The organism is Bacillus sp. SRB3LM, from assembly GCF_015712745.1.
Classification (GTDB): domain Bacteria; phylum Bacillota; class Bacilli; order Bacillales; family Bacillaceae_G; genus Bacillus_A; species Bacillus_A thuringiensis_K.
The window spans coordinates 56,260-113,066 of the sequence record NZ_VWVQ01000024.1; the positions used below are offsets into that span (position 1 = coordinate 56,260).

A 56,807-nucleotide genomic window follows, 5' to 3' on the forward strand; every position below is an offset into this window, starting at 1 on the left:
AATAATATATTTATGGTGCTAGAACAAAAGCAGCGCATACAATAAAGGAAATTCATTGCTGAATAGAACATTTGGAGATGTACTACTTAATGCGGAATAAAAAGGCCCTCAAGGAATCAAGGGCCTTTAAAGATTTTCATTTTGTTGACCAAGTTCTTTTTGAGCAATATATAAATTTCCTTGCTCGACTTGTTTAAGGGTATGAACAGAATCTCCTGCATATTCTTTTTGTGCTTTAACAATTCTTTTTGAACGATTGGAATCTTGTTTCTTCATATAATAAGCCACCTTTCATCAAAAATAAACGAAAATGATAAGTATGAGTAATACAGCAGCGAAAATGGTAATGCCCATTAAAAACGAAGTGTTTTTATATTTAGGTGGCTTATGTACATCTTGCCGATACCCAGGTGAAATTTCAGGGGCAAATTCTTCATCGAATGATTGCTTTTTTTCTTTTTCGTCCATATGTATCCACCTTTCTTTCTCATTATCGTATACGTTACAAGAAAAAATATGCATAAAGAAAACAGCCGCTTTATTATTAGCGGCTGTTTTGTGTTATATATTTTCGTTGTACTTGAAAAAGACGGATAAGTAGGAAGGCAGCGCCAAATGCTAGACCGATAATAAGACCGATCCAATAGCCTTTCGCGGCCCATTCTGTATACGTTGCTAATATGTAACCTAGTGGTAGACCAATTATCCAATAAGCAATTAAAGTCATAATTAGAGCAACATTTACATCTTTATAACCACGCAAAGCTCCTTGTACAGGGGTTGCAATTGCATCTGAAATTTGAAATAAAATTGCAAAGATAAGAAATTCTTTTGCTAAATGATGAACTTTTGCATCTGTCGTATAAATAGAAGCAATTTGATCATCAAAAAAGTAGAGAAGAATCGAATATAATAAAGCAAAGGCAAGGGCTAATCCAATTCCAATCAGTCCGTATTGTTTTGCATTATTGTAACGTTTTGCTCCAACTTCGAATCCAACCGCAATAGTCATTGCCATTGCTAAACTTAGCGGAGTCATATATAACAAGGAAGCAAAGTTCATAGCTGCTTGGTGAGCTGCAATAGTTGTCGTACTAAAATTACTCATCATGAGCGTTACCGCAGCGAAAATACTTGTTTCAAAAAAGATAGCAAATCCGATAGGGACGCCAAGTTTTAAGAATGCTGTCCAACTCGAAAGAGAAGGTCGGTATAATTGTTTGAAAATGTTGAAAGAGGCAAAAGGCTCTTTCGTCTGAATAATAATGACTGTAATAATTAAAATGCACCAATATGTTGCAGTGGAAGCAATTGCTGCTCCGACACCACCAAGCTTTGGGAAACCGAAGTTACCAAAAATTAATAGGTAATTCAATATTACGTTAATTGGTAATGATAGTAATGTAATAATCATCGTTGTTCGAGTTTTTCCTAATGCATCAATAAATCCACGTAAAACAGTGTAAGTGAATAAAGGTATAATTCCTATTGCGATAATACTTAAAAATTGCGCTGCAATACGTTCCACAGGTTCTTCTAAGCGCATGCCATTTAAAATAGGTGAAACGACGAAGAAACCGATGAGGATAACAACGAAGCTAGCACAAATTGCTAAATAAACTGCTTGTATGACAACGTGGGGAACGTCCTCTTTTTTCTTGGATCCAACGAGCTGTGCAACAATGGGAGTAGTAGCCATTAAAATTCCTGTTAACCCCGTACTAACTGGAATCCATATACTTGTTCCAATTGCAACACCTGCTAAATCAGTTGGACTTGCATGTCCTGACATTGTTGTATCAAAAAAACTCATCGCAAATAATGACATTTGCGTTACGAAAATCGGAAAAAATAGTAATACAAATTGCTTTAACTTTTGTGAGAATGAAGTAGTTTCTTTCATAAAATCCCCTTTCCGTATAAAAAAACAAACTCTTACTATCATACAATTTAATCAAAGATTAGAAAAGAAATACGCGCCTACAACATATGAAGCCAATAAAAAAAGGATGCACTTTGAAAAGGGATAAGGTATTATGATAAGGTGTGAAAAAATTACATATTATTTGTTATTAAGGAGGCACTACTTGTGGCTGATTGGTTAATTGGTTTAATCATGGGTGCTGTTGAAGGGTTAACAGAGTTTCTACCAGTATCATCAACAGGACATATGATTTTAACAGGACATTTAATTGGATTTAACGATGAGAGAGCGAAAGTTTTTGAAGTTGTTATCCAATTGGGATCGATTTTAGCAGTTGTTGTTATATTTTGGAAGCGTCTATGGTCGTTAGTTGGAATAGGTAAAGTAACAGACGGACCATCGTTAAATTTATTACATATTATTATCGGGATGATTCCTGCAGGGGTACTTGGCGTATTATTCCATAGCACTATTAAAGAGGTTTTATTTGGTCCAGGACCAGTTGTTATTAGCTTAGTAGCCGGTGGTATTTTAATGATTGTTGCTGAGAAGTTTTCGAAACCAAGTACAGCAAGAACGTTAGATGAAATCACATATAAACAGGCATTTACAATTGGAATGTTCCAATGTTTAGCTCTTTGGCCAGGATTTTCTCGTTCTGGTTCTACAATAAGTGGTGGTTTATTAGCTCGCGTGTCGCATACAGCGGCAGCTGAATATACGTTCATTTTAGCGGTACCGATGATGGTAGCTGCAAGTGGCTTAGATTTAATTAAAAGCTGGGATGTATTAAGCTCAGCAGATATAACGCTATTTGTAACAGGATTTGTAACTGCATTCGTTGTTGCGATGCTTGCAATTGTTTCATTCTTGAAATTATTATCTCGTGTAAAACTAACACCGTTCGCTTATTATCGTTTCATTTTAGCTGCGGTATTCTATTTCTTCATTATGTAAGAATAAATTATCGGTAATCCCCTATAGAATAGACACTTGAAAAAAGTCTATTCTATAGGGGATTTCTTTTATAGGAGGAGAAAATAAAATTTTCGCTCTCATTTACTTGTATTTCACTATGTAAAATATGACATAATGATTTTATTAGTTAAACCAATCGGGCTTTTACGGGCAGCCCGCCCCCCACCTAACTTCTTTGCTTACGCTGAATTTTGAGGTGGGGGTCTTACTGGCCGGCAAATAGCGGGATAAATAAAATTTATAGGGTATTTGAGAGGAGCAGTTTAGTGAGTTTTGCAATAGAAATAGTAATTCCAGCACCAATTGATGTCGTTTTTGATTATGTAAATAATGATGAGAAGATATTGGAATGGAGTACCTTTATGGTAGAAAACAGGTATCCTCCAAATGTAGATATAAACAATCCTCGTGAAGGGGATAAATATATATCTGTGCAAAAGATGGGTAAGAAAATATATGAGTTTGAGGCAGAAATTTTAGAGTGTGAAGCACCTTATATCGTATCAATTGGATGTGAAATGAAGCAAGGCTATACAGTCGCAACTTATATGTTAGAAGAGGATGAAGAAGGCACATCACTTACTTTAATTATAGAATTTGAACCGAATAATTTTTTATATAAGATTATGTATAAGTTGACTGGGTGGATGACTCGTGGAGTCTATATGGGGGAGATAGAGCGTCTAGCAGAGTGCGTAGATGCCGCATATTCTCAGAAAAAAGGATTATAATTTTGTAAAATAAAAAACCTGCCGAGCTCGGCAGGTTTTTATTTTACTACTTTTTCCATCATGTTTTCCATTACATGTTCCCAAAGAGAAGTATCATCAGCTAATGTAGCACGGAAATTAGCATACATTTCTTTTTGTTTTTCTTCGAATGTTGGATCTTCTTTTTCAGGTAATGTAGCGCGCATTGAAGTTACTAATTCTTGTACTTTTGGAGCGCGTGGTCCCCAAACAGCTTGTTCATTTCCGTCTTTATCAATGAAAATAAAGATTGGAATCGCACGTGCTGTTCCATTTGTTAAATATTGATCCATTAATTCTAAGTTTTCATCGCGAATTAATAAACTCATATCAATATTTGCAACTTCAGAAATGCGTTTCATAACAGGTACGCATAAAAGAGCATCGCCACACCAATCAGCAGTTAATACGATAACACGCCAGCCATCATTTTGACGTTCTTCTAATACAGGAAGTAATTCATTTGGAATTAAAAAGTTATTGTAAATGTGTAGTAGTTCGTATTGGTTTACTTTCATTTCATTCACATATGTATCAAAGGACATACCTTTATCAGCCCATTGTTGTAAGTTCATAATTAACACCTCTTTAGTAAGATTTGCTTTCATTGTACCAATTTTTATATAGAAAAGCTTGTATTCTTATTCTTTCTTGTCACTTAATAATTTATTTAATAGAAAAAAGAATAGTACGACACATAATTCAGTTAAGTTAGACATTTGTACGCTTTCTATCCAATCATCAGCAGTATGAATGACGAACCAATCTAGTGTAATTTCAATGAATGAGAAAAGAGTGATAGAAATCAAATTTGGCATGTTTTGAGTCAATGGATATAGCAGCGCTTTGAAGAAACTGAAAATAAATAATGTAATACTATCTAAGAAAGTGATTAATAAAAAAAGAGAAGTAAAGTAGTACGTGAACTATACGCTATACCTGTAATTTGAAAGATTCCTACATATACAAAAAATATAAATGCAAAAACTATAATGAGAAAAAGAGCAATAATACTAATGATAATTGTTTTATCTTTTAGGCTGAGATTTGAGAACCTCTCCTTCTCATGCATTAAAATACCCCCTTTTTCTGAGAGGTGACTTCGTTTTATCATGAAATACATATTAAAAAAACTACGAATTATGGGAAAATAAGATGACAAAAAGTAAGATTTCATGTAAAATTATTAATAAGGTTTTTATTTAACTAAATGAAATAAAAGGAGCTGTCAAAGTTGTCTCAAAATCGAGAGCAATTAATGGAAGAACTATCGACAAATGTGTTTGCTATGTTTCGCACGTTGCGTAATGATATTGGAAAAATATTCGGTGGTTACATACCGTGGAATGAATTCATCGTTCTGAGAATATTAAATCGTACGAATAAAGAAATGGTATCGCGTGTAGCAAATGAATTAAATGTGTCGAATAGTCATATTACAGCTGTTACAGAAAAATTAATTAATAAAGGTTTTGTAACTCGTTCACGTTCTACATCAGATCGCCGAGTTGTGTATTTAGAGATTACAGAACAAGGGAAAGATTTAGTTTCGAAAATGGAAGATGCGAAAAAACAATATTTACAAGAAAGATTCTCTGCACTTTCAGAAGATGAAATGAATGTAATGATTTCAATTTCCCAAAAACTTATTTAAGTGATTATAAACAAGAAAACGTTTACGTGATGAAATAGAAGATCTTCCTTATATATGGGAGATCTTCTTTCGTGTGTAATAGATGTTAATAAATAAAATGTGTATGAAAAAAGATAGAGCGCCATACTACTAATACAAGGAAGGAGGGAGAAGTATGACGAATCGTAACGGTAGTAAAGGGAGCGGTAATCAAGGGTCACCAAAGTCCGGCCAATTTAATCAGGAATTTAGCACTGAATTTGAAACTGGTAATGATAATAAAGGAAAAGAATATCGTTCTAAAAAAGGGAGTAAATCAAAAAAGGAGTGAAATAATTCACTCCTTTTTTGATTTAAGATGCTGCCGATTGATCCGTATTATATTTTTCTTCTGATTTTGCGACAATCATTGCGCAAATTGCATCGCCAGAAATGTTTACAGCTGTTCTAGACATATCTAGAATACGGTCAATACCGATAATTAAAGCGATGCCTTCTACTGGCAGATTTACTTGATTTAAAACCATTGTAAGCATTACAAGTCCAACACCAGGTACACCAGCAGTACCGATACTAGCTAGTACAGCAGTTAATACAACCATAGCTAATTGGGGTAATGTAAGTTCAACACCGTATACTTGAGCGATAAATACAGTGGCTACCCCTTGCATAATGGCAGTACCATCCATATTAATAGTTGCCCCTAGTGGTTGTACAAATGAGCTTATCGCTTTTGGAACGCCAAGTTTATCTTGTGCTGTTTTCATTGCAAATGGAAGCGATGCATTAGAGCTAGATGTACTAAATCCAATTGCCATTACTGGTCCGAAATGTTTAAAGAAACGAACAATACTTTCTTTTGCTAATACCTTTAATAAGCCGCCATATACAAAGACCCCGTGAATAATGAGTACTAACATAACGACAATCATATACTTGAACATCGCAGCGACGCCTGTAAGACCCATTTTACCAACGGATGAAGCGAGCAAACCGAATGTTCCAATTGGGGCTAATTTCATAACGATATTAACAAGATACATCATTAATTCGTTGCCCTGTTCAAGTAATGAATGGATACCTTGAACTCGTTCTCCTAAAATAGCTATACCGAGTCCAATCAATACGGCAAAGGCAATGATTTGTAACATGTTTCCGTCAGCCATCGCTTTTGCTGGGTTATCTGGTACGATATTTAGCAATGTGTCGACGAAAGATGTTTCAGTTTTTGCACCTTCATACTTAAGACCTTCTGTTTTAAAATTACCGCCAGCTCCTGGTTTTATAATAAGTGCAAATGTAACCGCTATAGAGATGGCAACCGCAGTTGTTACGAGGAAGAATGAAATTGATTTTAAACCGATTCTTCCAAGTTGTTTCGGATCTCCAAGACCGGCAGCGCCAAGTACGATAGAAATGAACACAACGGGAACAACTAGCATTTTAATAAGTCGAATAAACAATTGACCAATTGGGTTGAACACATATTGATTTAGTGGCTCAAAGATAGATGGAGCAGCTAAATTTAGAGTGAGTCCAACAACTAGACCTAGAAATAATGCGATTAAGATTGCTTTTGTTTGTTTCAATAAAATCCCCCTTTTGTTTTTGCGAAATTTCTTTCTAAAGTAATTATACCGAAAAAATACTTAACTTTACAATATTTTCTGAATTTTTTGTTTAATTGTAGATAGACTTATTTTGTGTTTGGAAAATAAAATAGACCATCACATAGGATGGTCAAGGGAAGGGGACAATTTATGTCAATTTAATTAGGGATGGAAGTTGCTTTAAGACACTGGGGAATGTCTTATAAATTAGGGAGGAACAACTTCGATACATATACTATAAAAGATAGGTGTGACTCTCATGTGAACATAGGGTGAAAGAGAGAGGGAGTTTTAAATAAAAGATAGAAAGACAAAAAATAAGACCATCATTTATAAGATGGTCAAGGAAGGGGACAATTTATGTCAATTTAATTAGGGATGGAAGCTGTTCAAAGACACTGGGGAATGTCTTATAAATTAGGGAGGAACAACTTCGATACATATACTATAAAAGGTAGATGTGACCTCTGTGTGAACATAGGGTGAAAGAGAGAGGGAGTTTTAAATAAAATGAAAATTTAATGAGTGTTTTTTGTTCATCCCCTGTTAATTATTAGCCTTAACCAATTGGGCGTTTATTGCCTACAAATAGCGGAATAAAAGATAGAGCAAACAAAAAATAAGACCATCACATATAAGATGGTCAAGGAAGGGGACAATTTATGTTAATTTAATTAGGGATGGAAGCTATTCAAAGACACTGGGGAATGTCTTATAAATTAGGGAGGAACAGCTTCGATACATATACTATAAAAGGTGGATGTGATCTCTGCGTGAACATAGAGTGAAAGATATGGGGATTTGAAAAATAGTACATATGAAATTGTTATTGCTAGCAATATTGAGCTAGGATATAGTTTTCCAGCATAAAACGAAAAAGGAATCTGAATATAAATAAAAGTTGTAATCTATAAAAAAAAGGATTATGCTCAACTATATTATGAGAATATAAGGTTTGTCCCAGTTATTTAAGGGCTTTTAAAAAGCTTTTTATTTATGAGGGGAAAGCTTCACTTTAATAAGGGAGTTAGTGATATGGACATAACAAAAAAACAAGGACTTTATAATCGTCTTATACGATTAAACCCACCACAAATATTAGCATTAGGTTTTTTCTGCTTAATTGTGGTTGGCGGTTTGTTATTAAAATTACCATTCGCAACGAAAGTACATATTAGTTGGGTAGATGCTTTCTTTACAGCAACGTCAGCAGCGACCGTAACTGGTTTAGGAGTAGTGGATACAGCAAGTACATTTACGATGTTTGGCGAAATTGTTATTATGTTTTTAATTCAAACAGGTGGTCTAGGTCTTATGACAATTGCCATTTTAATTGTTTGGGTACTAGGTAAAAAAATCGGATTACGTCATCGTTTGTTAATTGGAGAAGCATTTAATCAAACAAATATAGGTGGTCTTGTAAAATTAGTAAAGCGTGTCTTTATATTTTCGATTTGTATTGAACTTATTGGGGTCATCTTTTTATCGTTTCGCTTTATTCCAGTGTTTGGTTTTGGAAAAGGTTTATACTATAGTATTTTTCATGTAATTGCATCTTATAATAATGCAGGCTTTGCTTTATGGCCAGATAATTTAACAAGATATGTAGGGGATCCCATTATTAATATTGGGATTTGCTCTTTAATTGTAATAGGGGGACTCGGTTTTACCGTATTAATTGATATGTGGTATAGCCGTAGTTTTCGAAAATTATCGCTTCATTCGAAAATCATGATTATTGGAACAGTAGTGCTAAATGTTATAGCGATGATTGTTATTTTTGTATTGGAATATAATAATGTGAAGACGTTAGGGAATTTACCTTTAAATGAAAAGTTATGGGCTTCTTTCTTCCAAGGTATAACTCCTCGTACTGCTGGATTTAATACAGTTGACTACGGGGGAATGGAAGAATCATCTATATTATTTACGATGATTTTGATGTTTATTGGTGCAGGAAGTGTATCGACAGGTGGAGGAATTAAATTAACGACGTTTGTTATCTTAATTACATCTGTCCTTTCTTTCTTTAGAAAAAAAGAGGAAATCGTATTATTTCAGCGTACGATAAAAATGTCAACAGTAACGAGAGCATTAGCCATTGCTGTTGCCAGTCAAATACTTATTTTTGCAGCGGTATTTATATTAATGCTGACAGAAAACTTCAGCTTTATTCAATTATTATTTGAGACGATATCAGCGTTTGGCACAGTCGGATTAACGATGGGAATTACTGCAAAGCTATCGGCATTCGGAAAATGTATTATTATGTTTGTTATGTTTTGCGGATTGATTGGACCATTAACACTTGTGTTCTCTTTAGCGCGACCAGCAAAACAAAAAATAAAATATCCATCGGAAGATGTGTTTACAGGATAAGGTATCCCACGTTAAGCGAGATACCTTTTTCTTTTTTAGAACAGAGAGAACAGTAAACCAATTAGTGCTACTCGGAATAAAATTGCAATAAGTGCAGCAATCCCACCAACAACTGCAGCGATACCCCCAGTTACAGTAGCTCCGCGGTTATAAGCGTAAATACCGAGTAAAACAGAAACAAGACCAAATAGTGTTGGGAATGTAAATAGTGATAAGATAGATAGCGCAAGAGCAATAAAACCAGCAGTTGATCCAGCAGCGGAAGATTTTACAGCATCTTTATCGTCTTTATCATCGTAATTATAATCAATGCGTTGTGGTGCAACTTCAGCGGCGTACTCTTCCTTATAATCACTATCTATTCTATCTTTTCTTTTATAATCATCAAATTTCTCAGTCAAAGTCATGACTCCTTTCATAACAAGGTTCAATAGTAGTATGTATCTCTTTTTCTTTTTTATCCCGCATTAACGGGTAGTAAGACCCCATCTCAAAATTCAGCGAAAGCAAAAAAAGTTAGGTGGGGATTGGGCTGCCCGTAAAAGCCCGATTGGTTAGGGCTAATAATCAGTGGGGGATAAACACCCCCCCACTGATTAAAGTTTCACTATACCGGAGCATGTACAGGGAGTAGTATCTTTTAAAAGGAGGAAAATGTTTTCTTGAAATAGGAAAAGTTAGTATGACTTCCTCTATTTTGGAAAGTATAAAAAGGAATAATGAGGAAAGGGTGCAATACATAATGGAACATCCAATTGAAAATTTAATGAAAACGGCAATGACAAATTTAAAAGAGATGGTAGATGTAAATACGATTGTTGGGAGTCCGGTTTCAACAGCTGACGGAAATGTAGTATTAACAGTATCTCAAGTGGCTTTTGGTTTTGGAGCTGGTGGAAGTGATTTTAAAGGGGATTTCATTACTGAAAAACATAACGGTGGGCAAAATCAGCATAAAGAGAACAAGCAAGGGCATCCATTTGGAGGAGGAAGCGGGGCTGGGGTTTCCATTAGTCCAGTGGCTTTTTTAGTAGTTGGTTCTAATGGGGTGCAAGTATTACATCTCAACAGTAGTACACATTTAATTGAAAAGGCTTTAAATACTGTACCAAGCACTGTAGATAAATTTGTAAATGGTCGTCAAAAGTGAACTTGCATTTTTTAGGAATTATGATATATTAGAAAAAGTGCGCTTTAGGATGATCGGAATAATTGAAATGTAAATATATATGATGTATGGAATAAGGGAGAGGACTTTATGATTAATATTAAAAACTTAGTAGTTGGCTTATTTATGTTAGTAAGCGGCTTTGTTGTATATGTAATAAAAGAAAAAGCTCCATTCTAAAACAGACAAACCGTTACTGTCTGTTTTTAATTTGCAGAAAAATGTTGACAAGTTATTGTATTGGTGTTAAAATTTTAATTCGTGTCTCGGTTACAGCTAGTGTAGAGTAAATATTTCTTATGAATGCAATACGAAAAGTTTGCGAAAGATCGGGTAATTTTATCAACAACTTTTGTGAACAAACCCTATAAATTGTATTTATAAGCTATATATGTATACTAGTGAATCAAGGAGCGGTCAGTGGAACCGTAATGATGAGAGAGAGGTAGGGCTTTCATCCAGTATATGTTACTTTCCCGTTAGGTGAATATAAAAAAGAGGACTCCTTTTAAAAGGAGTCCTCTTTCATTTTTTAAGTGCGACTTTCAACTTGTTGACAAATTTCATCCGTTGTTAAACCGTGAGCTGTAATGACTGATCCTTTAATTGATGCATCTGCAATGCCCATCATATTGGAATCTTGCCCAGTTACCACACAACAATCGCACCCTTGTGCATCCTGTTCTGAGTTAAGTGTAACAACTTCATGACCTTGTTGCTGAAGAGCTTGTTGAACGTCTGTTAATGAGTTTTCAACGCCAATTCTAGCCATAATTCTCACCTCCTACCATCTAATTGCTAGTATGCTCAAGTTCACTGCATATATTTATGAAAAGACGGTAGGAAGTAAATCTTTGTTTAGTCGTTATATACGCCAGTAAGCATTTGACTAACGAATTGGTCGTTTAATGTATCTTGTGCTGAAGAAGTATTTGAATGGATGTCAATTGAAGCAATAAAATGATTATGTTCTTTCGTATTTGGTTCTACCTCTACGTAATTATCGAATTTACAAAAACCTTTCGTATCCATTAGATCAAATAATTGCAGCATTTCTACTACCTCTTGTCTCGTTCCTTTAATTTGTACACACGCCATATTTATTTCCTCCTTTATTTTGACAAATTGTTTTTTAAAAATAGGATTATGATTACGAAATGAAAAATATGAATGTTATTTTTAGACAGCGCTATTTTTGTTATTTTCCCCCTTTTTCACCAAAAGTCGTTATATATTCCCGGATTTATAAAATCGGATGTCCGTTTATTGAATACAATAGATTCGTATCAATTGATGAAAATCCTTCTTTTAAACAAATATTTTTTTAGTGGAAATTGGCGAAAAAAATTTTTTGACTTTTTGTAAACGTTAACAATGTTGTTAAATCAATATAATTAAAGAAGTACGTACGATTAAAAATTATAAATTTTCTAAAAATTCACTTGATTTATTTAGAAAGGAGAGTAAACTAGGAAACAATAAAAAATTCATAGAACATAGGAGGCGCTTCTAGTGAATGAGCAATGGATTTTCTTAAATGGAGAATTTGTTCCAAAAGATGAAGCAAAAGTTTCAGTATATGATCATGGCTATTTATATGGCGATGGAGTATTTGAAGGAATTAGAGTTTATAGCGGTAATGTTTTCCGTTTGAGAGAGCATCTTGTCCGGTTGTATGAATCAGCAAAATCAATCCTTTTAGAAATTCCATATTCATTAGATGAAGTAACAAATATTGTTGTTGAGACAATTCAACAAAATAAATTATCTAATGGATACATTCGACTTGTTGTATCAAGAGGAGCAGGAAATCTTGGATTGGATCCCGATTCATGTAAGAAGCCGAATGTAGTAGTAATTGCAGAACAATTATCTTTATTCCCACAAGAATATTATGAGAAAGGGATTCCAGTTGTAACAGTTGCAACGCGCCGAAATCGTCCCGATGTTTTATCCCCTCAAGTAAAATCTTTAAATTACTTAAACAATATTTTAGTTCGTATTGAAGCGAAATTAGCTGGAGTACAAGAAGCACTTATGTTAAATGATCAAGGATATGTAGCTGAAGGATCAGGAGATAACGTGTTTATTGTTAAAGGAAATAAATTAATTACACCACCAAGTTCTGCTGGAGCGTTAGAAGGTATTACACGAAACGCCATTTTAGAAATTGGTGAAAAACTTGGATATGACGTAAGAGAAGAGTTATTTACAAGACATGATGTATATGTAGCTGATGAGGTGTTTTTAACAGGAACAGCTGCTGAAGTTATTGCTGTTACGACAGTAGATGGTAGAACGATTGGCTTAGGGCAAACAGGTCCACATACGAACCGTTTATTAGAAGAGTTTCGTAAGTTAGTTGTAGAAGATGGAGAGAAAATTTACGAAGAAAACAAAGTTGGATAACAACTTTTTTAACATAAGAAAGCGTTGATAGGGAGGAGTAGTTGATTGTGAAGCCTCACAGAGAGTCGGTGGTTGCTGAAAACCGATGGTTCACGTCGACGAACATCGCCCTTGAGTGCTAAGCTAAAGCATTTGTCTAGGCTTAGACGGTAGCTCCGTTATTAGCTAGATCCATTTATGGATCACTGAGGCAAGAGTATTCTTGCAAAGAAGGGTGGTACCGCGAAATCTTTCGTCCCTTCAGCACATAGCTGGAGTGTGGACGTAGGGTTTTTTTATTGTATAAAAGTTTGAAAAAGGGGGCTTATAAGAACAATGTCTTCAAAAACGGAAGAGAAACTGGCAACTGGTGCACAGCTATTGTTAGAAGCGCTAGAAAAGGAAGGCGTAGAAGTGATTTTCGGTTATCCGGGTGGTGCCGTTTTACCTCTCTATGATGCATTGTATGATTGTGAAATTCCACATATTTTAACAAGGCATGAGCAAGGGGCGATTCACGCTGCTGAAGGGTATGCCAGAATTACAGGGAATCCAGGGGTTGTAATTGCAACGAGTGGACCAGGTGCTACAAATGTAATTACGGGTCTAGCTGATGCGATGATTGATTCATTGCCACTTGTAGTATTTACAGGCCAAGTAGCAACAACGTTAATTGGGAGCGATGCTTTTCAAGAGGCAGATATTATGGGACTTACGATGCCAGTGACAAAACATAACTATCAAGTGCGAAAGGCCTCAGATTTACCTCGGATTATTAAAGAAGCATTTCATATTGCTAAAACAGGAAGACCAGGACCAGTCGTTATTGACCTTCCGAAAGATATGGTAGTCGAGAAAGGTGAGCGATGTAGCAATGTACAAATGGATTTACCAGGATATAACCCTAATTATGAACCGAATCTACTTCAAATAAACAAATTACTACAAGTAATTGAAACCGCAAAAAAACCGTTAATTTTAGCTGGAGCGGGTATATTGCACGCGAAAGCGTCGAAAGAATTGACAAGTTTTGCTCGTAAATATGAAATCCCTGTTGTGCATACATTACTTGGACTTGGTGGTTTTCCGCCAGATGATGAACTATTTCTAGGGATGGGGGGAATGCACGGTTCTTATACAGCCAATATGGCATTATATGAATGCGACTTACTCATTAATATAGGCGCGAGATTTGATGATCGTCTTACTGGAAATTTAGCTTTTTTTGCTAAAGGGGCGACTGTTGCACATATCGATATTGATCCAGCAGAAATCGGGAAAAATGTGCCAACAGAAATTCCTATTGTTGCAAGTGCTAAGCAGGCGTTAGAAGTATTGCTTCAATCAGAAGGAAAGAAAGAAAATCATCATGAATGGCTCTTTTTATTAAAGAGTAGAAAAGAAAAATATCCATTCTCTTATAAACGAAATTCTCAACGTATTAAACCTCAATATGCGATTGATATGCTATATGAAATTACGAAGGGAGAAGCGATTGTAACAACAGACGTTGGGCAACACCAAATGTGGGCAGCACAATATTATCCGCTGAAAAATCCAGATAAATGGGTAACTTCTGGCGGATTAGGAACGATGGGGTTCGGATTTCCAGCAGCAATCGGTGCGCAAATTGCAAAGCCTGAAGAATTAGTTATTGCAATTGTTGGTGATGCTGGGTTTCAAATGACTCTGCAAGAATTAAGTGTATTAAAAGAACACGCTTTACCTGTTAAAGTATTTATTTTAAATAATGAAGCTTTAGGAATGGTAAGACAATGGCAAGATGAATTTTACAACCAAAGATATTCGCACTCTTTATTGCCATGCCAACCAGATTTCGTCGCTCTTGCGAATGCATATGGCATAAAAGGTGTTCGTATTGACAATCCACTTCTTGCAAAGAAGCAAATCCAGCATGCAATTGAATTACAAGAGCCAGTCGTAATTGATTGTCGTGTACTTCAATCAGAGAAGGTTATGCCGATGGTTGCACCAGGAAAAGGTGTTCACCAAATGGAGGGAGTGGAAAAAGGGTGAAGAGAATTGTTACAGCGACAGTTCGAAATCAAAGTGGTGTGTTAAACCGAATTACAGGGGTTATGACACGAAGACATTTTAATATTGAAAGTATTTCAGTAGGTCATACGGAATCATCTGACATATCGCGGATGACGATTGTTGTACACGTTGAAAGTGAACAGCAAGTCGAGCAGTTAATTAAACAACTTCATAAGCAAATTGATGTTTTGAAAGTATCAGATATTACAGAAGAAGCGATGATTGCAAGAGAACTTGCACTTATTAAAGTAGCGACTTCAGTAGCAAGAGCTGAATTATACAGTTTAATTGAACCGTTTCGAGCCGCTGTAATAGATGTTGGGAAGGATTCCATAGTTGTGCAAGTAACAGGTACTCAGGAAAAAGTAGAAGCGTTAATTGAATTACTTCGTCCATACGGTTTGAAAGAAATTGCAAGAACAGGTGTAACAGCCTTTACGCGTAGTATGAAAAAACAAGATAAGCAAGTTATGTTAATCCAATAATCATTTAAATATAGGGGGAAATGAAAATGGCAAAAGTTTATTATGAGAAAGATGTAACAGTAAATGTATTAAAAGAAAAGAAAGTAGCAATCATCGGATATGGCTCGCAAGGTCATGCGCATGCGCAAAATTTACGTGATAACGGATTTGATGTAGTAGTAGGTTTAAGAAAGGGTAAGTCTTGGGATAAAGCGAATGAAGATGGGTTTTCTGTATATACAGTAGCAGAAGCAGCGGAAAAAGCTGATGTAGTAATGATTCTACTGCCTGATGAATTACAACCAGAAGTATATGAAGCTGAAATTGCACCAAATTTACAGGCTGGAAACTCTCTCGTGTTCGCACATGGATTTAATGTTCACTTTGATCAAGTAAAACCACCAGCTAATGTAGATGTATTTCTAGTAGCACCAAAAGGACCGGGGCATCTCGTACGCCGTACGTTCGCCGAGGGAGGGGCTGTTCCTGCATTATTTGCAGTATATCAAGATGCAACAGGAGTTGCGACTGAAAAAGCACTTTCTTATGCTGACGGAATTGGAGCAACGAGAGCTGGTGTACTAGAAACGACGTTTAAAGAAGAAACAGAAACAGATTTATTTGGAGAGCAAGCTGTGCTTTGCGGCGGAGTGACTGCACTTGTAAAAGCAGGGTTTGAAACGTTAGTTGATGCGGGGTATCAGCCTGAACTTGCATATTTTGAATGTTTACATGAACTGAAGCTAATCGTTGACCTTATGTACGAAGGTGGACTTGAAAATATGAGATATTCAGTTTCAGATACAGCGCAGTGGGGAGACTTCGTATCAGGACCACGCGTTGTTACTGAAGATACGAAGAAAGCGATGGGTACAGTGCTAGCAGAAATTCAAGATGGTACATTTGCAAGAGGTTGGATTGCAGAGCATAAAGCAGGAAGACCGAATTTCCATGCGACAAATGAGAAAGAGAATGAACATGAAATCGAAGTAGTTGGACGTAAATTACGTGAAATGATGCCTTTCGTACAGCCGCGAGTAAAGGTAGGGATTAAATAATATGAAGAAGATTTTGTTCATGGATACGACGCTACGTGATGGCGAACAATCACCAGGAGTGAATTTAAATGAACAAGAGAAATTACAAATTGCTAGACAATTAGAGAGGCTTGGTATTCATGTAATGGAAGCTGGATTCGCGGCAGCTTCCGAAGGAGACTTCCAATCGGTAAAGCGCATTGCGAATACAATTCAAAATGCTACGGTTATGAGTTTAGCTAGAGCGAAAGAAAGTGACATTCGAAGAGCATATGAAGCTGTGAAAGGTGCTGTATCTCCTCGTCTACACGTATTTCTAGCTACGAGTGATATTCATATGAAATATAAACTTTGTATGTCAAAAGAAGATGTGTTAAATAGTATTCATCGCTCGGTTACGCTCGGGAAATCATTATTTCCGACAGTACAATTTTCTGCAGAAGATGCGACAAGAACATCGAGAGCATTTTTAGCTGAAGCAGTAGAAATTGCGATTCGCGCAGGAGCGAATGTAATTAATATTCCGGATACAGTTGGATATACGAATCCGGAAGAGTATTATTCTCTTTTTAAATACTTACAAGAATCCGTTCCTTCATATGAAAAAGCAATTTTTTCTTGTCATTGTCACGATGATCTTGGGATGGCAGTAGCAAATTCGCTAGCCGCAGTTGAAGGGGGAGCACTGCAAGTAGAAGGAACGATTAATGGCATTGGAGAAAGAGCAGGGAATGCGGCGTTAGAAGAAGTCGCAGTTGCTCTTCATATTAGAAAAGATTTCTATAAAGCAGAGCCTTCGATGACTTTAAAAGAAATTAAGGCGACGAGTACATTGGTAAGCAGATTAACAGGTATGGTGGTGCCGAAAAATAAAGCGATTGTTGGAGCGAATGCATTCGCTCATGAATCAGGAATTCATCAAGATGGTGTATTAAAAGAAGTGACAACATATGAAATTATTGAACCAGCACTAGTAGGCGAATCTCAAAACCTATTTGTACTTGGAAAACATTCTGGGCGTCATGCGTTTACAGAAAAAATGAAAGAACTTGGCTATGAATTTACAAACGAAGAGCGGGATACAGTATTTGAAGCATTTAAAAAATTAGCTGATCGTAAAAAGGAAATTACTGAAGAAGATTTACGCGCACTTATGCTTGGTGAAGCAGCATTTGCAGCCCAGCAATATAACATTACGCAATTACAAGTACATTTCGTATCAAATAGTACACAATGCGCGACAGTTGTACTAAAAGATGAGGAAGGAAATGTATATGAAGATGCAGCTACTGGCTCTGGTAGTATTGAAGCGATTTATAATGCAATCCAAAGAATTTTAGGATTAGAATGTGCATTGGCGGATTATCGCATACAATCTATTACACAAGGTCAAGATGCACTTGCTCATGTTCATGTTGAATTAAAAGAAGGTAGTCACCAAATATCAGGTTTCGGAGTTGCGCAAGACGTATTGGAAGCGTCGGCGAGAGCTTATGTCCATGCAGCAGGGAAATTAAAATCTCTTATAGCGCTTGTGAAATAAATATTTGATAGGTGAGAGAAGCTTTCCTCACCTATCAAATTAAAGTTCTGAAAATTCTGTTAAAAGGAGTGTTAAAAATGGAAAAACGTATCGTTTGTTTAGCTGGTGATGGTGTTGGTCCAGAAGTAATGGAAAGTGCGAAGGAAGTATTGCATATGGTAGAAAGGCTATATGGACATCATTTTCATTTGCAAGATGAGTATTTTGGTGGTGTCGCTATCGATTTAACTGGGCAACCATTACCACAGCGAACACTTGCCGCCTGTTTAGCGAGTGATGCGGTTTTGCTTGGAGCAGTAGGTGGACCAAGGTGGGATAGTGCGAAAGAAAGGCCTGAGAAAGGATTATTAGCATTAAGAAAAGGACTCGGTGTATTTGCGAATGTTCGCCCTGTAACGGTAGAAAGTGCAACTGCACATTTATCACCATTAAAAAACGCTGATGAAATTGATTTCGTTGTCGTTCGTGAATTAACAGGCGGAATTTATTTTTCTTATCCGAAAGAGCGAACGGAAGAAGTGGCGACAGATACACTTACGTATCATCGCCATGAAATTGAACGTATCGTTTCGTATGCTTTTCAATTAGCGAATAAGCGGAAGAAAAAAGTAACATCTATTGATAAAGCGAATGTTTTAGAGTCTAGTAAATTATGGAGAACTGTGACAGAAGAAGTAGCACTTCGCTACCCGAATGTGGAAGTAGAACACATTTTAGTAGATGCAGCAGCTATGGAATTAATTCGGAATCCAGGAAGATTTGACGTTATTGTAACGGAAAATTTATTTGGTGATATTTTAAGTGATGAGGCTTCAGTATTAGCTGGATCATTAGGAATGCTTCCATCAGCAAGTCACGCTGAAAAGGGGCCTTCATTATACGAGCCTATTCACGGATCAGCACCGGATATTGCGGGGAAAAATAAGGCAAATCCAATTGCGATGATGCGTTCTGTTGCAATGCTGCTTGGGCAATCGTTCGGATTAACGAGAGAAGGCTATGCAATTGAAGAAGCAGTTTCTGCAGTCCTTAAATCAGGAAAATGTACAGCAGATATCGGGGGGACTGAAACGACAACTTCATTTACAAAGGCAGTTATTCAAGAAATGGAAGAGCAAGCGTTAGTAGGGAGAGGAAGATAATGGCGAAAAGGTTACTAGATAAGCTTTGGGAAAGACATGTAGTTGCGACTAATGAAAATGGATTGGATTTATTATATATCGATCTACATCTTGTTCATGAAGTAACGTCACCGCAAGCCTTTGAAGGCTTGCGGCTTACAAATCGAACAGTCCGCAGACCAGATTTAACATTTGCAACGATGGATCATAATATTCCAACGAAAGATGTTTGGAATATTACCGACCGCATTGCGAAGCAGCAACTAGATACACTTCGGGAAAACTGTAAACAATTTCAGGTGCCATTAGCGGATATCGGAGATGAAGAGCAAGGGATTGTTCATGTTATAGGACCAGAACTTGGACTCACACAGCCAGGAAAAACGATTGTTTGTGGTGATAGTCATACAGCAACACACGGTGCTTTTGGCGCACTAGCGTTTGGTATTGGTACGAGTGAAGTGGAACATGTATTGGCAACGCAAACGTTATGGCAACGAAAGCCGAAAGCGATGGGCATTGAGTTAAAAGGAAAGTTACCGCAAGGTGTTTATGCGAAAGATATTATTTTACACCTTCTTTCAAAGTACGGAGTAGCAGTTGGAACAGGTTACGTAATGGAATTTTACGGAGAGGCCATTCATGCTATGGATATGGAAGAGAGGATGACGCTTTGCAATATGGCAATTGAAGGGGGAGCAAAGGCTGGCATTATTGCACCAGATGAAAAAACAGTTGCTTACGTAAAAGGGCGTAAATATGCACCGAAAGACTATGAATCTATTAAGAAAAAATGGTCAGAACTTTATACAGATTTAGATGCAGTTTATGATTTACATATTCTAGTAGATGTTGCGGATTTAGCGCCGTACGTTACGTGGGGAACAAATCCTAGTATGGGTGTTCGGATCGATGAGAAATTGCCAGAAAAGCATGATGCAAATGACGAAAGAGCGTTTTCTTATATGGGATTGAGTCCCGGACAAAGTACGTATGACATTCCAGTTCAACATGTTTTCATTGGATCTTGTACAAATTCCAGGCTTTCTGACTTAGAAATTGCTGCATCTGTCGTGAAAGGTAAAAAAGTAAAAGAAGGTGTGCGAGCACTTGTTGTACCTGGATCTCAAAGGGTAAGAGAAGCGGCGATGCATAAAGGATTACATCGCATATTTGAAGAAGCTGGATTTGAATGGAGAGAGCCTGGATGCTCAATGTGTCTAGGTATGAATCCAGATCAAGTGCCTGAAGGAGAACATTGTGCCTCTACGTCAAATCGCAATTTTGAAGGAAGACAAGGAAAGGGAGCACGAACGCATTTAGTTAGCCCGGCAATGGCGGCAGCGGCTGCGTTATATGGTCATTTTGTTGATATTAGAAAGGAGAGTTATGATGGAGCCATTTCGTATTCATAAAGGTACTGCCGCAGTACTGATGAATGATAACATTGATACAGATCAAATTATTCCGAAGCAATATTTAAAGAGAATTGAAAGAACTGGGTTTGGAATGTTTTTATTTGATGAGTGGCGATATGATAATAATCGCCAAGAAAACCCTAATTTCCCGCTGAATGCACAAGAAAGAAAAGGAGCCAGCATATTAATCACAGGTGATAATTTTGGATGTGGCTCGTCTAGAGAACATGCTCCGTGGGCGCTTGCTGATTATGGTTTCCGCGTTATTATCGCTGGAGGATTTGCCGATATCTTTTATATGAATTGTATGAAGAATGGCATGTTACCGATTGTAATGGATAAAGATATGCGTGAACAACTTGCTAAAACAGATGCGAGGGAACAAATCATAGTTGATTTAGAAAATGAAATAATGACAACGAATACGCATAGATTTCATTTTAAAATCGAGAAAATGTGGAAAGAGAAGTTATTAAATGGTTTAGATGAAATTAGTATTACAATGCAATATGAAAAAGAAATAAAAGAGTATGAAAGAAAGGTAGCTGTATATTAAGAAATAACGTAATATTTAAAATATATTTACATTCAAAATGAACTGTTATATACTATGTGAAAATCAGAGGAGAAAGGGAGTAAGTATTATGAATATCGTGCAATCTATTACAATGCTTACACAACTACATCATCATACATGAAACCCTTGAACCTAGCGTGAAAACGTGTAGGTACAAGGGTTATTCCCGTTGTACCTACACTCTACTGAAGAGCCTTGTAGGTATTTTGTCTACAAGGCTCTTTTTATTTTCGGCTTAGGTGAATGAAATAGGCATACATTAGAAGGGGAAAGGTGTGAAAATTCAAATGACAAAATGGAAACGGGCAAACCCGAATGGAACGAGAGATTATTTATTCGAAGAATGTACGTTAATTGAAGAAGTGGAGCAAAAATTAAGGCTTACTTTTTTAGAGAGAGGTTATGAGGAAATAAGAACACCTACAATTGAATTTTATGATGTTTTTGCATTTCAAAATAGACCGATAGATGAAGAGAAGATGTATAAATTTTTTGATGAAAAGGGAAGGATTATCGTTTTACGTCCAGATATGACAATTCCTTTAGCGAGAGTTATTGGAACACAGAGATGGGATACGCCACTTAAAGTGACGTATAGCGGGAATGTATTTCGAGCGAATGAATCCCATTCTGGAAAATATAATGAAATCGTACAAAGTGGTATTGAAGTTATTGGGATTGATAATGTAAGAGCTGAAATTGAATGTGTAATAAGTGTCATTCAAGCACTTCAAAAGTTGAAGGTGCAATCTTTTACAATTGAGATTGGGCAAGTCCAGTTATATAAATGTATTGTAAAAAAACTCTCCATCCAGGATGAAGAAGAAAGGGTACTTAGAACGTATATAGAAAGTAAAAATTATGCTGCCCTCTCAAATTTTATCGGAGAAAAGAAATTAGATCGATGCGATGAGACAGTAAGATTACTTGAGAAATTACCAAGGCTATTTGGAAATTTAGAAGTTATTGAGGAGGCAGAAAAGCTTGCTTCAAGTAATGAAATGAAAATGGCAATTGCAAGAGTAAAAGAAATGTATGAAACAATTGAAACGTTAGGATATGGTTCTTACATATCAATTGATTTGGGTATGATTCAACACTTAGATTACTATACGGGTGTTATTTTCAAAGGATATATATATGAAATTGGAGAAGAAATCGTTAGTGGCGGAAGATACGATGAGCTAATTGGGAATTTTGGAGAAATGCTGCCAGCTGTTGGACTCGCGGTACAAGTAAATCAAATTGTGAAGGCGCTGCAAGAGCAGCAAGAACCATATGAACGAAATCAAATTGATATTGTGATTCATTATGAGTTAAATAGATTAGCGGAAGCAGAAAGGTTACGAAATTTACTTCGAAAGGATGGGAAAAATGCTTGGTTATCTCTATTCTCTAATTTAAGCGATACATTTCAATTTGCAAGAAAAAATAAAATAGGAACAGTCGTTGAGGCAAAGAATGAATATTTAGTGGAATATGTATGGAATGAGAAATGGGTAGTCCAGAAAGAAGGAGAGGCTTCATGCGTAACATTCAAATTGCGTTAACGAAAGGAAGGTTAGAAAAACATGTCATTCCACTTTTTGAGCAGATTGGAATTGATTGTTCCGATCTCAAAAATAAAGGTCGGAAGCTTGTATTTCAAAGTAAAAATACAAATGTTTCATTTATTTTAGTAAAAGCGGTTGATGTTGCTACTTATGTAGAACATGGGGTAGCTGATATTGGGATCGTTGGAAAAGATATTTTAATGGAAAACGAGAAAGATATTTATGAAATGCTGGATTTAGGAGTGGGGATTTGTAAGTTTTGTGTTGCTTCTATTCCTACGTATAATCCGAAGAGTTACCGGAAGAAAAGAATTGCTACGAAATACCCACATATTACTTCTACTTATTTTCATGATAAGGGAGAGGATGTAGAAATTATTAAAATAGAAGGTTCTGTAGAAATCGCTCCTCTTCTTGGATTGGCAGATGCGATTGTAGATATTGTTGAAACAGGAAAAACATTACAAGAGAATGGACTTATTGTATTTGAGGAAATGCACTCTATATCGGCTCGGATGATTGTAAATAAGGCAGCCTTAAAAACTAAAAAAGACGAAATATTCAGTATTGTAAATATGATGGAGCAAGAAATCTTATCAGGGAAATAGGAGGACTTAAAATGAAAATCATTTATGAAGACTTTAAGGAGGCATTATCTAAAGTAAAAGTGCTAAGAGAAAACGCTAATATAATAGAAGAAACTGTTCAAAGAAGTGTAAGAGAAATCATTAGAAATGTAAGGGAAGGGAAAGATGAAGCTTTATCTTTCTATACAAAAAAGTTTGATGGTGTAGAGATGAAAGATTTTCGTGTAAGTGAAGAAGAAATACAGCAAGCGAGTATGTTTGTAACGAATTCATTTTTAGAAGCTTTAAAAGAGGCGAAGAAAAACATTGTTTCGTATCACGAAAAGCAAAAGAAGCACTCAATATTCGATTGTGAAAGTAAAGGCATAATTAGAGGGCAACTCATTCGGCCGTTAGAAAATGTAGGTGTATATGTACCGGGTGGGACAGCCTCATATCCTTCTTCAGTATTAATGAATGTATTGCCGGCGAAACTCGCAGGTGTAAAAAAGATTGTAATGGTAACACCGCCGAGGAAAGGAGGAATTGATCCGCATATATTAGCTGCTGCAAATCTTGCGGGAGTAGATGAAATTTATACGATAGGTGGCGCGCAAGCAATTGCTGCTTTAGCATACGGGACGGAATCGATTCCGAAAGTGGATAAAATAGTTGGACCGGGAAATTTGTATGTCGCTCTAGCGAAGCGAGAAGTATACGGAATAGTAAATATCGATATGATTGCTGGTCCATCAGAAATTGTAGTTGTCGCGGATGAAACAGGTAATGCAAAATATATCGCAGCGGATTTATTATCGCAAGCAGAGCATGATGAGAGAGCAACGGCGATTTGTATTACAACGAATATGGAACTAGCTAAAGAAGTAGAAAAAGAGATAGAAAGACAGTTAGAAATGTTACCAAGAAGTGAAATTGCACGTGAATCAATAAATAGAAATGGAGCCATCTTTATCGTTCCTTCTTTAGAGGAGGCACTAAAGTTATCAAATGAAATTGCTCCAGAACATTTAGAGTTACATATAAAAGAACCGATGAATGCTCTAGATTATGTGAAACATGCAGGTTCTATTTTCCTTGGGTCATATGCACCTGAACCGCTCGGGGATTATTTAGCGGGACCGAATCATGTATTACCAACGAGCGGAACGGCAAGATTTTTTTCTCCGTTATCAGTCGATGATTTCGTGAAAAAATCAAGTTTTATTTCTTATACGGAGGAAGCATTAAAAAATGTACAGCATCACATTGTAGAGCTTGCAAATAAAGAAGGGTTACATGCACATGCGAGAGCAATCCAAATAAGGTTTGAGGAGGAAAAATAATGCGTCAGTCCAGTCAAGTACGTGAGACGACAGAAACAAAAATTAAATTAAATTTGCAGCTTGATGAAAGTACAAATGTATCTATTCAAACAGGGGTTGGTTTTTTCGATCATATGCTTACTTTATTTGCTAGACATGGAAGATTTGGATTGCAAGTTGAAGCAGAAGGTGATGTATTTGTCGATGCACATCACACCGTTGAAGATGTTGGAATTGTACTCGGAAATTGCTTGAAAGGAGCATTGCAAAACAAAGAGGGAATTAATCGTTACGGTTCTGCGTATGTACCGATGGATGAATCTTTAGGATTTGTCGCAATTGATATAAGTGGACGCTCATATTGTGTATTTCAAGGGGAATTAACAAATCCGAAGCTCGGGGATTTTGATACAGAATTGACGGAAGAATTTTTTAGAGCAGTCGCACATGCTGCCAATATTACATTACATGCGCGCGTTCTATACGGAAGTAATACACATCACAAAATTGAAGCATTATTTAAAGCTTTTGGTAGAGCGCTTAGAGAAGCGATCGAAAATAATGCCAACATTACTGGTGTAAATTCAACGAAAGGGATGTTGTAATTGATTGCCATTATAGATTATGGAATGGGGAATATTCGCAGTGTAGAGCAAGCATTAAAATATATTGGGGCAGAGTACATTGTAACGAGTGATAAAGAAGAGATATTGAGAAGCGATGGCGTGATTCTACCGGGAGTAGGTGCATTTCCGAAAGCGATGGATGTATTAGAAGAAAGAGATTTAGTGTGTGTACTAAAAGAAGTTTGTGACATAGGAAAACCACTCCTCGGTATATGTTTGGGCATGCAACTTTTATTTGAACGAAGTGAGGAACTAAAAGATTGTAGCGGGTTAGGTTTACTACCAGGTGAAATTCGTAAGTTAAAAGTTTCGTATAAAATTCCTCATATGGGATGGAATGAATTAAGGAAGGAAAGAGAATTTTCGCTTTGGAATGGATTAGTGGATGGTTCTTTCGTGTATTATGTTCACTCATATTACGCGGATTGTCCAGATGAAATTGTATGCGGAGTAAGTGATTATGGAATGCAAGTACCAGGGTTTGTCGCGAAAGGAAATGTATTTGGTGCACAGTTTCATCCAGAAAAAAGTGGCGAAATTGGCATGCAAATATTAAAAAATTTTCAAGGAGTGGTAGAAGCATGGAAATCTTCCCAGCTATCGATTTAAAAGAAGGGCGATGCGTTAGACTTTATCAAGGAGAGTTTAGTAAAGAAACGGTGATGAATGAAGATCCGGTAGCGCAGGCGATCATATTTGAAAAGCTTGGAGCGGAAATACTACACATTGTTGATTTAGATGGTGCAATTGCTGGCGAGTCGTTAAATTTGCCCGTCATTGAAAAAATCTGCAAGGCGGTACGTATTCCTGTGCAAGTGGGAGGAGGAATTCGTTCACTTAAAGCGGTGGAGAAGTTATTGTCAGCAGGTGTAGAAAAAGTGATTTTAGGAACAGCAGCTCTTTATAATAAGTCATTTTTAGAGGAAGCAGTTCGTCTATATAAAGAGAAAATCATTGTTGGAATTGATGCGAAAAATGGTTTCGTAGCAACGAGAGGTTGGCTTGATCTGTCTGAAATTTCTTACGTTAGTTTAGCGAAACAAATGGAAAGTTTAGGTGTTCAAACGATTGTGTTTACAGACATTTCGAAAGACGGAACGCTTGCAGGTCCAAATTTTGAACAATTAGCGATACTTCAAAAAAGTGTGGGCATTCGTCTCATCGCCTCTGGAGGAGTGGCATCTATTCAAGATGTGAAAAAGTTAAATGATATGAATATATATGGTGTCATAATTGGAAAGGCGCTTTACGAAAAAACGATTGATTTAGAAGAAGTGTTACAGGTAACGAAGTTATGTTAGCGAAACGAATTATTCCATGTCTAGATGTGAAAGAAGGGAGAGTCGTAAAGGGTGTAAATTTTATAGGATTACAAGATGTCGGTGATCCGGTTGAAATAGCTGAAGCATATAACGAGGCAGGGGCAGATGAAATCGTATTTTTAGATATTACGGCGACTCATGAAGGAAGAAAAACGATTATAGATGTTGTAGAAAAAACAGCAGCTAAAGTATTTATTCCTCTTACGGTTGGCGGGGGGATTTCAAGTGTGAAAGATATGTACAATTTACTAAGAGCTGGAGCAGACAAAGTTTCAATAAACTCAGCGGCAGTGCGAAACCCGAAGTTAATAGAAGAAGGGGCAGAACACTTTGGATCACAATGTATTGTCGTGGCAATTGATGCTAGAAAAGTAGCAGAAGGTAAATGGAACGTATATGTCAACGGCGGAAGAGTTGACACAGGAATGGATGCCATAGAATGGGCGAAGCGTGTTGTTAAACTTGGAGCAGGTGAAATTTTGTTAACGAGTATGGATGCAGATGGAACGAAAAGCGGATATGACCTTCGTTTAACAGAAGAAATTTCAAAAAGTGTTTCCATTCCAGTCATCGCATCAGGGGGCTGTGGTCATACGGATCACATTATAGAAGTTTTTCAAAAGACAACAGTTGATGCAGCGTTAGCGGCATCCATCTTTCATTATGGTGAGGCGACAGTGCAGAGTGTAAAGCGAAAATTAAGAGATGCAAATGTTGAGGTGCGGTTATGAAACCTAATTTTTCAAAAGGATTAATACCAGCAATTGTCATCGAAGAAGGTATGAAAGAAGTTTTAATGCTAGCTTATATGAATGAAGAAGCATATGAAAAAACGTTAGAGACGAAAAGAACATGGTTTTATTCTCGTTCGAGGCAGTCGTTATGGAATAAGGGGGAAACATCAGGGAATGTTCAATATGTGCAATCTTTATATTTAGATTGTGATCAAGATTCAATTGTTGTGAATGTGAAACAAGTAGGACCTGCTTGTCATACGGGAGAGAAGACATGTTTTCACTATCAAATTCTATAGGGGGATACATATGGAAAATGCCTTTAAGTTGCTGTATAAAACAATTGAAGAACGAAAGGAAAGCCCACTTCCTGAATCGTATACAAATTATTTATTTTCAAAAGGAGAAGATAAAATTTTAAAGAAAATTGGTGAAGAGTGTGCTGAAGTAATTATCGCATGTAAAAATAATGATAAAGAAGAAGTAGTGAAAGAAATGGTTGATGTATTTTATCACTGTTTCGTTTTATTAGCTGAAAAAAATATTACATTGGAAGATGTCATGCGAGAGGTGAAAGAACGAAATGGAAAGCTTTCGAGAGTTGGGGATAGAAGGGAAATAGATACATTATAAGGGGGAATGTATATGAAAGTAGATTATCATCTTCACTTAGAAGAAGGACCGTATTCAATAGGATGGCTTGCTAAAATAAATGAAGCGCTGGAATGTTATGAACCGCTTCAAGAAAGGCATTCTATTGATTGGCTTATGAAAACACAAGAGCGTTTGAAAAAGCGTGTGAAGGAAGGGCCATTTACAACAGAATGGATGGACCTCTATTTAGAAGAAGCTGTGCGAAAAGGTATAACAGAAGTTGGGATTGTTGATCATTTATATCGTTTTCATGAAGCGAAAGGATATTATGAAAAATATGTAGATATTAGTGATTCTAAGCTCGGTCGTATACAGAAGGAATGGTTAGATCAAGTAAGGGTAGTTTCACTGTATGATTTTACAAAGGTCATTGAAGAGGCGAAAGAACGATGGAGTAAAAGAGGTGTCACACTTAAACTTGGAATTGAAGCGGATTATTTTATTGGTTGTGAAGGAGAGTTAAAAGAATTATTAGCGCTAGGAGACTTTGATTATATAATTGGTTCCGTTCATTTTCTAAATGGCTGGGGATTCGATAATCCAGATACGAAAGAATATTTTGAGAAGCATGACCTACGCGCATTATATGATATGTTTTTTAAAACAGTTGAGAGTGCGATTCGTACTGAGTTATTTGATATTATCGCTCATCTTGATAATATAAAGGTATTTAATTATCGATTGGATGAGAATGAACAGCTTTCTTATTATGAGGAAATTGCCTGTGCGTTAGTAGAAACGAATACGGCAACAGAAATAAATGCAGGATTATACTATCGCTATCCTGTTCGTGAAATGTGCCCAAGTCCACTATATTTACAAGTATTAGCTAAGTATGGTGTTCCAATTACGATTTCTTCGGATGCCCATTATCCAAATGATTTAGGGAATTATGTACAAGAAAATGTACAAACATTACTAGCTCACGGTGTTACTCAGGTTGCAACATTTACGAAGCGAGCAAGAGTAATGAGGTCGCTTGAAGAAGAAGTAACAAATTCAAAATGAAACGCAATTTTTTGATGAAAACCGTCCTTTTTGTTCAAAATAAGAAAGAATGAAAAGGAGGGTAAGAAATGGCGAAACAACAAAATAAACAAAATGTACAAGGTACACAGCAACAAGCTTATACTTCTGAAACGAATGCTGCATCTCAATCGGTTATTGAGGAGCAAATTAGCGATACGGTTGCAGAAGGAACTATTGATGTGAAGCTTGGAAAAGAATCGCAGGAAAAAGCGTAAGAAAAGGGGAGAGTTGCATCTCCTCTTTTTTCATGGAAAAGTGTCGATTTTTAAAACTATAATCAAATTCCTTGGTTTTTATATGTGGATTTCTTACAATGAAATATAAGAGATATCTTATTTTCTATAGAAGAGGTGTTAGTAGTGGCAAAAATATTAGTAGCAGGAAAAATTCCGGAAATTGGATTAGAACTATTAAAAGATCATGATGTAGAAATGTACGATAAAGAGGAGTTAATTTCTATAGATGAATTAACAGAGCGTGTAAAAGATAAAGATGCATTGTTAAGTTTACTTTCGACAAAGGTGCCAAAAGAAGTTATTGATGCAGCACCTCATTTAAAGATTGTTGCAAACTATGGTGCTGGTTACGACAATATTGATTACACGTATGCGGGTGAAAAAGGAATTGCAGTTACGAATACACCGAAAGTATCAACGGAAGCGACTGCAGAATTAACATTTACACTTCTTTTAGCAGCGGCGCGTAGAATTCCTGAAGGGGATACGTTATGTCGTACGACTGGATTTAACGGATGGGCACCGTTATTTTTCTTAGGACGAGAAGTCCATGGTAAGACAATCGGAATTATAGGTCTTGGAGAAATCGGGAAGGCTGTTGCAAAACGTGCGAAAGCATTTGGAATGGATGTTTTATATACAGGGCCAAATCGTAAGTTTGAAGCTGAAAGTGAACTGGGAGCAACGTATGTGACGTTGGAAGAATTATTACAAACAGCAGACTTTATTACAATTAACTGTGCTTATAATCCAAAATTACATCATATGATTGATGAAGAACAGTTTAAAATGATGAAGAAAACAGCGTATATTGTAAATGCTTCACGTGGACCAATTATGAATGAAGCAGCACTTGCTCATGCATTAAAAACGAATGAAATTGAAGGAGCAGCTCTTGACGTGTTTGAATTTGAACCGAAAATTACAGAAGAGCTAAAAGAATTAAAGAATGTAGTACTTGCTCCACACGTAGGGAATGCAACATTTGAAACTCGTGATGCGATGGCTGAAATGGCTGTCAGAAATATTTTAGCTATATTAAACGGCGAAGAGCCAGTAACACCTGTAAATCAAAAGGTATTAGTTACAAAATAAAAAGAAACCTTCCGGACTCGGAAGGTTTTCTTATTTTTCTTTATTCGCTTTTTTAGACGGTCTTTGTCTAATGAATTGAGATAACATGTACAAAATATATAGTGGAATGGCAATGAATAAGAAAACAGAAAAATTTCCAAATCCTGTTTGATACATTGTAATAATGATTCCAACTAAAAATAGTGTAATAATGATGCTATATCGTGGAATTGGTACATCTTTTAAACTTGGGATACGAATGCGGCTCACCATTAAAAATGCGAACGTTACAAATACGGTAATAAGAACGATTTTTGGAATGGTATGTGAAAATAATGTTAAGAAAGCAACAAGCCCTCCCGCTGCTGTAATCGGTACTCCAGTGAAATATTTCATTGAAGTAGAAGATGGTGTTACATTAAATCGTGCTAAACGATATGCTCCGAAAAGAGGGAATAATCCCGCTATGTATAATCCGATGATTCCGTAGTTTGAGAAAGATGTGTAATACATTAAAACAGCTGGTGCTGCACCAAATGTTACGACATCTGCAAGCGAGTCGAGCTCTTTTCCCATTTGTGAATCAACACGTAATAAACGAGCAACACGACCATCAAGACTATCTAACATCATCCCGATAAGTACTAAAATAGCAGCTGATTTATAATATCCTAAAGATGCATAGCCGATTGATAAAAATCCGCTATATAAATTTCCGAGCGTAAATAAGTTTGGAATAGCTGCTCTATACAAAATCTGATCCCTTGCTTTCTGTAATAAATTCTTAATTAGTGTATGAAAGTTTACTTATTTTATCATACCATAAATTTATTCCTCATACGAAAGAAATTACCAATTTGTGAAAGATTTCATAGAAGGATGGTTTGAAAATTAAGTGAAAATAAAAACAGGAAGCAACTTGTATAAAGTTGCTTCCTTTACTATTCAAATTTCGTTGTCATCGTTCCGGTTTTATATCGATTATTAGGATCGAAGCGTAACAAATCTCCATAAATTAATTTATCGGAGAGTTTTAATTCTGTTTTTGCTTTTTCAATATACGGCTGACATAGCGCCATGTCAGCTTCTTCACCTGTACTTCTTTTGTAGCACATATTTTTTGTATAAACATACTCTTCAGAAACAAAGCTACCATCACGCATTACCATAAGCGGATCTTTCTCTTTAATAAATAAGTCAGTTCCAAATTCAACGGATTTATTTGTTTTAATACCAAGTAAATGAAAGAGCGTTGGCTTAATATCAATTTGACCGGATACTTTAGAAACAACTTTTCCTTCTTGGCCAGGCACATGAATAATAAGAGGGACTCGTTGTAATTGCATAGAATCGAATGGTGTAATAGTATCTTTTCCTAGGAACTGTGCAATAGCTGCGTTATGGTTTTCGGAAATACCGTAATGATCACCATAGATGACAATAACGGAATTATCATACAATCCTTCTTCTTTTAATTGTTTAATAAATAATTTAAGAGCTTCATCTGTGTAACGAACAGTTGGGAAGTAGCGGTTTACAACACCACTTTCCGAGTTGAATTCATCAACATATTGATCTTCCGGATTTAGAAGAAACGGAAAATGATTTGTTAATGTAATAAATTTTGTATAGAACGGTTGCGGTAAAGATTTTAACTTTGGAATAGATTGTTCAAAGAACTCTTTATCTTTTAATCCCCAACCGACAGACATTTGCTCCGTTCCTGCGTAATCATTTAAATTAAAGTAACGATCATATCCAAGCGCAGGATACATTACATCCCGATTCCAAAACGTTTTATCATTTGAATGGAAGACAGCAGAAGAATATCCGTATTTCTTTAATTGTTCTGGTGTCGCTGTGTATTCATTTGTTGCATGAGTAAAGAATACAGAACCACGATCTAGCGGATAAAGTGAGTTTTCAACGATAAATTCAGCATCAGAAGTTTTACCTTGTCCAGTTTGATGATAGAAGTTATCGAAATAGAAACTATCCTTAATAAATTCATTTAAAAATGGTGTAATTTCTTTTCCATTTATTTTTTTATTAATAACAAAGCTTTGTGTAGATTCCATTGAAATTAAAATTACATTTTTACCTTTTGCAGCTCCAAATAAGTTTTTATCAACTTGTTTGTCTTTTGAGTCTGTATAGTTTTTAATTTCAGAAAACCCATCCCCACTTGCAAATACACGCTCAGCTGAAGACTTGGATTGAAGCGTAATATCAAATAGATGATATGTGTATAAACCTAAATTCTTCACGACAGTTTGACGGTCAAATGAGCGTGAGAACATTTGTGGTTTATAAATAACTGATACAACAATTTGTAGTGCTAATAAAGCTGTTACACCGCTAAAGAAAGTTCGCTTCTCTGAGCGGGAAAGTGGTGTTTTGTCGCCAAATGATGGGAATTTACGCGAAATAAACATTAAAATAATTGCATCTGCAAATAAAAGTAATGTTTTGTACGTAAAGAGTTCTTTTATACTTGTCCCTAAATCAGCCATATTGTTTGTTTGGAATAAAACCGGGAAAGTAACGAAATCGTTATAGAACCCATAAAACATTGCGTTTCCAAATAAAATAAATGACAGTATAAAACTGATTCCAATTATAATTCGGTTTCGGTGCTTAGATGCAAGTAAAGCTAAGCCGAAAAATAAAAGTAACGCAGCTAGTGGATTGATAAAAAGCATGAATTCTTCAAAGAAATTATCAATTTTAATATCAAATGCTAGCTTGTACACAATATATGTTTTAATCCATAGTAAAACGACTGCAACGAGTGCAAATCGCAGTTTTGGAAACAGATGTTGTAGCATAATATACTCCTCTCCTAAAAAGCATGACAGTTCTTGAGAGTCAGTTTGCTTAACGACTCATTTTATATATACGAACAGTCCTTTGTTATTATGATTATTATACTATGAGTATCATTATACGAAAATAAAAGAAGGTTGTGGGCTTTTTTATAATAATCGAGTAGAAAAAGAGTGGTGGGAGACAATAAAACAGAATTTCTATGTATGATAATTATCGTACGCAGAAAGAATCGCGTGATAATACGGAGGTTATAATGCGAAAATTATTATGTTTTATAGCATGCAGTAGTGTTGTACTTTTTACTTCACCGAGTGTGTCGGTAGCCCAATATGATCCACCTCTTATGGAAGATGCACTTTATTCTGTTTTATTTCCAAAAATAAATAAAGCAATTGAAAAACAATATGGAAGTTTGAAACCTTATCAATGTCCTAAAATTATTAGTTTAAAAAAAGTGTATAGCGGTACATATTTATTTCAAGCAAGTATTGAAGTGACAAAGTATGAACGTGTTGCTGGGAAAATTGCTCCACCATTTGAGAAGGTAACGATTACATTTAATAACGAAGAAGGCGAATGGGAAGTGACAAAGATTTCAGTAAAGCGCTTACCAAACGATACCAAACTAAACTGTAAAAAAACAATATAAAAAATTGTTTGACAAATAAAATGGTCCTTTGGTATTGTTAATAGCAACAATTAGATGTTTGAAAATTAAATAGACTTACCTCATCTACTCTCAAAGGTAGAGGCCGCGATAGGAAAGAGTAAGCTATGGGAGATTTAATGGAATCTGTGATCATAGGTTGAAAGGGACTATTGCCGAAATATAAGAATAACCATCTTATTCATATATTGGGACTGCATTGAATAAATGTAGTACTGTCATAAGATTTATTTTATGGAGAGCTATTTGGAGATGTTGATGCGGTTTCTTATTTTGAGGAGATAACAACTCGTTTATTTTTTCAATATATATTTTTCCTAATAAGAAACGCGTGTGAACATTGTTCCGCGCGTTTTTTGTCTATCTAAAAGCGTGCTGCAATGAATAGAAGATTGGGGTTATGAGTTTTAGAGGAAATAAGGGAGGAATTTAAATGTATTTACACGGCACAAGCCGAATTAATGGGCAAGGACACTTAGAAATTGGAGGGTGCGATACGACGCAGCTAGCAAAGCAATACGGAACACCACTTTATGTATACGATGAAGAGTCTATTCGAGGAAAATGCCGAGCGTTTCATCGTGCTTTTAAAGAAAGTGGTTTCTCTTATCAAGTAGCATATGCAAGTAAGGCGTTCTTGTGCATGGAGATGTGCCGAGTAGCTCGTGAAGAGAATATGTCATTAGACGTTGTTTCTGGGGGAGAATTATATACTGCGCTCCAAGCAGGATTTCCAGCATCACGTATTCATTTTCATGGAAATAATAAAACAGAAGAAGAGATAGTGATGGCTCTTCAGGCGAATATTGGTTGTTTTGTCGTAGATAATTTCTTTGAATTAGAAGTTTTACACGATTTAGCGATGCAACATGGAAAATTTGTGAACATATTAATTCGTGTAACGCCTGGAGTAGAGGCGCACACACATGAATATATTACAACAGGCCAAGATGATTCGAAATTTGGATTTGGCGTTTCAAACGGTCAAGCGATGCAGGCAATTGGATTTGCTTTACAAAAATCAAATTATAATGTGCTAGGGATTCATTCACATATCGGATCGCAAATATTTGAAACAGCTGGTTTTGTTCGAGCAATTGAAGTTCTTCGCCAATTTTTAGAAGAAGTGAGAGAGCAAACAAACTATGTAGTAAAAGTGCTAAATGTAGGCGGGGGATTTGGAATACGCTACACAGAGTCGGATACACCATTAACTCTTGAGACATATGTGCGAGCTGTAACAAGTGCAGTGAGAGAACAATTTACTGTATGTGAATATCCATTGCCAGAAATATGGATTGAACCAGGCCGTAGCATTGTAGGTGATGCTGGGACAACAATTTATACAGTTGGATCTGTGAAAGATATTCCTGGTATTCGGAAATATGTATCAGTCGATGGTGGAATGACAGATAATTTAAGACCTGCTTTATATAGTGCGCGTTATGAAGCAATGTTAGCGAATCGAGGGAATGATGAGAATGAGGAACTCGTTTCGATTGCTGGGAAATGCTGTGAGAGTGGAGATATGTTGATTTGGGATATTCATTTACCAAAAGTCGCTTCTGCTGATTTACTAGCAGTTTCCTGTACAGGAGCCTACGGGTATTCGATGGCGAATAATTACAATCGGATTCGAAGACCAGCCGTTGTCTTTGCAAAAGGCGGAACATCGCAAGTAGTTGTGGAACGCGAAACATATGAAAATATTATTGGGAACGATCGCATACGTATTAAAGAGCTTGTCTAAATAGGAAAAGGAGTTGTTCGAATGGGCAATTCCTTTTTTATAAAATAAAATAATTAAAATATATCGGAAAACTAGGATTGAAAAAAATCAGAATTGTGATAAAATACAAATACAAAGCTTATCAAGAGAAGCGGAGGGAACTGGCCCGAAGAAGCTCGGCAACCTGCTTATAGAAAGCAAGGTGCTAAATCCAGCAAAATGGGATCCATTTTGAAAGATAAGGTAAAATATATTACCGAACAGTCTTTTCGAAATGGGAAAGATTTTTTTTATGAATAAAAAGGGGGGGCTGTTCGCGTGAGTTTACGGGAACATTTTGATGAAGTATCCGAGAAGATTGAAGCGATGCTTGCTGATATGAAATATGGTTCAATTACAATTGTTGTGCAAGATGGAAAAGTAATTCAGTTAGAGAAAAGTGAAAAAGTACGTTTAAAGTGAAAAGCGCTGACTAGAAAAACTAGAGGCGGTTTTAACCTATTTTCATTAGGTTAAAACCGTCTTTTTGCTTTTACAGGGGGAAAAAACATGTTGACGTATGAAACGTGGGAAGAAAATGTTGTTTCGTTTTCGGAAGAAGATGAAACAAAAGGCGCGTTATCAGTATTAAATTGGGCTTATAAAGAATATAAAGATGAGGTTGTCTACGCATGTAGCTTTGGGGTGGAAGGTATGGTATTGCTGCACATTATAAACCAAGTAAATCCATCTGCTAAAGTTGTATTTTTGGATACAAATGTTCATTTTCAAGAAACGTATGAATTAATTCAAAAAGTGCGGGAACGATTTCCTTCATTGAATATTATAGAAAAACAGCCAGAACTTACACTTGATGAACAGGCGAAGTTGCATGGTGAAAAACTGTGGGAGAGCAATCCGAATCTTTGTTGTAAGATTAGAAAAATTTTACCTTTAGAAAAATCATTAGTCGTGGAAAAAGCATGGATATCGGGCTTAAGAAGGGAACAATCAGAAACACGTAAGCATACAAAGTTTATAAATCAAGATCATCGTTTTCAATCTATTAAAGTTTGTCCACTCATTCATTGGACGTGGAAAGAAGTTTGGCGATATGTATACAAACATAGCTTGCCGTATAACCCGTTGCATGATGTTGGCTATCCAAGTATTGGGTGTGAGAAATGTACGTTACCTGTAGGGGATGGTGGCGATTCAAGAGATGGTAGATGGGCTGGAAAAGTGAAAACTGAATGTGGTCTTCATTACCAATAAGATGAATCTTGAAATAAAGCTAAGAGAGGATATAGAAAAATGAGCATAGTAAACGAATTAGTAAACCGTATAGATGAGACATATGACGTATCACAAATTGAAAAAGAAATTAAATTAGACAATATTGCGTTAAGTGATTTAGAACTATTGGCGATAGGTGGATATAGCCCCCTTACTGGTTTTTTAGGGAAGGAAGATTATGATTCAGTTGTAGAAACGCTTCGTTTAGCAAATGGTAGTGTGTGGAGTATACCGATTACATTACCGGTAACAGAAAAAGTCGCAGAAAGCCTGAAGACTGGAGAGGAAGTAAAGCTTGTCAACAACGGAAATATATACGGTGTCATTCAAATAGAAGATATTTTTGTACCAGATAAAGAAAAAGAAGCGTTACTTGTATATAAAACAACGGATGAGGCTCATCCAGGAGTGAAAAAATTATATGAACGACCAAACGTTTACGTTGGAGGAACTATTATTCTAACAAAACGCTTTGAAAATAATCAATTTCCTTCTTATCATTTAGACCCAATTGAAACGAGGGAAGCATTTAAAAAACGTGGGTGGAAAACAGTGGTTGGATTTCAAACGAGAAACCCGGTACATCGTGCCCATGAGTATATTCAAAAATCTGCTCTTGAAATTGTAGATGGTCTCTTTTTAAATCCGCTCGTCGGAGAAACGAAATCGGATGATATTCCTGCTGATGTAAGAATGGAAAGCTATGAAGTACTTCTTCAAAACTATTATCCGAAAAATCGTGTCTTTTTAAGTGTATTTCCTGCTGCCATGCGTTACGCAGGACCAAGGGAAGCGATATTTCATGCGTTAGTAAGAAAGAATTTTGGATGTACCCACTTTATAGTAGGGCGTGATCATGCTGGAGTAGGAGATTATTACGGAACGTATGAAGCGCAAGAAATCTTCACAAATTTTACGATAGAAGAGTTAGGAATTACACCACTATTCTTTGAACATAGTTTTTACTGCACGAAATGTGAAGCGATGGCTTCAACGAAAACATGTCCGCACGGAAAAGAAGATCATGTTATTTTATCGGGTACGAAAGTAAGAGAATTATTAAGAAACGGTGAGATTCCGCCAAGTACATTTAGTCGTAAAGAAGTAGTGGAAGTGCTAATTAAAGGTTTGAAAAAAGAAGTAGTAACAGAATAGGGAGAGAACGAGATGGATACGAATATTACTTGGCACACAGCTTCGGTTTCAAAAGATGAGAGAAGAGTGAAGAATGGACATCATAGTTTTGTAATTTGGTTTACTGGTTTATCAGCTTCGGGTAAATCTACAGTAGCGAATGCGGTCGCTCGTAAACTTTTTGAAAAGAATATTGGAAATTATGTGCTGGATGGGGATAACATTCGCCACGGTTTAAATAAAGACTTAGGATTTTCTGAAAGTGATCGCATGGAAAATATAAGACGTATTGGCGAAGTGGCAAAGTTATTTGTAGATCAAGGAGCAGTTGTCCTTACAGCATTTATTTCACCATTTCGAGTAGACCGCAAACAAGTAAGAGATTTATTAGAGGCAGATGAATTTATTGAAATTTTTGTGAAGTGTCCGATTGAACAGTGTGAGAAACGTGATCCGAAAGGACTTTATAAAAAGGCAAGGAAAGGTGATATTAAGGATTTCACAGGTATTGATTCGCCTTATGAAGAGCCAGAGCAAGCGGAATTAATTGTAGAAACGCACAAATATTCTATTGAAGAATGTGCAGAACAAATCGTGAAGTACTTACAAGAGCGTAGTTTTATATAGGGGGATAAACAATGAGTTATGAAAAAGTATGGGCTAACAATGAAAAATTAAATCAGACCGAGAAAAATAAATTAGAAAAAGATGGATTAGAAATTTTCAATGATATTCCTTACTATGCGGAAAATGGTTTCAAATCTATTCCGAAAGAAGAGTGGGATGCCTTTAAATGGGCAGGCTTGTATTTACAAAGACCGAAAGAAGCTGGTTATTTTATGATGCGGGTAAATATTCCGTCGGGGATTATTACAAATGCACAGGCAGAAGTACTTGCTTCTATCGCTGAAGATTATGGACGTGATGTAATAGATATTACGACGAGACAGGCGATTCAGTTTCACTGGTTAGAAATTCAGCAAATTCCAGATATTTTTAAAAGATTAGCAAGAGTTGGGTTATCTTCAGCGGGGGCTTGTGGTGATATAACGCGGAATATTACAGGTAATCCGCTTGCTGGCATTGATGCAAATGAACTATTCGATACAACGCATATTGTAAAAGAAGTATATGATTACTTCCAACATAATGAAGAGTTTTCTAACTTGCCACGCAAATTTAAAATGTCTATTAGTTCTAATATTTATAATTCAGCAAACGCAGAAATTAACTGTGTTGCATTTACGCCTGCAACGAAAGAAATAGATGGTGAGAAAAAAGTTGGTTTTCATATAAAAGTAGGTGGAGGATTATCAGCTCGACCGTATTTAGCTGATGAATTAGATGTATTCGTTTTACCAGAAGAAGTGAAGGCGGTGGCGATTGCAATTGCTACTATATTCCGTGATTTTGGATATCGTGAAAAACGTCATTTAGCTCGGTTGAAATTTCTTGTTGCGGACTGGGGAGCAGAGAAATTTAAAGAGAAACTAATAGAGTATACAGGGCCTTTACAAAGTAAAGGGGAAAGTGCACTCAAAGGATGGAATGCAGGCTATTTTTATGGTGTTCAAGACCAAAAACAAAAGGGATTAAAATATGTAGGTTTTAATGTACCGGTAGGTCGTTTACATGCAGAAGAAATGTTTGAGATTGCAAGAATTGCAAAGCGATATGGAAATGGACAAATTCGTACATGTAACTCGCAAAACTTCATTATTCCGAACGTTCCTCCGGAAAATGTAAAAGGATTACTTAGTGAACCGCTGTTTGAAGCGATATCTGCTAGCCCGAAATCATTTATTGGCTATGCGGTTTCATGTACCGGTATTGAATATTGTAATCTTGCACTAGTAGAAACGAAAGAAAGATTAAGAAAAATTGCAGAATACTTAGATACACAAATTGCACTCGATGTTCCAGTTCGAATTCATATGGTAGGCTGCCCGAATTCATGTGGTCAACGTCAAATTGCTGACATTGGGTTACAAGGGGTGAAAATGAAAACGAAGGAAAAAGGCATTGTTGAAGCGTTTGAAATATACGTAGGTGGAACATTGTTAGATGGCGGTGCCTACAATCAAAAGTTAAAAGGAAAAATAGATGGCGAGGATCTACCTGATGTACTCGCATCATTTATAAGTTATTTCAAAGAGAACAAATTACCAGCCGAAACATTTTATGATTTTGTAGGTCGTGTTGGTATAGAGACATTACAAATAGCGTTAAATAACGTGTTAGAAGAAGTAATAGCGTCTTAGGAGGGGCAATATGGATTTATATCGATTTGAAGCGGTATTAGTGAGTAGCATTGTTCCAATTGTTGTTGTTGCTGAAAGTGAAGAACAGGCATTTAAGATGGCGGAGATGGAGCTTGAAAAACATTTTTTACCGTTACCAGAGGTAAAGGAGATTGCTTTATTTGAAAAAAAGAAGATTCGAAAAAGCGCGGCCTTTGTTATTCATGAGTAAGGAACATTGAAATATGAAGAAATGAAAACTTCCATTCATATATAAGGATGGAAGTTTCACTTTAATAGTAGAAATGAGGAGAGATGATGGGGAAGGTTTATATTGTTGGAGCGGGTCCTGGTGATCCAGATTTAATTACTGTTAAAGGATTGAAATGTATTGAGAAGGCAGATGTTATTTTATACGACCGTCTTGTGAATAAAGAGCTGCTTTCACACGCAAAGCCTGAAGCGGATTTGATTTATTGCGGGAAACTCCCGAATTATCACACGATGAAGCAAGAAACAATTAATATATTTCTTATTAAGTATGCGAAAAAAGGAAAAGTTGTAACAAGGCTTAAGGGCGGCGATCCATTTGTGTTTGGTAGAGGGGGAGAAGAAGCCGAAGCATTAGCAAAGCAAGGTGTACCATTTGAAATCGTCCCAGGTATTTCGTCTGGAATAGCCGCACCTGCTTATGCTGGTATTCCAGTGACGCACCGTGATGCAAGTGCAAGTTTTGCTATTGTGACTGGGCATAGGAAAGAAGGTGCTGAAGAAGAAGTGAAATGGGAAAGTTTAGCGAAAGGTGTAGAGACTTTAGCGGTATATATGGGGGTTAGTAATTTGCTCTACATATGTGAGCAACTTATGAAGCATGGAAAAGATAAAAGTACGCCAGCTGCTATTATTGAGCAGGGGACGACGTCTATGCAGCGCACAGTTGTTGGAATGTTAGGGACAATTGTAGATGTTGCGAAAAAAGAGCAAATTCAAAATCCGAGCATGATTGTAATTGGAGAAGTTGTCCGTTTTAGAGAAAAAATTCATTGGTTTGAGAAGCAGACAGAAAATGCTTATCAAGTAAGTGGAGTGTTGTAAAATGAAAGCCGTTTTATATATATGTCATGGAAGTCGTTTGAAGACAGCGAAAGAAGAGGCGATTCAATTTATTACATCGTGTATGAGCCGTATAGAAGCGACTATTCAAGAAGTTTGTTTTTTAGAGTTAGCGAATCCTTCTATTGAAGATGGTTTTCGTACATGTGTGAAGCGTGGGGCCACAGAGATTATTGCTATCCCTGTTTTTTTATTAGCGGCAGGTCATGTGAAGAAAGATATTCCGTTTGAATTGGTAAAGCTCAAGAATCAATATCCAAATGTTAAAGTGACGTATGGTAATCCGTTTGGTGTATCAGAAACACTTGTTAAATCGGTGTATAGCGGAAGTGGCATCGAACAGGAAGATAAAAATGAAGTGACGTTACTTCTCGTTGCAAGAGGGAGTAGTGATCCTGAAGTATTAAGAGATATAAACTGGATTGCTTCTTTATTTCAAACAAAAGAGAAGGTTAAAAAAGTAGAAGTTTGTTATTTAGCGGCTGCAGAGCCAAAATTTGAGGAGAAGTTAAAGGAAGTTGTAGAACGAAAAGAAAAGAACATCGTTGTACTGCCTTACTTGTTATTTACAGGTTTACTTATGAAACATATTGAGAAAGAAGTGCGCCAATATGAATTGGAAGAGATAAAAATCAGTCCATATTTAGGGAAGAATGAAGCGTTTCAAGATATGTTAATTCAGAAAACGACGGAGTTATTGAAAGGAGATCAGTATGTATCCACTTACAGTGCGAGTTAATGAGAAACGCGTTGTTGTTATTGGCGGGGGAAAAGTTGCAGGATTTAAAATTATTCCTTTACTCAAACAGGGTGCGGATATAGTTGTGATAAGTCCAGAATTAGATGCGAATTTAGTAAAACTTGTGGAAGAAAAGAAAATTCGTTGGTATCAAAGAGAATATGAAAAAAGTGATATTAAAAGTGCTTTTTTAGTTGTTGCAGCAAGTAGTGATTCAATATTAAATGAACAAGTTGCTGAAGATGCCGCTGAGAATCAATTAGTAAATGTTATTACAAATCCGGAAAGTGGTAATGTTCATTTTCCGGCAGCGATTCATCGTGGTTTACTTAATATAGCAGTTTCTACTGGGGGAGCGAGCCCGAAGCTCGCAAAAAAAATTCGAGATGATATTGCAAATAAATATGATGAGACATATGAATCATATTTAGATTTTTTATATGAAGTAAGGTTGAAGTTAAAAGATTTACAGTTAGAAAAGAGGGAACGAAATATATTGCTCCAAGAAGTGTTGAAATCAGTATATGTGCAAAACGAGGGGAAAAGAGAAAGTTTTTTACGAGAATTAGAGGAAAAGATTTTAAAATAATAAAAGATAAAGTGCGCTTTACAAATATAAAAATATAATTTATAATCACAAGTAACTTCAATAGATGAAATCGATGAGCAAGAAGAGTACGTATATTTGATGCGTTCAGAGAGCTGGGGTTAGGTGGGAGCCCGGTACGATAAAATATACAGAATGGGCTTGCGAGAGGTATGTTGAACATTGTAGTAGGCAACCCGGGTTCTGCCGTTAAAAGGATAGAGTATCGGAATTATTCCTGTACTTGAACAAGTGGGATTTATCAATCCAATTGAGGTGGTACCACGGTATTTACATTACATATATCGTCCTCTACATGCATATTTGCGTGTAGGGGACTTTTTTATTTTCTAAAGGAGGTGTGCGAGTATGAAATGAAAGTGTATAATTAACAAAAGTTTAAATATTCAGAAAAGGAGAATTTATGATGAAAGAAACACAGCAATGGACGTCGAAAATCGGCTTTGTACTCGCAGCAGCCGGAGCCGCAGTAGGTCTTGGTGCGATATGGAAATTTCCATATGTTGCAGGTAATGGCGGGGGAGGCGCATTCTTCCTTGTATTTTTACTATTAACTTTATTTATAGGTATGCCTCTTCTAATAGCGGAGTTTGTTATTGGACGTAGCACGCAAAAAGAGGCGGTTACAGCTTATAAAGTACTAGTGCCAAATAGCAAATTATATCCTTGGATTGGTCGTATGGGAGTTGTTACTTGTTTTAGTGTACTATCTTTTTATAGTGTTGTAGGTGGATGGATTTTACTTTATTTATATTATAGTGTGACAGGAAGTTTCTGGAATGGAGTAGCTGATTATGGACAATTGTTCGGTGAAACGATTTCCAATCCATTAAGTGCGATTGGAGCGCAATTTATCTTTATGCTTTGTACGATTTTTGTTGTAAGTAAAGGTGTAGAGAAAGGTATAGAAAAGGCAAGTAAGTACATGATGCCGCTATTATTTATTTTATTTATTGCGATTATTGTTCGTGCGTTAACACTCGATGGTGCTTTTGCTGGAGTAGAGTTCTTCTTAAAGCCAGATTTTTCAAAGCTTACAGCAGATACGATTTTATATGCGATGGGACAATCTTTCTTCTCGCTAACAGTAGGTGCCTCAGTAATGGTAACGTATAGTTCGTATTTAAAGAAAGAGGAACATTTAGCGAAATCAGCAACATCTATTGTAAGTTTAACTGTTTTTGTTACAGTACTTGCAGGATTAGCGATTTTCCCGGCGATTTTCGCATTAGGAGTTAAACCGACTGAAGGACCAGGATTACTGTTTATCGTCCTTCCAGCAGTATTTGCAAAAATACCATTTGGTCAATTTTTCTTTATTATGTTTTTAATTTTATTCTTCTTTGCGACTTTAACATCAGCAATTTCAATGCTTGAAATAGTAGTAGCATCTGTTGCGAAAGGTAATGAGAAGAAGCGTCCATCAGCATCATTATTAATTGGTATTCTTATTTTTGCAGTCGGTATTCCATCAGCGTTATCATTTGGGATTATGAGTGACGTGAAAATATTTGGGAAAACATTCTTTGATTTAGTCGACTTTTCAGTAAGTAACGTATTGCTACCGTTAGGGGTACTAGCTATTTCATTATTTGTACCAAATAAAATGAGTAAAGAATTGTTGATGAAAGAATTAGAAGTGACGGAAACGAAAGGGGAAACGTTATTTAACATTTGGTTCTTCTTACTTCGTTATGTTATTCCGATAACTGTAATAATTGTATTTTTAAATGCGATAGGTGTATTTAAAATGTTTGCATAAAAAAAGGCGGGGAGCTCCCGTCTTTTTTATGTTGTTGAATGTAATAGAGGATTATATGCTTTATAGGCTGTGGTGACTGCGAGGAATGAACCGATTAAAAATAAAACTGAGCCGCCAAATGTAAATATCCGGCTGATATATGTCGCTCTAGCTTCTTCTATTTTTTGTTGTAATTGCGTATTCATATGGATCACCTCGTAAACTAGAGGCATTTAGTTATGGTCTATGTAGAATGCCTATATTGTGTGAAGTATAAATAAAAAAACCTCGGTAGGCACCGAGGTTTTTTATAATTCGATATAAGGAGATGGGTCAACTGCGTTTGTCTTGCCGACATTCCATTCTCCAAGATGGAGTTCGAAGTGTAAATGTTGTCCGTATGATTGGCCCGTATTCCCCATAAATCCAAGCTGATCGCCTTGTTTTACAGTTTGTCCATTCGATACAGAACGGCTATTCATATGAGCATATACTGTCGTATATGTTTTTCCGTTTATACGGTGAGATAAATACACTACGTTTCCGTAACTAGATGATAATTCTGAGCGAATAACAACGCCATCTGCAGCAGCGATAATTGGAACCGTTCCCGAAGCAGCGATGTCAATTCCTTTATGGTTATCTAAAGAACGTACACCAAATCCGGAAGTTTTTGATCCGGCTGCTGGTTTGATAAAGCCACCGATATTTGTATCATGTGGTGTTGGGGCTGCTTGAGCTTTTTGAGCAGATTTAGTAGCTTGTTGCTTGCGAGCCTCTTCTGCCTGGCGAGCTTCTTCCGCTTTACGAGCTTCTTCGGCACGTTTTTCTTCTTCAATTGCTCTTTGAACAGCTTGACGTTGATTTTCTAAAATGCCTTTGGATTCTTCTAATCCTTCAATCTCTGAATCTACTTTTGCTACTTTCGTATGTAGATCGTTAATAAGGGTTTGTTGCTGTTGTTGGTTATTTTGTAATTCTTGCTGTTTTTGTTCTAGTTTTTGTTCAGATTCTTTCAGTTGTTGTTCTTTTTTCTCAACAGCTTCTTTTTCTGTTGTTACAGCATTTTGATCAGATGTTTGTTTTTTTACAATATCTGTATCGTTGTTTAATATTAAACTTACGGAGTACATATTATCAACAAGATCAGCAATGTTTGTAGAGTTTGTTAATACTTCTGTAATGATATTTGTACGCGGTTTTTCTTGCATAGATTGTAATCGTTGTTTAATAACTTCCTGACGTGTATCTATGTTTGTTTGTAATTGTTCTATATGTTTCTTTTTATCAGTAATTACTTGTTGCGTTTTGCTAATTTCCTTTTTTGTATCGTTTAATTCAGCCTCATTTTTATTAATAGAAGTAGTTAATTCATCGATTTTCTTCTGTAATTCTTGAATTTCTTTTTCTATTTGTTCTTTCTCGACTGATTTATTTTGTAAGTCACTTTGTTTGCCTTCTAATTCAGATTGAATATTAGATAATTTATCTTGATTCGTTTCAGCGTATACGGGTGAAAGTAACGGGGAAGCAAAAATCGTTCCTGCTGCTAAAACACTAAACGCTGCAAATTTCTTTTTCATTGTTGTCTGACTCCTTTCCCTATGAATGTTATATATCATAAGAAGAAGGGTGTCTATCGTTGTAATCATAATGTAAAGAAAAATTTATAAAATTGCTAAGTTTTGTCGGAATTTATCATTTTTCAACTGTAATTGTCATAGTGCTTACATTTTATTCATATGTGTAACAAAGGTATATTTTGGGGTTTATCTGTAAAATAAAGGAGGAAAGTAATCGTTTTTATGAGATGAGATATTGCTTGGAAAGCTAATAAAACACTAGTGAGGAATCGTTCTCATGTTAGGTTTTCTGACATGGGTCTGCTTTTTGTCAAGAAAATTATTTGTGTTCGGGCAAAGTTATTTTGTTGTCAGATTTAAATTTTTGATTTATGATTTTTAACAGGGACAAAATGTAGTGAATTGTCGAATAATATGTAATACTCTTAATTTCAAGTTTTATAGAGATAGAATGAGAGATAGAGTGACACATCGAAGAGGGGGTTACAACAAATATGAAAAGAATAGGACTTGCATGGCAAATATTAATAGGACTTGCACTTGGTATTGCGGTTGGGGCGATTTTCTTTGATAATCCAGCTGTTGTGAAGTACTTACAACCAATTGGTGATATTTTCATCCGATTAATTAAAATGATCGTTGTACCGATTGTTGTAGCAAGCATTGTTGTTGGGGTTGCTGGTGTTGGCGATGTTAAACAACTAGGTCGACTAGGCGGAAAAACAATTATTTACTTTGAAATTATTACAACAATTGCAATTATTGTTGGTCTATTAATAGCGAATATTTTCCAACCAGGAAAAGGCGTAAATATGGAGCAGTTAACAAAGACAGATATTTCGAAATATACACATACGACAGAGCAAGTACAAAGTCATTCATTTGCAGATACATTTGTAAATATTGTTCCAACGAACATTATGAAGTCATTAGCTGACGGAGATATGCTTGCTATTATCTTCTTCTCTGTACTATTTGGTTTAGGTGTAGCGGCAATTGGTGAAAGAGGAAGACCAGTTCTTCAATTTTTCCAAGGTGTAGCTGACGCAATGTTTTACGTAACAAACCAAGTTATGAAATTTGCACCATTTGGTGTGTTTGCACTAATTGGTGTTACAGTTTCTACATTTGGTCTTGCTTCATTAATTCCATTAGGGAAATTACTAATTGTCGTATATGGAGCAATGATTTTCTTCGTAGTAGTTGTCTTAGGACTTACAGCGAAAATATTTGGAATTAATATTTTCCAATTCTTTAAGATTTTAAAAGACGAGCTGATTTTAGCGTATTCTACAGCAAGCTCAGAAACAGTTTTACCAAAAATCATGGAGAAAATGGAGAAATTCGGTTGTCCGAAAGCAATTACATCTTTCGTTATTCCGACAGGTTATTCATTTAACTTAGATGGATCAACTTTATATCAAGCAATTGCGGCTATTTTCTTAGCGCAAATGTACGGTATTGATTTATCTATTACACAACAAATTACATTATTGCTTGTATTAATGGTTACATCAAAAGGTATCGCAGGTGTACCGGGCGTATCATTCGTTGTATTATTAGCGACACTTGGTACAGTAGGTATTCCACCTGAAGGCTTAGCGTTCATTGCTGGTATTGACCGTATTTTAGATATGGCTCGTACAGCAGTTAACGTTGTAGGAAACTCTTTAGCAGCTGTAGTTATGTCTAAGTGGGAAGGTCAATATGACGCTGAAAAAGGACAAGCTTATTTAAAAGAGATTTCTGAAAAGGGTCAAGCGGCTTAATTATAATATGAACAAGCTCTCACATAATATGTGGGAGCTTTTCTGTATATAGAAGAGGAGCAGACATAATGAAACGTAAATATGGTGACGGTTCTTCGTGGAAGAGGCTAATAGAGAAGGGTTATACGGTTAAGCAAGTGGAAGAGGGGATGCTCGGAATACTGGATATAAAAAAGGTGAGGAAGCCTAGTTGTAAAGAATATGATGGTGAAGAACTTTGTATTGCAGCGGATCAGTATATGTGGATTCAATATTTCATAGACGGGAAAAACTTTGCGATTACCGCTATGTTAGATGATCAGAAAAAATTAGTGCAATATTATATCGATGTGGCGAAAGAATATAAAATAGACGATCGTGGTTTACCTTATTTTGATGATTTATATTTAGATGTAGTATTATTATCTAGCGGTAAGGTGTATGTATTAGATGAAGAGGAGCTAGAGGATGCTTATAAAAGTGGCGATGTCACGAAGGAAGAGTATGAGTTAGCTTGGTACACTACGAAATGGATATTAGCAACAATAAAAAATAGTGAATTTTATTGGATTTCAATATTGGAAGAAGAAATCGAAAAGTTAAAATGATTGTTGTATTCAAATTTTTGTATAATTACCAAAAAAATCTATACAAAAAATAATTGACTTTTGTTTTGTAAGCGAGTAAAGTTAGGGAAGAAATTATTATTAAAAAATAAATATGAAACCTTCTTATAAAGAGAGGCGGAGGGACTGGCCCTACGATGCCTCGGCAGCGGACTCGATTTCAGAGTGCTGTGCCAAATCCAGCAAGCGTGTGCTTGAAAGATGAGAAGAGTGTTTCTTATAGATGTATAAGACCTCTTCTCATCGGAAGAGGTCTTTTGTTATTCATTAGAAAAAGGTTGAAACTAGGGAGAGATGGTACTTTGAAAGAAACGAGAGGAAATGGTTTAGCTTTATTACCACTTGGGATATTTTTGGCGCTATTTATTGGTTCTGGAATTATTACAGGTGATTTCTATAAATTGCCGATACTTGTAGCGATTTCAATTGCTGTAGGAGTCGCTTTAGTGATGAATCGTAAAGAAAGTTTTAATGTGAAAGTAGAGCGGTTCGCTAAAGGTGCAGGAAATCCGGATATTATGATTATGGTATTAATTTTTGTGCTTGCAGGTGCGTTTTCTGAAACTGCTAAAGGAATGGGCGGAGTAGACTCAACTGTTAATTTAGCGTTAACTATTTTACCGCCAGGATTTATCGTGGCTGGAATCTTTGTTATTGGTGCATTTATTTCATTAGCGATGGGAACTTCAATGGGAACAATTGCAGCATTAGCGCCGATTGCTGTAGGTATTAGTGGTCAAACTGATATTTCAATTGCGCTTGCAATGGCTACTGTTGTTGGCGGAGCGATGTTTGGTGATAATTTATCATTTATTTCAGATACAACAATCGCAGCTGTTCGTTCACAAGGAACAGAAATGAAAGATAAGTTTAAAACGAACTTTTTAATTGTGTTACCAGCGGCTATTATTACAATTGTACTATTAGTAATAGTTACTTCAGGAAGTGACACGCAGATTAAAGCACATAGCTTTGATTGGATAAAGATTTTACCGTACGCAGGAGTACTTATTACAGCGCTACTTGGCTGGAATGTACTTATTGTATTAACTGGTGGAACTGTACTATCTGGTGTTATCGGCCTTATAGATGGAAGTTACACGTTAGAAAGTTTCTTTAAAAGTGTAACGACTGGAATGGGCGGTATGATGGAGTTAGTATTACTTGCTATATTAATTGGCGGTATGGTTGAATTAATCCAATATAATGGTGGTATTCAATATTTAATGAATGTATTAACACGTAATATTCGTTCGAAAAAAGGAGCGGAATTTGGTATTGCTGGTTTAGTGAGTATGACAAATATGTGTACAGCGAATAATACGATTTCAATTATCTTTACAGGCCCGCTTGCAAAAAATATTGCAGATCAATATGAAATAGACCCTCGTAAATCAGCGAGTGTATTAGATCTTTTCTCATGTTGTGTGCAAGGATTAATTCCGTACGGTGCCCAAATGTTAACGGCAGCAGGATTTGCAGCGTTATCTCCGGTTGAATTGTTACCATATTCATTTTATCCAATCTTAGTTGGAGTATGTGGGATTGTTTCTATTTTAATTGGGTTTCCAAGGTTTTCGAAAGTAGCTGAGAAAAAAAAGTATCATAAAACAGCTTAATTTAATATGAATGTTAGTAATTAAAAAAACGTGCAGAGAATAGACTCTGCACGTTTTTTTGCGTAAAGGGCTGAATATGACTCGGTCTTAAGTCTGAGTTAAAAACGGTTCTTAAGCTCGTTATGGAAAGATGAAAAAATAGTTAAGATAAGAGTATCAAATCGAAGGGAGGCAAGCACAAGATGAAACAATTTCTAGCGTTTATCGCAGCCGGTATTTTGGCTTTAATTGCTCTTGGTAGTCTTGCTGGTATTGTAGGGTTCGCAATCGGAGCAGGAGTTGTATATTGGAGCTATAAATCATTTGTGCGAGCTAAATCATTTTTTGGAAAGTTAGCTTGGGGTATTGTTGGTTTAATCGGTTTATCCATTGCACTTTCTCATTCGCCAGCATTAATCGGTATCGCTGCTTTAGTGGTTTTATATTACGGATACCGTGAGTGGAAAAAAGAAAAAGATGTAGTTGTTGAATCTGCTCCAGAAAGTTCTAAACCATATAGCAACTTTGAAGATGAGTGGAACAAATTAATGAAAAATTAAAACAATAAATCAAATTATAAATAAAGTAGAAGAGAGGAAGATTTATAATGAAACAATCTTTATTCGGACGTGTACGCGATGCAATTTTAGCTGATTTTCATAACGTGTTAGATGAGAAGGAAAGAAAAAATCCAATTGCGATGTTAAACCAATATTTACGTGATAGTGAGCGCGAAATAACAAAAATTGAGAAGTTAATTGAGCGTCATAAAACATTAAAATCTAACTTTGCTCGTGAGCTTGAGCAAGCGCGTTATTTCGTTAATAAAAGATCAAAGCAAGCTATCATTGCTCAAGAAGCAGGCGAATTACAATTGCATGAACGTGCTTTAGAAGAGGTAGCTTATTATGAAGGGCAAGTAACTCGATTAGAAGAAATGTATGCAGGTGTTGTAGAGCAAATTGATGAGTTAGAGCGTCGTCTTTCTGAAATGAAAAATAAGTTAAAAGAAATGCACGCAAAGCGTATGGAACTAATGGCACGTGAAAATATGGCACATGCAAATCGTCGTATGAATACTGCGATGCATAAAATGGATGAAAATAATCCGTTCTTACGATTTGAAGAAATTGAAGATCACATTCGTGACTTAGAAACTCGTATGAATGAAGAGCATGAGCGTGACACATTTGATATGAAAATTGCAAAACTTGAGCGTGAAATGAAAGAAAAGAATGATATATCGTTAACGAAAGAGTTAACAAAATAATAGTAGTATATTATAAAACAGGCTTATGATATAGTGATAGGAGAAAAGGTGTTGGAAAGCAATGCCTTTTCTTCTATGTATATGTGACAAGAAGGGGGGAGCTGAAATGAAGAAACATTTTTCAAAGACACAATTAATGGGAATGCTCCTCATCATATTTGGATTCGGTCTTTTTCTTGATATGATACTTGGACATTTTGAACCAGGTGGTCTCATTTTTGCATTTATTATGCTTATGTTTGGAAGGCATTATCGTAAAAAGAATCGTTATGTACGGGGAAATGTATTTTTATTTGTTGGTGGTATCGTATTTTTATTTTTCTTATTTTCATCAGCAGCATTTGTTCTTGTCGTATTTGCTTGTTTAGCTTTAATTGGTTATCAATTGATTCAACAAGGACATCAGCAAAAAGCAATGAAGGTTGAAATTAAAGAAAAAGGGATTATAGACGAAGAGAAGCAAATATATCGTACAGAACCATATTTGAAAAATATGTTTGTAGGCAATGTAAGAATGATGGATCATATTTATGAACTTGAGGATATTAATGTTCAATATGGTGCTTGTGATGTGGAAATAGATTTAACAACTGCTATGATTCCAGAAGGGGAAACGGTAATTGTTATTCGGGGTGTCGTTGGTAATATTCGTTTATATGTGCCGTATGATATTGAATTGTCTCTAAATCATTCTGTTATTGTCGGACGTGTGCTCTTGCCAGGTCATGAGGAGACAGGGTTTAACCGCAATGTTACATTTAGAACAGAGCAGTATAAAGAGGCTCCTCGTCGTATAAAAATTATTTCTTCGCTTGTCGTAGGCGATACGGAAGTGAGGAAAGTATAATGAAGAAACAAAAAAATATTTCGTGGATGTATATTCGTTATTCTATGTTGTCCTCAGTTAGTATCGCACTCATTTGTACAATTGTATATGTATGGAAAAGCGAGCAACAAGTATATGATTTATTATGGAAGGAATCCATCGCTTCTGTTCCAATTGGCTTGTTTATTATGACTACAAGTTTACTTATCGGAGGAATTGTAGGATATGCAATCGGTTACTATATAGAGCAGCGTATACAAGGATTAAATACGTTTCTATTTGAAGTAGAGCGAGGGAATTTTCCGAGTGATGTTTCGTTTACTGCAGATGATGAATTTCATGAAGTGGAACGAAAAGTAATCGTTCTGGCTCGCCGATTAGAGGAGCAAGCTGGACTCTTTCAAAAAGTAACGAATGAACGAGCTCATTGGAATGAAGAGATGAGACAAGAAGCAATTTCTCAAGAAAGGCATCGATTGGCGAGGGAGCTGCATGATTCTGTCAGTCAGCAGCTTTTTGCAATGTCGATGATGATGTCGGCTATTAATGAACAAGTAGCTGAATTTCCAGAAACGACGAAAAAGCAGTTGCAACTCGTTGAAAATATGGTCGTAAATGCACAATCAGAAATGAGAGCATTGCTTCTTCATTTACGCCCAGTACAGTTAGAAGGTAAAAAACTAACAGAGGGTATAGAAGAATTATTAACAGAACTGTCTAGAAAGCAACATATGAAAATTGAATGGTTAATTGAACCGATTCAATTAAAAAAAGGTGTAGAAGATCACTTATTCCGTATTGTGCAAGAGGCGCTGTCTAATACTTTACGGCATGCGAAGGCAAAGAAAACGGAAGTGCGCCTTCGAAAAATTGATCAATATGCGATTTTAAAAATCATTGATGACGGCGTTGGGTTTAAAGTAGGGGTTAATAAGGCTGGTTCATATGGTCTAAGATCGATGCAAGAGCGTGTTCATGAAATTGGTGGTACATTAAAAGTGCTTAGTTTTCCAAATAAAGGTACACAGATAGAAGTGAAAGTACCCATTATGATTGAGAGAGGGGGAGAATCATGATAAAAGTATTACTAGTGGATGATCATGAAATGGTTCGAATGGGTGTATCTGCATATTTATCAACGCAGCCAGATATTGAAGTAGTTGGAGAAGCTGAAAATGGAAGAAAAGGTTCAGAGTTAGCTTTGCAATTAAGACCGGATATTATTTTGATGGACCTTGTCATGGACGAGATGGATGGTGTCGAAGCAACACGTGCTATTATTCAAGAATGGCCAGAAGCAAAAATTGTAGTTGTAACAAGTTTTTTAGATGACGAAAAATTGTATCCTGTTATTGAGGCTGGGGCGACCAGTTACTTGTTAAAAACATCAAGAGCAAGTGATATTGCAGATGCTGTACGAGCTACTTATGATGGAGAAACAGTATTAGAGCCGAAAGTTACCGGGAAAATGATGTCCCGTATGCGTCAAAAGAAAGAGCAACCTTTGCATGAGGAGTTAACAGAAAGAGAGTCAGAAATTTTGTTATTAATTGCAGAGGGGAAAAGTAATCAAGAGATTGCAGATGAGTTGTTTATTGCGCTCAAAACAGTAAAGACACATGTGAGTAATATATTGAATAAGCTAAATGTAAGTGATCGGACACAGGCGGTTATTTATGCGTTTAGACATCAATTGACGAAATGATACAGTGAAACTTTAATCAGTGGGGAGCTATCCTCACTGATTATTAATTTGCACCGAATCTTATTATTGACGTCAATATATGTAAGCGTTATCATTAGGTTGTTAACAGTACATACAAAGGGGAGAATGTATATGTTAGTTCAAACTATATTTGGCATGGATAAGTCTAAAAAATTAGGGGATTATGTGAACGTATTACAAGCGCTTTGTGAACAATATAATGTTGAAACAGATAAAATTGCAATTATTGAGGCGACAGAAGAGTACTATTTATTTTTAATAAAGCAAGAAGATTGCTACGATGTTGTCAAAGTAGAAACAGTGGATACAAATATCGATTATTATACGAGAGCGTATAAAATAAGTAGTTTTAATCATACTGCTTCTCAAATGTAAAAAACTCCCTTTTGGGAGTTTTTTTAGGATGCTTTTACTTCATGAGATTCGGTTAGCAAGGGGACTTTTTTCGCACCACTTAGCTTAGCGATTGTAAGGCCGATAAGAGATCCAGCTAATGCAGGTACTAGCCAGCCTATTCCTTCATTATATAAAGGGATAAATTCAAAATATGATGTGATAAATGAAACGGAAATACCACCTTGTTTTAATCCATCAAATACGCTTACGATTGCTGCTCCAATCAAAGCGCCTACATAAACGGAGCGATATCCACCGAAGTATTTATGAAGTAATGATAGTAGTACGAGTACAATCGCAATTGGATACACAACAAGTAGAATTGGAACAGAGATGGCAATGATTTTTGTTAAACCTAAGTTGGCAACTAGTAACCCTAAAGCACAAATGATACTTGCGAACATTTTGTATGAAAATGTAGTTAATAACGTTGAAAAATATTGGCTGCATGCAGATACGAGTCCAACACATGTCGTTAGGCAAGCGAGTGTAACGATAAGAGATAATAGAAGCAAACCGTACGGACCGAATAATTGTTGTACGATAACAGTAAGTAACTGTCCACCATTTTTTGCATATCCGAGAGAGACGCTAGTTGCCCCGAGCCAGCCGAGTGCACCATATACAAGTACGAGCCCTGTAGCGGCAATAAGCCCTGCTTTTGCTGTGGCGATGGCAATGGACTTACGATTATTCACACCTTTAGAGCGAATTGCATTTACAACGATAATTCCGAATGCAAGTGCTGAAATGGTGTCCATTGTTAAGTAGCCTTCCATAAATCCTTTGAAGATTGGAGAAGTTTGATACTCTTGCATTGCTGGTCCTGATTGCCCAAGTGGTGTGAATACACTTTTAACAAACAATAAGAAAATTGAGAGTAATAAAATAGGTGTTAATATATTTCCAATACGATCAACAAGTTTAGATGGATTCAAACTCAGCCAAAATACGATAGTAAAGAAGATGATTGTATATACAAATAGCACTAGGCTGCTAGAGCGGATTGTTTCTGGTAAGAAAGAACTAACACCCATTTCATAAGCGACATTTGCAACACGTGGGATGCCCATGGATGGACCGATGGCAATATATACAACTACCGTAAAGAAAATTCCGAATAATGGATGAACATGACTTGCAAGTTGCTGCATTCCATTTCCTGATAGAGAAATTGCGATAACAGTAAGTAGTGGTAAGCCAACTCCTGTTAGTAAAAATCCAATCATTGCTGGCCAAAAGTTTTCACCTGCGTTTTGTCCAAGCATGGGAGGGAAAATTAAATTACCTGCCCCAAAAAATAAAGAAAATAGCATAAGACCCGTGAAAAAAATATGTTTTTTTGATACAGTGTTCATTGTTTTTCCTCCTTTTTCATTCATTCATTTGTAAGAACACAAAAAAACTCGTCCCTAAAGAAAGGGACGAGTTATATTTACCCGCGATACCACCCTAATTTACACATGTAGAAATAAATCTATATGTATACGGCTTTGCGACGTACAACATGATACGTGTTCCTTGTAACGGGGGACGGCCGGTAAGAACTTACTGTAACATTCGGTTCTACTTCTCGGAGATGATTTTCGGTTACGCACTGAACGTTGGCTTTCAGCAAATCGCCAACTCTCTGGGGAACAGTTCTATAACGTACTCGTTCTCGTCAATGAATTTTTATTCAAGTATTCTGACAGTATTGTTACATGTTTTTTTTAGAAAGTCAATATGTTTTTTGGAAGATATATTTATATACGAAAATATCGAAAGTGATATTCGTTGTTGTAAAGGGAATGATGAATTGTAAAATGGGAGTAAAAATTTGCGGAGAATTGTAAAATTTATAGAGAAAATTGATATTTATAGGAGTGAAGAAGGGATTGTTTGAATTTATAGAGAATAATACAACAATCCACTTGCTGGAAAGAACAAACCAAAAGAGGTGACTGAAATGCTTGCGATGGGAGTATTATTTGGCATTATTGCTATAATTGGTTTTATGTGGTTATATTATTCGCGTTCGTTTAAACAAGCAGAAGTTTTACTCTTTCAAAAAGGTAGTTTGTTGACAAATCAGTCTAGATATTTAGTATGTCCGAAGTGTGGAAGTGCACAGGCTAGAAGTGGAGGATATCAAGAGTGTTGCAAAATTAGATTATGAAAGAAAGGAAGCCTCACATTATTTTGTGAGGCTTCCTTCCTTACAACTTCATCGCGCTCCAAATTGTCCATCGATCTCTTTCAATAATAGGAGAGACGTTTTGTAATGCGGTCTGTATATGATGTAGAAGTTGAGAAAGTTCATCATCTGTTAACTCATATAGAATGGATCGACCTGTTCGAGGAGATATATCTTGCAATAATGCTTCTACAGAATCATGTATTTTGCGTATTTCCCATTGTGTTTGTGTGGGAAGTACATGAAGAGAATGTTTTTGTAATTCTGTCTGTATAGTGTTGGTTTTTGGACGTCTTTTTGACTCTATTTCAATAAGTTTTGGAAATAGAGAGAAAAAATATCCGCGAATGTGTTCGGGACTTCCTGGAATTGTACAATCTTCAATTGTTCGATCTTGTAAAATAAGTACACCGTTTTTATTTAATATACGAGAAGCTTCACGTAAAAATGTAGGAATGTCTTGTAAATGATGAATAACTGCGCGAGAAATAACTATGTCGAATGTTTCATTAAGGTATGGGAGATTATGTGCATCACTGTGGACGAATGAAATGTTTGGAAAGTTGTTACAATTTTCTTTTGCAGCTTGTAATATTTCTTTTGAAAAATCAAGTCCCACAA

Annotated in this window: 64 protein-coding genes, 1 pseudogene, 3 riboswitches and 3 other annotated features (2 of these 71 only partly in view); of the genes and pseudogenes, 50 read left to right on the forward strand and 15 right to left on the reverse strand. The window is 36.1% G+C overall.

Annotated elements, in window-relative coordinates:
- Positions 1-45 carry the end of a hypothetical protein gene (locus tag F3I02_RS16505; protein ID WP_000715256.1) on the forward strand. It extends 474 nt beyond the left edge of the window, so only the last 45 of its 519 coding nucleotides appear in the window; its start codon lies beyond the left edge, outside the window; the stop codon is at positions 43-45.
- A gap of 81 nt (positions 46-126) precedes the next feature.
- Here F3I02_RS16505 and F3I02_RS16510 read toward each other — a convergent pair whose 3' ends face one another.
- The 3 genes from F3I02_RS16510 to F3I02_RS16520 form a co-directional block, all read right to left on the reverse strand.
- A complete protein-coding gene (locus tag F3I02_RS16510) occupies positions 127-276 on the reverse strand; it encodes a hypothetical protein (protein WP_000743732.1) in 150 nt (49 codons plus the stop codon).
- A gap of 18 nt (positions 277-294) precedes the next feature.
- Positions 295-468: a hypothetical protein gene (locus F3I02_RS16515; protein WP_000343558.1), complete on the reverse strand. Its 174-nt coding sequence runs from the start codon at positions 466-468 to the stop codon at positions 295-297.
- A gap of 76 nt (positions 469-544) precedes the next feature.
- A complete protein-coding gene (locus F3I02_RS16520; RefSeq protein ID WP_000665552.1) occupies positions 545-1,903 on the reverse strand; it encodes an MATE family efflux transporter in 1,359 nt (452 codons plus the stop codon).
- A 186-nt stretch (positions 1,904-2,089) separates the two neighbouring features.
- Here F3I02_RS16520 and uppP point away from each other — a divergent pair, with 186 nt between their 5' ends.
- Both uppP and F3I02_RS16530 read left to right on the forward strand, forming a co-directional pair.
- Positions 2,090-2,881: a bacitracin resistance undecaprenyl-diphosphatase gene (gene uppP, locus F3I02_RS16525; protein ID WP_000796266.1), complete on the forward strand. Its 792-nt coding sequence runs from the start codon at positions 2,090-2,092 to the stop codon at positions 2,879-2,881.
- Between the two features lie 287 nt (positions 2,882-3,168).
- Entirely contained in the window at positions 3,169-3,633 is a 465-nt protein-coding gene (locus F3I02_RS16530; RefSeq protein WP_000006434.1) for an SRPBCC family protein, read from the forward strand.
- A 38-nt stretch (positions 3,634-3,671) separates the two neighbouring features.
- Here F3I02_RS16530 and F3I02_RS16535 read toward each other — a convergent pair whose 3' ends face one another.
- Positions 3,672-4,259: a thioredoxin family protein gene (locus tag F3I02_RS16535; protein WP_003300531.1), complete on the reverse strand. Its 588-nt coding sequence runs from the start codon at positions 4,257-4,259 to the stop codon at positions 3,672-3,674.
- A gap of 33 nt (positions 4,260-4,292) precedes the next feature.
- Positions 4,293-4,723 (reverse strand): annotated as a pseudogene (locus tag F3I02_RS16540) (YrvL family regulatory protein).
- A gap of 162 nt (positions 4,724-4,885) precedes the next feature.
- On the opposite strand from F3I02_RS16540, the gene F3I02_RS16545 reads away from it, so the two are divergent.
- Both F3I02_RS16545 and F3I02_RS16550 read left to right on the forward strand, forming a co-directional pair.
- Positions 4,886-5,305, forward strand: a complete 420-nt coding sequence (locus tag F3I02_RS16545; protein WP_000081444.1) for a MarR family winged helix-turn-helix transcriptional regulator — start codon at positions 4,886-4,888, stop codon at positions 5,303-5,305.
- A 154-nt stretch (positions 5,306-5,459) separates the two neighbouring features.
- Positions 5,460-5,615: a hypothetical protein gene (locus tag F3I02_RS16550; protein ID WP_000184928.1), complete on the forward strand. Its 156-nt coding sequence runs from the start codon at positions 5,460-5,462 to the stop codon at positions 5,613-5,615.
- 22 nt (positions 5,616-5,637) lie between these two features.
- Here the strand turns inward: F3I02_RS16550 and F3I02_RS16555 are convergent, their stop codons facing one another.
- Entirely contained in the window at positions 5,638-6,873 is a 1,236-nt protein-coding gene (locus F3I02_RS16555; RefSeq protein ID WP_196478187.1) for a dicarboxylate/amino acid:cation symporter, read from the reverse strand.
- A 1,056-nt stretch (positions 6,874-7,929) separates the two neighbouring features.
- Between F3I02_RS16555 and F3I02_RS16560 the strand changes: the two genes are divergently transcribed.
- Positions 7,930-9,273, forward strand: a complete 1,344-nt coding sequence (locus F3I02_RS16560; RefSeq protein ID WP_196478188.1) for a TrkH family potassium uptake protein — start codon at positions 7,930-7,932, stop codon at positions 9,271-9,273.
- A 35-nt stretch (positions 9,274-9,308) separates the two neighbouring features.
- Here the strand turns inward: F3I02_RS16560 and F3I02_RS16565 are convergent, their stop codons facing one another.
- A complete protein-coding gene (locus F3I02_RS16565; RefSeq protein ID WP_000136539.1) occupies positions 9,309-9,674 on the reverse strand; it encodes a hypothetical protein in 366 nt (121 codons plus the stop codon).
- Positions 9,675-9,955: 281 nt separating this feature from the next.
- On the opposite strand from F3I02_RS16565, the gene ytfJ reads away from it, so the two are divergent.
- Together ytfJ and F3I02_RS16575 are read left to right on the forward strand one after the other, a co-directional pair.
- A complete protein-coding gene (ytfJ, locus tag F3I02_RS16570) occupies positions 9,956-10,423 on the forward strand; it encodes a GerW family sporulation protein (RefSeq protein ID WP_000204241.1) in 468 nt (155 codons plus the stop codon).
- Between the two features lie 108 nt (positions 10,424-10,531).
- Positions 10,532-10,621 (forward strand): hypothetical protein, encoded by a 90-nt coding sequence (locus F3I02_RS16575; protein WP_000608227.1) that lies wholly within the window; start codon positions 10,532-10,534, stop codon positions 10,619-10,621.
- A gap of 352 nt (positions 10,622-10,973) precedes the next feature.
- On the opposite strand, the gene F3I02_RS16580 is transcribed toward F3I02_RS16575, so the two are convergent.
- Together F3I02_RS16580 and F3I02_RS16585 are read right to left on the reverse strand one after the other, a co-directional pair.
- Positions 10,974-11,213 carry a YkuS family protein gene (locus F3I02_RS16580; RefSeq protein WP_000101018.1) on the reverse strand — a complete coding sequence of 80 codons (240 nt, stop codon included), beginning with the start codon at positions 11,211-11,213 and terminating at the stop codon, positions 10,974-10,976.
- An 86-nt stretch (positions 11,214-11,299) separates the two neighbouring features.
- Positions 11,300-11,539: a DUF3911 family protein gene (locus F3I02_RS16585; protein ID WP_000752512.1), complete on the reverse strand. Its 240-nt coding sequence runs from the start codon at positions 11,537-11,539 to the stop codon at positions 11,300-11,302.
- Positions 11,540-11,953: 414 nt separating this feature from the next.
- On the opposite strand from F3I02_RS16585, the gene ilvE reads away from it, so the two are divergent.
- From ilvE to F3I02_RS16685, 20 genes are all read left to right on the forward strand, one after another.
- Positions 11,954-12,850, forward strand: a complete 897-nt coding sequence (gene ilvE, locus F3I02_RS16590; protein ID WP_001005480.1) for a branched-chain-amino-acid transaminase — start codon at positions 11,954-11,956, stop codon at positions 12,848-12,850.
- Between the two features lie 15 nt (positions 12,851-12,865).
- Positions 12,866-13,093: a binding site (T-box leader), on the forward strand.
- A 72-nt stretch (positions 13,094-13,165) separates the two neighbouring features.
- Positions 13,166-14,866 (forward strand): acetolactate synthase large subunit, encoded by a 1,701-nt coding sequence (gene ilvB, locus F3I02_RS16595; protein ID WP_000095836.1) that lies wholly within the window; start codon positions 13,166-13,168, stop codon positions 14,864-14,866.
- Positions 14,863-15,372, forward strand: coding sequence for an acetolactate synthase small subunit (gene ilvN, locus F3I02_RS16600; RefSeq protein WP_000822953.1), 510 nt, complete (start codon positions 14,863-14,865; stop codon positions 15,370-15,372). The genes ilvB and ilvN overlap by 4 nt, the downstream gene beginning before the upstream one ends.
- 26 nt (positions 15,373-15,398) lie before the next feature.
- Positions 15,399-16,409, forward strand: a complete 1,011-nt coding sequence (ilvC, locus tag F3I02_RS16605) for a ketol-acid reductoisomerase (RefSeq protein WP_001151743.1) — start codon at positions 15,399-15,401, stop codon at positions 16,407-16,409.
- A 1-nt stretch (position 16,410) separates the two neighbouring features.
- Complete coding sequence (gene leuA / locus F3I02_RS16610) at positions 16,411-17,931, forward strand: 2-isopropylmalate synthase (protein ID WP_046945109.1); 1,521 nt, start codon at positions 16,411-16,413, stop codon at positions 17,929-17,931.
- Between the two features lie 77 nt (positions 17,932-18,008).
- Complete coding sequence (leuB, locus tag F3I02_RS16615) at positions 18,009-19,073, forward strand: 3-isopropylmalate dehydrogenase (RefSeq protein WP_000415382.1); 1,065 nt, start codon at positions 18,009-18,011, stop codon at positions 19,071-19,073.
- Positions 19,073-20,467, forward strand: a complete 1,395-nt coding sequence (gene leuC / locus F3I02_RS16620; protein ID WP_046945108.1) for a 3-isopropylmalate dehydratase large subunit — start codon at positions 19,073-19,075, stop codon at positions 20,465-20,467. Before leuB ends, leuC begins: the two co-directional genes overlap by 1 nt.
- Positions 20,445-21,026 (forward strand): 3-isopropylmalate dehydratase small subunit, encoded by a 582-nt coding sequence (gene leuD, locus F3I02_RS16625; RefSeq protein ID WP_196478189.1) that lies wholly within the window; start codon positions 20,445-20,447, stop codon positions 21,024-21,026. Before leuC ends, leuD begins: the two co-directional genes overlap by 23 nt.
- Positions 21,027-21,334: 308 nt before the next feature.
- Positions 21,335-22,597: an ATP phosphoribosyltransferase regulatory subunit gene (locus F3I02_RS16630; RefSeq protein ID WP_000170298.1), complete on the forward strand. Its 1,263-nt coding sequence runs from the start codon at positions 21,335-21,337 to the stop codon at positions 22,595-22,597.
- A complete protein-coding gene (hisG, locus tag F3I02_RS16635; protein ID WP_001244467.1) occupies positions 22,573-23,208 on the forward strand; it encodes an ATP phosphoribosyltransferase in 636 nt (211 codons plus the stop codon). The genes F3I02_RS16630 and hisG overlap by 25 nt, the downstream gene beginning before the upstream one ends.
- 11 nt (positions 23,209-23,219) lie before the next feature.
- On the forward strand, positions 23,220-24,509 hold the full coding sequence (hisD, locus tag F3I02_RS16640) for a histidinol dehydrogenase (RefSeq protein WP_000692518.1): 1,290 nt from the start codon (positions 23,220-23,222) through the stop codon (positions 24,507-24,509).
- Positions 24,509-25,093 carry an imidazoleglycerol-phosphate dehydratase HisB gene (gene hisB / locus F3I02_RS16645; RefSeq protein WP_196478190.1) on the forward strand — a complete coding sequence of 195 codons (585 nt, stop codon included), beginning with the start codon at positions 24,509-24,511 and terminating at the stop codon, positions 25,091-25,093. The genes hisD and hisB overlap by 1 nt, the downstream gene beginning before the upstream one ends.
- Complete coding sequence (gene hisH / locus F3I02_RS16650; protein WP_000560354.1) at positions 25,094-25,723, forward strand: imidazole glycerol phosphate synthase subunit HisH; 630 nt, start codon at positions 25,094-25,096, stop codon at positions 25,721-25,723.
- Positions 25,696-26,415, forward strand: coding sequence for a 1-(5-phosphoribosyl)-5-[(5-phosphoribosylamino)methylideneamino]imidazole-4-carboxamide isomerase (gene hisA, locus F3I02_RS16655; protein ID WP_000402292.1), 720 nt, complete (start codon positions 25,696-25,698; stop codon positions 26,413-26,415). Before hisH ends, hisA begins: the two co-directional genes overlap by 28 nt.
- On the forward strand, positions 26,409-27,167 hold the full coding sequence (gene hisF / locus F3I02_RS16660; RefSeq protein ID WP_000880109.1) for an imidazoleglycerol phosphate synthase cyclase subunit: 759 nt from the start codon (positions 26,409-26,411) through the stop codon (positions 27,165-27,167). The genes hisA and hisF overlap by 7 nt, the downstream gene beginning before the upstream one ends.
- The gene (gene hisI / locus F3I02_RS16665; protein ID WP_196478191.1) at positions 27,164-27,469 is read left to right on the forward strand and encodes a phosphoribosyl-AMP cyclohydrolase; all 306 of its coding nucleotides are present in this window, start codon (positions 27,164-27,166) and stop codon (positions 27,467-27,469) included. The genes hisF and hisI overlap by 4 nt, the downstream gene beginning before the upstream one ends.
- A gap of 10 nt (positions 27,470-27,479) precedes the next feature.
- Entirely contained in the window at positions 27,480-27,803 is a 324-nt protein-coding gene (hisE, locus tag F3I02_RS16670; RefSeq protein WP_000426357.1) for a phosphoribosyl-ATP diphosphatase, read from the forward strand.
- A 12-nt stretch (positions 27,804-27,815) separates the two neighbouring features.
- A complete protein-coding gene (locus F3I02_RS16675) occupies positions 27,816-28,832 on the forward strand; it encodes a histidinol phosphate phosphatase domain-containing protein (RefSeq protein WP_196478192.1) in 1,017 nt (338 codons plus the stop codon).
- Between the two features lie 68 nt (positions 28,833-28,900).
- Positions 28,901-29,068, forward strand: coding sequence for a YozQ family protein (locus F3I02_RS16680; protein ID WP_001118886.1), 168 nt, complete (start codon positions 28,901-28,903; stop codon positions 29,066-29,068).
- A gap of 144 nt (positions 29,069-29,212) precedes the next feature.
- Positions 29,213-30,184 carry a 2-hydroxyacid dehydrogenase family protein gene (locus F3I02_RS16685; protein WP_046945103.1) on the forward strand — a complete coding sequence of 324 codons (972 nt, stop codon included), beginning with the start codon at positions 29,213-29,215 and terminating at the stop codon, positions 30,182-30,184.
- A gap of 30 nt (positions 30,185-30,214) precedes the next feature.
- Here the strand turns inward: F3I02_RS16685 and pssA are convergent, their stop codons facing one another.
- On the reverse strand, positions 30,215-30,916 hold the full coding sequence (pssA, locus tag F3I02_RS16690) for a CDP-diacylglycerol--serine O-phosphatidyltransferase (protein ID WP_000285417.1): 702 nt from the start codon (positions 30,914-30,916) through the stop codon (positions 30,215-30,217).
- 188 nt (positions 30,917-31,104) lie between these two features.
- Positions 31,105-32,991: an LTA synthase family protein gene (locus tag F3I02_RS16695; RefSeq protein WP_000939081.1), complete on the reverse strand. Its 1,887-nt coding sequence runs from the start codon at positions 32,989-32,991 to the stop codon at positions 31,105-31,107.
- A 254-nt stretch (positions 32,992-33,245) separates the two neighbouring features.
- Here F3I02_RS16695 and F3I02_RS16700 point away from each other — a divergent pair, with 254 nt between their 5' ends.
- The 12 genes from F3I02_RS16700 (at position 33,246) to F3I02_RS16755 (ending at position 44,258) form a co-directional block, all read left to right on the forward strand.
- Positions 33,246-33,641 (forward strand): DUF3888 domain-containing protein, encoded by a 396-nt coding sequence (locus F3I02_RS16700; RefSeq protein ID WP_001228752.1) that lies wholly within the window; start codon positions 33,246-33,248, stop codon positions 33,639-33,641.
- An 89-nt stretch (positions 33,642-33,730) separates the two neighbouring features.
- Positions 33,731-33,912: riboswitch (Lysine riboswitch) on the forward strand.
- A gap of 180 nt (positions 33,913-34,092) precedes the next feature.
- Positions 34,093-35,409, forward strand: coding sequence for a diaminopimelate decarboxylase (lysA, locus tag F3I02_RS16705; protein ID WP_000280643.1), 1,317 nt, complete (start codon positions 34,093-34,095; stop codon positions 35,407-35,409).
- A gap of 115 nt (positions 35,410-35,524) precedes the next feature.
- A riboswitch (SAM riboswitch) is annotated at positions 35,525-35,633 on the forward strand.
- 73 nt (positions 35,634-35,706) lie between these two features.
- Positions 35,707-35,850 (forward strand): YezD family protein, encoded by a 144-nt coding sequence (locus tag F3I02_RS16710; protein WP_000058410.1) that lies wholly within the window; start codon positions 35,707-35,709, stop codon positions 35,848-35,850.
- Positions 35,851-35,937: 87 nt separating this feature from the next.
- Positions 35,938-36,642 carry a phosphoadenylyl-sulfate reductase gene (locus tag F3I02_RS16715; RefSeq protein ID WP_000959020.1) on the forward strand — a complete coding sequence of 235 codons (705 nt, stop codon included), beginning with the start codon at positions 35,938-35,940 and terminating at the stop codon, positions 36,640-36,642.
- Between the two features lie 39 nt (positions 36,643-36,681).
- Complete coding sequence (sat, locus tag F3I02_RS16720; RefSeq protein ID WP_000029487.1) at positions 36,682-37,818, forward strand: sulfate adenylyltransferase; 1,137 nt, start codon at positions 36,682-36,684, stop codon at positions 37,816-37,818.
- Positions 37,819-37,830: 12 nt separating this feature from the next.
- Complete coding sequence (gene cysC / locus F3I02_RS16725) at positions 37,831-38,424, forward strand: adenylyl-sulfate kinase (protein WP_000380505.1); 594 nt, start codon at positions 37,831-37,833, stop codon at positions 38,422-38,424.
- 11 nt (positions 38,425-38,435) lie between these two features.
- Positions 38,436-40,058, forward strand: a complete 1,623-nt coding sequence (locus tag F3I02_RS16730; RefSeq protein WP_000119627.1) for a nitrite/sulfite reductase — start codon at positions 38,436-38,438, stop codon at positions 40,056-40,058.
- 10 nt (positions 40,059-40,068) lie between these two features.
- Positions 40,069-40,269, forward strand: a complete 201-nt coding sequence (locus tag F3I02_RS16735; protein WP_000366922.1) for a DUF3906 family protein — start codon at positions 40,069-40,071, stop codon at positions 40,267-40,269.
- A gap of 86 nt (positions 40,270-40,355) precedes the next feature.
- Positions 40,356-41,132, forward strand: coding sequence for a uroporphyrinogen-III C-methyltransferase (gene cobA / locus F3I02_RS16740; protein WP_196478193.1), 777 nt, complete (start codon positions 40,356-40,358; stop codon positions 41,130-41,132).
- 1 nt (position 41,133) lies between these two features.
- Positions 41,134-41,889, forward strand: a complete 756-nt coding sequence (locus F3I02_RS16745) for a sirohydrochlorin chelatase (RefSeq protein ID WP_000648889.1) — start codon at positions 41,134-41,136, stop codon at positions 41,887-41,889.
- A complete protein-coding gene (locus F3I02_RS16750) occupies positions 41,864-42,478 on the forward strand; it encodes an NAD(P)-binding protein (protein WP_000283355.1) in 615 nt (204 codons plus the stop codon). The genes F3I02_RS16745 and F3I02_RS16750 overlap by 26 nt, the downstream gene beginning before the upstream one ends.
- 64 nt (positions 42,479-42,542) lie before the next feature.
- Positions 42,543-42,791, forward strand: a binding site (T-box leader).
- A gap of 111 nt (positions 42,792-42,902) precedes the next feature.
- Positions 42,903-44,258 carry a sodium-dependent transporter gene (locus F3I02_RS16755; RefSeq protein WP_000665432.1) on the forward strand — a complete coding sequence of 452 codons (1,356 nt, stop codon included), beginning with the start codon at positions 42,903-42,905 and terminating at the stop codon, positions 44,256-44,258.
- 26 nt (positions 44,259-44,284) lie between these two features.
- Here F3I02_RS16755 and F3I02_RS16760 read toward each other — a convergent pair whose 3' ends face one another.
- A complete protein-coding gene (locus F3I02_RS16760) occupies positions 44,285-44,443 on the reverse strand; it encodes a hypothetical protein (protein WP_001096000.1) in 159 nt (52 codons plus the stop codon).
- 102 nt (positions 44,444-44,545) lie between these two features.
- Complete coding sequence (locus F3I02_RS16765) at positions 44,546-45,820, reverse strand: murein hydrolase activator EnvC family protein (RefSeq protein ID WP_196478194.1); 1,275 nt, start codon at positions 45,818-45,820, stop codon at positions 44,546-44,548.
- Positions 45,821-46,314: 494 nt separating this feature from the next.
- On the opposite strand from F3I02_RS16765, the gene gltP reads away from it, so the two are divergent.
- The 9 genes from gltP to F3I02_RS16810 all read left to right on the forward strand — a co-directional run bounded on the left by gltP (position 46,315) and on the right by F3I02_RS16810 (position 53,989).
- A complete protein-coding gene (gene gltP, locus F3I02_RS16770) occupies positions 46,315-47,589 on the forward strand; it encodes a glutamate/aspartate:proton symporter GltP (RefSeq protein WP_196478195.1) in 1,275 nt (424 codons plus the stop codon).
- Positions 47,590-47,657: 68 nt separating this feature from the next.
- Complete coding sequence (locus F3I02_RS16775; RefSeq protein WP_074594198.1) at positions 47,658-48,176, forward strand: ribonuclease FAU-1 family protein; 519 nt, start codon at positions 47,658-47,660, stop codon at positions 48,174-48,176.
- A gap of 120 nt (positions 48,177-48,296) precedes the next feature.
- Positions 48,297-48,402, forward strand: a riboswitch (SAM riboswitch).
- Between the two features lie 94 nt (positions 48,403-48,496).
- Positions 48,497-49,813, forward strand: coding sequence for a Na+/H+ antiporter NhaC family protein (locus F3I02_RS16780; protein WP_196478196.1), 1,317 nt, complete (start codon positions 48,497-48,499; stop codon positions 49,811-49,813).
- A 182-nt stretch (positions 49,814-49,995) separates the two neighbouring features.
- Positions 49,996-50,352: a lmo0954 family membrane protein gene (locus F3I02_RS16785; protein ID WP_000808640.1), complete on the forward strand. Its 357-nt coding sequence runs from the start codon at positions 49,996-49,998 to the stop codon at positions 50,350-50,352.
- Positions 50,353-50,399: 47 nt separating this feature from the next.
- Positions 50,400-51,062, forward strand: a complete 663-nt coding sequence (locus F3I02_RS16790) for a PspA/IM30 family protein (RefSeq protein WP_000814126.1) — start codon at positions 50,400-50,402, stop codon at positions 51,060-51,062.
- 106 nt (positions 51,063-51,168) lie between these two features.
- Positions 51,169-51,909 carry a cell wall-active antibiotics response protein LiaF gene (gene liaF / locus F3I02_RS16795; RefSeq protein ID WP_000716094.1) on the forward strand — a complete coding sequence of 247 codons (741 nt, stop codon included), beginning with the start codon at positions 51,169-51,171 and terminating at the stop codon, positions 51,907-51,909.
- Complete coding sequence (locus tag F3I02_RS16800; protein WP_000744331.1) at positions 51,909-52,964, forward strand: sensor histidine kinase; 1,056 nt, start codon at positions 51,909-51,911, stop codon at positions 52,962-52,964. The genes liaF and F3I02_RS16800 overlap by 1 nt, the downstream gene beginning before the upstream one ends.
- Complete coding sequence (locus tag F3I02_RS16805) at positions 52,961-53,593, forward strand: response regulator (protein ID WP_000598709.1); 633 nt, start codon at positions 52,961-52,963, stop codon at positions 53,591-53,593. Before F3I02_RS16800 ends, F3I02_RS16805 begins: the two co-directional genes overlap by 4 nt.
- Before the next feature lie 57 nt (positions 53,594-53,650).
- Complete coding sequence (locus F3I02_RS16810) at positions 53,651-53,989, forward strand: DUF3922 domain-containing protein (RefSeq protein WP_116777483.1); 339 nt, start codon at positions 53,651-53,653, stop codon at positions 53,987-53,989.
- 23 nt (positions 53,990-54,012) lie between these two features.
- Here the strand turns inward: F3I02_RS16810 and brnQ3 are convergent, their stop codons facing one another.
- Positions 54,013-55,368 (reverse strand): branched-chain amino acid transport system II carrier protein BrnQ3, encoded by a 1,356-nt coding sequence (gene brnQ3, locus F3I02_RS16815; protein ID WP_001099173.1) that lies wholly within the window; start codon positions 55,366-55,368, stop codon positions 54,013-54,015.
- Between the two features lie 59 nt (positions 55,369-55,427).
- Positions 55,428-55,686 (reverse strand) — a binding site (T-box leader).
- Positions 55,687-55,958: 272 nt separating this feature from the next.
- Between brnQ3 and F3I02_RS16820 the strand changes: the two genes are divergently transcribed.
- Positions 55,959-56,168 (forward strand): hypothetical protein, encoded by a 210-nt coding sequence (locus tag F3I02_RS16820; RefSeq protein WP_000880630.1) that lies wholly within the window; start codon positions 55,959-55,961, stop codon positions 56,166-56,168.
- A gap of 40 nt (positions 56,169-56,208) precedes the next feature.
- On the opposite strand, the gene F3I02_RS16825 is transcribed toward F3I02_RS16820, so the two are convergent.
- Positions 56,209-56,807: the 3' portion of a class I SAM-dependent methyltransferase gene (locus F3I02_RS16825; RefSeq protein ID WP_196478197.1), read on the reverse strand. Its footprint extends 178 nt past the window's final position; only the last 599 of its 777 coding nucleotides appear in the window; its start codon lies beyond the right edge, outside the window; its stop codon occupies positions 56,209-56,211.

Excerpts from the sequence above, each read along its gene's own strand:
- F3I02_RS16510 (WP_000743732.1), bottom strand. The coding sequence starts at position 276 with ATGAAGAAACAAGATTCCAATCGTTCAAAAAGAATTGTTAAAGCACAA.
- F3I02_RS16515 (WP_000343558.1), bottom strand. The coding sequence starts at position 468 with ATGGACGAAAAAGAAAAAAAGCAATCATTCGATGAAGAATTTGCCCCT.
- F3I02_RS16520 (WP_000665552.1), bottom strand. The coding sequence starts at position 1,903 with ATGAAAGAAACTACTTCATTCTCACAAAAGTTAAAGCAATTTGTATTA.
- F3I02_RS16535 (WP_003300531.1), bottom strand. The coding sequence starts at position 4,259 with ATGAAAGCAAATCTTACTAAAGAGGTGTTAATTATGAACTTACAACAA.
- F3I02_RS16550 (WP_000184928.1), top strand. The coding sequence starts at position 5,460 with ATGACGAATCGTAACGGTAGTAAAGGGAGCGGTAATCAAGGGTCACCA.
- F3I02_RS16560 (WP_196478188.1), top strand. The coding sequence starts at position 7,930 with ATGGACATAACAAAAAAACAAGGACTTTATAATCGTCTTATACGATTA.
- ytfJ (WP_000204241.1), top strand. The coding sequence starts at position 9,956 with ATGACTTCCTCTATTTTGGAAAGTATAAAAAGGAATAATGAGGAAAGG.
- F3I02_RS16575 (WP_000608227.1), top strand. The coding sequence starts at position 10,532 with ATGATTAATATTAAAAACTTAGTAGTTGGCTTATTTATGTTAGTAAGC.
- F3I02_RS16580 (WP_000101018.1), bottom strand. The coding sequence starts at position 11,213 with ATGGCTAGAATTGGCGTTGAAAACTCATTAACAGACGTTCAACAAGCT.
- F3I02_RS16585 (WP_000752512.1), bottom strand. The coding sequence starts at position 11,539 with ATGGCGTGTGTACAAATTAAAGGAACGAGACAAGAGGTAGTAGAAATG.
- ilvB (WP_000095836.1), top strand. The coding sequence starts at position 13,166 with ATGTCTTCAAAAACGGAAGAGAAACTGGCAACTGGTGCACAGCTATTG.
- ilvC (WP_001151743.1), top strand. The coding sequence starts at position 15,399 with ATGGCAAAAGTTTATTATGAGAAAGATGTAACAGTAAATGTATTAAAA.
- leuA (WP_046945109.1), top strand. The coding sequence starts at position 16,411 with ATGAAGAAGATTTTGTTCATGGATACGACGCTACGTGATGGCGAACAA.
- leuB (WP_000415382.1), top strand. The coding sequence starts at position 18,009 with ATGGAAAAACGTATCGTTTGTTTAGCTGGTGATGGTGTTGGTCCAGAA.
- leuC (WP_046945108.1), top strand. The coding sequence starts at position 19,073 with ATGGCGAAAAGGTTACTAGATAAGCTTTGGGAAAGACATGTAGTTGCG.
- leuD (WP_196478189.1), top strand. The coding sequence starts at position 20,445 with ATGGAGCCATTTCGTATTCATAAAGGTACTGCCGCAGTACTGATGAAT.
- F3I02_RS16630 (WP_000170298.1), top strand. The coding sequence starts at position 21,335 with ATGACAAAATGGAAACGGGCAAACCCGAATGGAACGAGAGATTATTTA.
- hisG (WP_001244467.1), top strand. The coding sequence starts at position 22,573 with ATGCGTAACATTCAAATTGCGTTAACGAAAGGAAGGTTAGAAAAACAT.
- hisD (WP_000692518.1), top strand. The coding sequence starts at position 23,220 with ATGAAAATCATTTATGAAGACTTTAAGGAGGCATTATCTAAAGTAAAA.
- hisB (WP_196478190.1), top strand. The coding sequence starts at position 24,509 with ATGCGTCAGTCCAGTCAAGTACGTGAGACGACAGAAACAAAAATTAAA.
- hisA (WP_000402292.1), top strand. The coding sequence starts at position 25,696 with ATGGAAATCTTCCCAGCTATCGATTTAAAAGAAGGGCGATGCGTTAGA.
- hisF (WP_000880109.1), top strand. The coding sequence starts at position 26,409 with ATGTTAGCGAAACGAATTATTCCATGTCTAGATGTGAAAGAAGGGAGA.
- hisI (WP_196478191.1), top strand. The coding sequence starts at position 27,164 with ATGAAACCTAATTTTTCAAAAGGATTAATACCAGCAATTGTCATCGAA.
- hisE (WP_000426357.1), top strand. The coding sequence starts at position 27,480 with ATGGAAAATGCCTTTAAGTTGCTGTATAAAACAATTGAAGAACGAAAG.
- F3I02_RS16675 (WP_196478192.1), top strand. The coding sequence starts at position 27,816 with ATGAAAGTAGATTATCATCTTCACTTAGAAGAAGGACCGTATTCAATA.
- F3I02_RS16680 (WP_001118886.1), top strand. The coding sequence starts at position 28,901 with ATGGCGAAACAACAAAATAAACAAAATGTACAAGGTACACAGCAACAA.
- F3I02_RS16695 (WP_000939081.1), bottom strand. The coding sequence starts at position 32,991 with ATGCTACAACATCTGTTTCCAAAACTGCGATTTGCACTCGTTGCAGTC.
- F3I02_RS16700 (WP_001228752.1), top strand. The coding sequence starts at position 33,246 with ATGCGAAAATTATTATGTTTTATAGCATGCAGTAGTGTTGTACTTTTT.
- lysA (WP_000280643.1), top strand. The coding sequence starts at position 34,093 with ATGTATTTACACGGCACAAGCCGAATTAATGGGCAAGGACACTTAGAA.
- F3I02_RS16715 (WP_000959020.1), top strand. The coding sequence starts at position 35,938 with ATGTTGACGTATGAAACGTGGGAAGAAAATGTTGTTTCGTTTTCGGAA.
- sat (WP_000029487.1), top strand. The coding sequence starts at position 36,682 with ATGAGCATAGTAAACGAATTAGTAAACCGTATAGATGAGACATATGAC.
- cysC (WP_000380505.1), top strand. The coding sequence starts at position 37,831 with ATGGATACGAATATTACTTGGCACACAGCTTCGGTTTCAAAAGATGAG.
- F3I02_RS16730 (WP_000119627.1), top strand. The coding sequence starts at position 38,436 with ATGAGTTATGAAAAAGTATGGGCTAACAATGAAAAATTAAATCAGACC.
- F3I02_RS16735 (WP_000366922.1), top strand. The coding sequence starts at position 40,069 with ATGGATTTATATCGATTTGAAGCGGTATTAGTGAGTAGCATTGTTCCA.
- cobA (WP_196478193.1), top strand. The coding sequence starts at position 40,356 with ATGGGGAAGGTTTATATTGTTGGAGCGGGTCCTGGTGATCCAGATTTA.
- F3I02_RS16745 (WP_000648889.1), top strand. The coding sequence starts at position 41,134 with ATGAAAGCCGTTTTATATATATGTCATGGAAGTCGTTTGAAGACAGCG.
- F3I02_RS16750 (WP_000283355.1), top strand. The coding sequence starts at position 41,864 with ATGTATCCACTTACAGTGCGAGTTAATGAGAAACGCGTTGTTGTTATT.
- F3I02_RS16755 (WP_000665432.1), top strand. The coding sequence starts at position 42,903 with ATGAAAGAAACACAGCAATGGACGTCGAAAATCGGCTTTGTACTCGCA.
- F3I02_RS16760 (WP_001096000.1), bottom strand. The coding sequence starts at position 44,443 with ATGAATACGCAATTACAACAAAAAATAGAAGAAGCTAGAGCGACATAT.
- F3I02_RS16765 (WP_196478194.1), bottom strand. The coding sequence starts at position 45,820 with ATGAAAAAGAAATTTGCAGCGTTTAGTGTTTTAGCAGCAGGAACGATT.
- gltP (WP_196478195.1), top strand. The coding sequence starts at position 46,315 with ATGAAAAGAATAGGACTTGCATGGCAAATATTAATAGGACTTGCACTT.
- F3I02_RS16775 (WP_074594198.1), top strand. The coding sequence starts at position 47,658 with ATGAAACGTAAATATGGTGACGGTTCTTCGTGGAAGAGGCTAATAGAG.
- F3I02_RS16785 (WP_000808640.1), top strand. The coding sequence starts at position 49,996 with ATGAAACAATTTCTAGCGTTTATCGCAGCCGGTATTTTGGCTTTAATT.
- F3I02_RS16790 (WP_000814126.1), top strand. The coding sequence starts at position 50,400 with ATGAAACAATCTTTATTCGGACGTGTACGCGATGCAATTTTAGCTGAT.
- liaF (WP_000716094.1), top strand. The coding sequence starts at position 51,169 with ATGAAGAAACATTTTTCAAAGACACAATTAATGGGAATGCTCCTCATC.
- F3I02_RS16800 (WP_000744331.1), top strand. The coding sequence starts at position 51,909 with ATGAAGAAACAAAAAAATATTTCGTGGATGTATATTCGTTATTCTATG.
- F3I02_RS16805 (WP_000598709.1), top strand. The coding sequence starts at position 52,961 with ATGATAAAAGTATTACTAGTGGATGATCATGAAATGGTTCGAATGGGT.
- brnQ3 (WP_001099173.1), bottom strand. The coding sequence starts at position 55,368 with ATGAACACTGTATCAAAAAAACATATTTTTTTCACGGGTCTTATGCTA.
- F3I02_RS16820 (WP_000880630.1), top strand. The coding sequence starts at position 55,959 with ATGCTTGCGATGGGAGTATTATTTGGCATTATTGCTATAATTGGTTTT.